The organism is Segatella hominis (assembly GCF_004535825.1).
GTDB classification, from domain to species: domain Bacteria; phylum Bacteroidota; class Bacteroidia; order Bacteroidales; family Bacteroidaceae; genus Prevotella; species Prevotella hominis.
On sequence record NZ_SGVY01000009.1, the window covers coordinates 57,672 to 109,108 of the forward strand.

Annotated in this window: 26 protein-coding genes (1 of these 26 only partly in view); 18 read left to right on the forward strand and 8 right to left on the reverse strand. The window is 45.8% G+C overall.

The window, feature by feature from the left end:
• The 7 genes in view from EXN75_RS05100 to EXN75_RS05130 are tightly spaced (at most 49 nt apart) and all read left to right on the forward strand, a layout consistent with a single transcriptional unit that may run on beyond the window.
• A protein-coding gene (locus EXN75_RS05100; protein WP_134842996.1) for a hypothetical protein crosses the window boundary here: on the forward strand, positions 1-1,812 show its 3' portion. Its footprint begins 1,065 nt before the window's first position; only the last 1,812 of its 2,877 coding nucleotides appear in the window; its start codon lies beyond the left edge, outside the window; it ends in the stop codon at positions 1,810-1,812.
• 24 nt (positions 1,813-1,836) lie between these two features.
• Positions 1,837-5,253 (forward strand): SusC/RagA family TonB-linked outer membrane protein, encoded by a 3,417-nt coding sequence (locus EXN75_RS05105; RefSeq protein ID WP_134842997.1) that lies wholly within the window; start codon positions 1,837-1,839, stop codon positions 5,251-5,253.
• A gap of 25 nt (positions 5,254-5,278) precedes the next feature.
• The gene (locus EXN75_RS05110; protein WP_134842998.1) at positions 5,279-7,105 is read left to right on the forward strand and encodes a RagB/SusD family nutrient uptake outer membrane protein; all 1,827 of its coding nucleotides are present in this window, start codon (positions 5,279-5,281) and stop codon (positions 7,103-7,105) included.
• Positions 7,106-7,137: 32 nt separating this feature from the next.
• Complete coding sequence (locus tag EXN75_RS05115; RefSeq protein WP_134842999.1) at positions 7,138-9,282, forward strand: fasciclin domain-containing protein; 2,145 nt, start codon at positions 7,138-7,140, stop codon at positions 9,280-9,282.
• A 49-nt stretch (positions 9,283-9,331) separates the two neighbouring features.
• Positions 9,332-11,179, forward strand: a complete 1,848-nt coding sequence (locus tag EXN75_RS05120) for a fasciclin domain-containing protein (protein ID WP_134843000.1) — start codon at positions 9,332-9,334, stop codon at positions 11,177-11,179.
• Positions 11,180-11,205: 26 nt separating this feature from the next.
• Complete coding sequence (locus EXN75_RS05125; RefSeq protein WP_134843001.1) at positions 11,206-14,496, forward strand: SusC/RagA family TonB-linked outer membrane protein; 3,291 nt, start codon at positions 11,206-11,208, stop codon at positions 14,494-14,496.
• A gap of 31 nt (positions 14,497-14,527) precedes the next feature.
• Positions 14,528-16,369 carry a RagB/SusD family nutrient uptake outer membrane protein gene (locus tag EXN75_RS05130; protein ID WP_134843002.1) on the forward strand — a complete coding sequence of 614 codons (1,842 nt, stop codon included), beginning with the start codon at positions 14,528-14,530 and terminating at the stop codon, positions 16,367-16,369.
• Between the two features lie 606 nt (positions 16,370-16,975).
• Here the strand turns inward: EXN75_RS05130 and EXN75_RS05135 are convergent.
• The 3 genes from EXN75_RS05135 to pnp form a co-directional block, all read right to left on the reverse strand.
• A complete protein-coding gene (locus tag EXN75_RS05135; protein ID WP_134843003.1) occupies positions 16,976-17,710 on the reverse strand; it encodes a hypothetical protein in 735 nt (244 codons plus the stop codon).
• Between the two features lie 5 nt (positions 17,711-17,715).
• On the reverse strand, positions 17,716-27,399 hold the full coding sequence (locus tag EXN75_RS05140) for a LamG domain-containing protein (RefSeq protein ID WP_167639453.1): 9,684 nt from the start codon (positions 27,397-27,399) through the stop codon (positions 17,716-17,718).
• Between the two features lie 500 nt (positions 27,400-27,899).
• Positions 27,900-30,212: a polyribonucleotide nucleotidyltransferase gene (gene pnp, locus EXN75_RS05145; RefSeq protein WP_134843005.1), complete on the reverse strand. Its 2,313-nt coding sequence runs from the start codon at positions 30,210-30,212 to the stop codon at positions 27,900-27,902.
• A gap of 195 nt (positions 30,213-30,407) precedes the next feature.
• Between pnp and EXN75_RS05150 the strand changes: the two genes are divergently transcribed.
• The 8 genes from EXN75_RS05150 (at position 30,408) to EXN75_RS05185 (ending at position 39,492) form a co-directional block, all read left to right on the forward strand.
• Positions 30,408-31,586, forward strand: a complete 1,179-nt coding sequence (locus EXN75_RS05150; RefSeq protein ID WP_134843006.1) for a TlpA disulfide reductase family protein — start codon at positions 30,408-30,410, stop codon at positions 31,584-31,586.
• Between the two features lie 165 nt (positions 31,587-31,751).
• On the forward strand, positions 31,752-32,273 hold the full coding sequence (locus EXN75_RS05155) for an NUDIX hydrolase (protein ID WP_167639454.1): 522 nt from the start codon (positions 31,752-31,754) through the stop codon (positions 32,271-32,273).
• 352 nt (positions 32,274-32,625) lie between these two features.
• The gene (gene topA, locus EXN75_RS05160; RefSeq protein WP_134843008.1) at positions 32,626-34,953 is read left to right on the forward strand and encodes a type I DNA topoisomerase; all 2,328 of its coding nucleotides are present in this window, start codon (positions 32,626-32,628) and stop codon (positions 34,951-34,953) included.
• A gap of 27 nt (positions 34,954-34,980) precedes the next feature.
• Positions 34,981-35,508 carry a shikimate kinase gene (locus tag EXN75_RS05165; protein ID WP_134843009.1) on the forward strand — a complete coding sequence of 176 codons (528 nt, stop codon included), beginning with the start codon at positions 34,981-34,983 and terminating at the stop codon, positions 35,506-35,508.
• Between the two features lie 113 nt (positions 35,509-35,621).
• Positions 35,622-37,514: a biosynthetic arginine decarboxylase gene (speA, locus tag EXN75_RS05170; RefSeq protein WP_118116498.1), complete on the forward strand. Its 1,893-nt coding sequence runs from the start codon at positions 35,622-35,624 to the stop codon at positions 37,512-37,514.
• Positions 37,515-37,595: 81 nt separating this feature from the next.
• Positions 37,596-38,366 carry an acetylglutamate kinase gene (gene argB / locus EXN75_RS05175; protein ID WP_022109805.1) on the forward strand — a complete coding sequence of 257 codons (771 nt, stop codon included), beginning with the start codon at positions 37,596-37,598 and terminating at the stop codon, positions 38,364-38,366.
• A gap of 123 nt (positions 38,367-38,489) precedes the next feature.
• On the forward strand, positions 38,490-39,002 hold the full coding sequence (locus tag EXN75_RS05180; protein WP_022109804.1) for an RNA polymerase sigma factor: 513 nt from the start codon (positions 38,490-38,492) through the stop codon (positions 39,000-39,002).
• Positions 38,992-39,492 (forward strand): pyruvate ferredoxin oxidoreductase, encoded by a 501-nt coding sequence (locus EXN75_RS05185; protein ID WP_134843010.1) that lies wholly within the window; start codon positions 38,992-38,994, stop codon positions 39,490-39,492. Before EXN75_RS05180 ends, EXN75_RS05185 begins: the two co-directional genes overlap by 11 nt.
• Positions 39,493-39,632: 140 nt before the next feature.
• Here the strand turns inward: EXN75_RS05185 and EXN75_RS05190 are convergent, their stop codons facing one another.
• Entirely contained in the window at positions 39,633-40,625 is a 993-nt protein-coding gene (locus EXN75_RS05190) for a TraB/GumN family protein (RefSeq protein ID WP_134843011.1), read from the reverse strand.
• A gap of 450 nt (positions 40,626-41,075) precedes the next feature.
• Between EXN75_RS05190 and EXN75_RS05195 the strand changes: the two genes are divergently transcribed.
• Entirely contained in the window at positions 41,076-42,752 is a 1,677-nt protein-coding gene (locus tag EXN75_RS05195; RefSeq protein WP_134843012.1) for a glycoside hydrolase family 43 protein, read from the forward strand.
• Positions 42,753-42,777: 25 nt separating this feature from the next.
• Positions 42,778-42,999 carry a hypothetical protein gene (locus EXN75_RS05200; protein ID WP_134843013.1) on the forward strand — a complete coding sequence of 74 codons (222 nt, stop codon included), beginning with the start codon at positions 42,778-42,780 and terminating at the stop codon, positions 42,997-42,999.
• Positions 43,000-43,025: 26 nt separating this feature from the next.
• Here EXN75_RS05200 and EXN75_RS05205 read toward each other — a convergent pair whose 3' ends face one another.
• Positions 43,026-44,231, reverse strand: a complete 1,206-nt coding sequence (locus EXN75_RS05205) for a glycoside hydrolase family 88 protein (protein WP_134843020.1) — start codon at positions 44,229-44,231, stop codon at positions 43,026-43,028.
• 169 nt (positions 44,232-44,400) lie between these two features.
• On the reverse strand, positions 44,401-45,132 hold the full coding sequence (locus EXN75_RS05210; RefSeq protein WP_134843014.1) for a porin family protein: 732 nt from the start codon (positions 45,130-45,132) through the stop codon (positions 44,401-44,403).
• 247 nt (positions 45,133-45,379) lie between these two features.
• On the opposite strand from EXN75_RS05210, the gene EXN75_RS05215 reads away from it, so the two are divergent.
• A complete protein-coding gene (locus tag EXN75_RS05215) occupies positions 45,380-46,774 on the forward strand; it encodes an ATP-binding protein (protein ID WP_134843015.1) in 1,395 nt (464 codons plus the stop codon).
• Between the two features lie 525 nt (positions 46,775-47,299).
• Here EXN75_RS05215 and EXN75_RS05220 read toward each other — a convergent pair.
• Together EXN75_RS05220 and EXN75_RS05225 are read right to left on the reverse strand one after the other, a co-directional pair.
• The gene (locus EXN75_RS05220; protein WP_134843016.1) at positions 47,300-48,415 is read right to left on the reverse strand and encodes a Fic family protein; all 1,116 of its coding nucleotides are present in this window, start codon (positions 48,413-48,415) and stop codon (positions 47,300-47,302) included.
• Positions 48,416-48,625: 210 nt separating this feature from the next.
• Positions 48,626-50,989: a heparinase II/III domain-containing protein gene (locus tag EXN75_RS05225; RefSeq protein ID WP_134843017.1), complete on the reverse strand. Its 2,364-nt coding sequence runs from the start codon at positions 50,987-50,989 to the stop codon at positions 48,626-48,628.
• Positions 50,990-51,437: the final 448 nt, after the last annotated feature.

Here is a 51,437-nt window from a genome sequence, read left to right on the forward strand (position 1 = left end):
ACGATGCTCGCCGATATGGGTGCGATGTTCGTTCCTGATGATGAAGCAGTAGAAGACTATTTCCTCAATCCATCCAATGGTGGTTACAACATTCTTGGACTTTATGCCAAGAAGCCTCTCACCAAGGAGAATTTCGGCGAGAACTTAGACAGTATTCCTGCTAACATCATCCGCTCATTCGTCAACAATATGATGAACGCATCCTTCGTACAGTCAGTACCAAGCAAGTTCGGTACCATCATGGACGAGGCGAGTGACCCAATCGGACTCACCTTGAAAGATGTCATCAAGAAAGAGAATGCCTACGATGTACGTATCGCCAACAATGGTGCCATCTACATGCTCAACCGAGTGATTCCACCTATTTCATATAATATCGTATCTACACCGGCATTGCTCCGCAAGGCAAGAGACTTAGGTGTGATCAACTGGGCTATCCAGGACAAGGATATGCTGAAGGTAAACTACTACGCCTACCTGCGTGCCAGCGCAGCCAACTATGCCATGTTCCTGCCAAGCAATAGAGCTTTCGACATGTATTATGTAGATCCAGTATCATTAGGTAAGAACTACAAGGATGGTCCTCGTGTACTCCACTTCTATTATAAAGATGTGCATAAGGACAAGAATATCTCTGTATCTGCATTCAAATACAATCCAGCTACAGGTTCTATCAGTTCAGACTCAACAATCGTTCAGTTGGGCGCAGTTACCGACCGCTTGATTGATATTCTGAACTATCATACCGTATCACTTTCTCAGTCCGTTTCCAAGGACAACATAGGCGTAACCAACAAATACTACAAGACCAAGCATGGCGGTGAGATTGCCATCCACGGAGGTCACGTCGGCGGAAACGTAGTAAGCGGTGGACAGATCAATGGTATTGCAGGCAGTACCTACAGCTATCCTGTTTCAGAAATCAAGGAAGCTACCAGCTACAGCAATGGTAAGGCATTTGTCATCGACCACCTCATCCAGGCACCTCAGACCAGTGTATATGGCTGTCTCAACGACAACAGCCAGTTCTCTAAATTCCTGGATTTGTGTACACCTGCCAATCTGAGCAATCTGCTGACCAGCATCGGTATGGATAAAGACGAGCAGAAGCAGTTTACCGTATTCAGCGATGTCTTTGCCAGCAATACAACAGAAAACAAGAAGTACGACTGTCTCGACCAGAACGTCAACTTCTACAACACATACAACTACACGCTGTATGCACCAGACAACAAAGCCATGGACTTGGCATTCCATAACGGTCTCCCAACCTGGGAGCAGGTAAAGGAAGTGATGGACAATGCTTCAGCAAATGACGAGAATGCCAAGGCTAAGGCACTGAAGATGGCTGAAGCTATCCGAAACTTCATCCGCTATCACTTCCAGGACTTCGCACTCTATGCCGACAACACCATCGACTACGGAGATGCACAGGAAGTAGGAAACGGCAACAGATCATACATGACCTCCTGCACCATCGGTTCTGCCTACAAACGACTCAAAGTCAAAGGTGGCAGCGGCAAGTTGTATGTAACTGACGAAGGCGGTGACGACGACGACCCAGTCATCATCAATGCAAATGGCGACAAGTTGGTCAACTTCATGGCTCGTGACTACATCTTCAAGAGTGGTGCTATAGAAACATCCTCATTCACAGCCATCCATGAGATTTCAAAGCCTCTCTACTTCAGCAGGAGCAAACGTTACGACGACGGTTTCGCCAGCAATACCCCTGAAGCCAACCAGGCACGTCTGAAGAATCTCAAGAACCTATACTATGCACAGAAGCATGGAATCAAGTTCTACAAATAATTTCACAACCAAGCTTATAACACAATGAACAATATAAGAACATACATAACCGTAGGTGCCTTATGCAGCGCTATGACAATCTCTGCTCAAGACCACCGTATTTCAGGTACCGTATCTGATGAGTTCGGTCCTGTCATCGGCTGTAATGTGATAGAGAAAGATGCCAACAACCGTAACGTGAACGCTACGATTACCGATGTGAATGGTAACTTCCAGTTAGCTATCAAGAACCCGAAGAACAAGTTAGTTGTCAGCTACGTAGGATACAAGACCTTTTCACAGGTCATCGGTTCGCAGACCAATTTCCAGGTACAGCTCAAGGACGCCAACGAGTTGGGAACAGTCACCGTAACTGCCAAGCAGCGTTTCCGCGGTGATGGTTTGAGCATCCCAAAGGACGAGGTATCTGTTGCTACCCAGACCATGAACATGGAAATCGTGGATGGTCTTGCCTTCACCAGTGCCGATGAGGCATTGCAGGGACAGATTGCCGGTCTTGACATCGTAGCCAACTCTGGTAACCTCGGTGCCGGTACTACCATGCGTATGCGTGGTGTAACCACCATCAACGGTTCCTCAGAACCTCTGATCGTTGTCAACGGCAACATCATGGACGTGCCTGATGCCAAGGATACAGACTGGTCAACCGCAACAGAGGAGACCTACAGCTCTTTGCTTTCCATCAACGTGAACGATATCGAGAGCATCGACATCATGAAGGATGCCGCTGCTACCGCTATCTGGGGTGCCCGTGGTGCCAATGGTGTCATCAGCATCAAGACCAAGCGCGGTAAGCGCGGTAAGATCCGCATCGACTACAACTTCTCACTCCAGGGCAACTGGCAGCCTAAGGGTTACAACCTCCTCTCGGGTGACGAATATACCATGTTGATGAAGGAGGAACTCTACAACCCTACACAGAATCCTTCTGCTACCACCAACATCAATGAGTTGAATTACAACAAGAGTTGGGCTGAGTACAACAACTGGAATGACAATACAGACTGGGTGAAAGCAGTAACCCAGACCGGCTGGAACCAGAGCCACGGTCTCACCATCTCGGGTGGTGGTGAAAAGGCTGTATTCCGTATCTCTGCCAACTATGACCATCAGACCGGTACCATCATCAAGCAGGTATTGAACCGTTTCTCTACCCGTTTGAACCTGGAATACTACGTGAGTGACAAACTGAAGTTCACCACCGAGTTCCCATTGACATATACCAAGAACCAGAAGAGCTATGCCAACATTTTGGGTAAGGCCCTCTCCATGGCTCCTAACATGAGTATCTACCGTGAGGATGGTAACGGCATCGACACCAACGAGTACTACATCATGCTGCCTTCAGCAGAAAAAGACGAATATGGTTCATCCGTCAGCGGAACCTCTTCTCTCCAGTTGAAGTCGGTACGCGATATCGGTAACCCTGTGGCTATCGCCAACTTGGCATGGAACAACGAGAGTACCTACCGTATCACTCCAGACTTCCGTATCAACTACTATTTCTTAGGCAATGACGACCATAAGACCCGTCTCGACTACGAGGGTCAGGTTTATCTGGATATCTTCTCCAAGAGCAACCCTACCTATTGCCCAGGTTCGTTGAGTACAAACGGTTGGAAAGACAATAGCTACAACCTCTATACAATGGATGACTACAACTCATTCCAGTTCCAGACCCGCCACCAGCTGATTTTCACTCCTAAGTTCAAGAATGAAGATATTGCCTGGATGATGTTGGGCCGTTGGGAGTTGACTTCCGGTACCAGCTATGGTCAGAACGTAAGTGAGCGCAAATTGCCATTGGGCGCACAGTCTCCTACCCTTCCTGCCGAAATCTCCAACATGTCAACCAGCAATGGTGAGTGGCGCAGCATGGCAGGCGTATTCTCTACACACTTGTCTTACAAGGGTCGTTACAATGCCGACTTTACAGTACGTGCCGACGGTACTACCCGTTTCGGCGACAATAACAAGTGGGGTTACTTCCCAGGTATGTCAGTCCGCTGGAACATCAGCGACGAGCCTTGGATGAAATGGTCTCGCAAGGTGCTCTCTATGTTGGCATTCCGCCCATCATGGGGTGTGAACGGTAGAACTCCAAGCAGCGAGTATCTGCAGTATGCGAAATATGCAGCCGGCAGCCAGTATGGTAACGGCAATACCCTGCTTCCTTCTACCCGTGTAGATGGTTTGCAGCTCAGTGACCTGAAATGGGAGAAGACCACCTCATGGAACTTAGGTGCCAATTTAGGACTCTTCGACGACATGATTGAGGCAGACTTCAACTACTATTACAAGAAGACCAAGGACTTGCTGAACCCAGGTGTTGCCATTTCTTCTCAGACCGGTTATACCACTTTGGCATGGAAGAACATCGGTTCTATGGAGAACAAGGGTTGGGAATTCAACATTACTGCCAAGAAGTTCATCAAGGCAGGTAAGTTCTCAATGGATGCCAGCTTCAACATAGCCCAGAACTTCAACAAGATCACAGAGATGGATCAGACCGTACTCGATGGTATCAACGAGGACTGGTCTGCAGATAGCCGCGGTAAATACTTCAAGCGTATCCAGGTGGGTAATGCCTTAGGTTCTATCTTCGGTTTGCGCCACAAGGGCGTATATCAGTACTCCTATGACTATCTGGAGAACTTACGTCGCCAGGGTTATGTCATGGATGGCAACGAGAAGATCATCATCAGAGACAACAACGACCTCGTGGATTACCTCAACAACCGCTTCCTGCCAGCCGGCAAGACAGCTCCTATCGCCCTGAACAGAGATGGCAAGGTGATTACAGGTGCTGACGGCAAGCCTTTGCGCATGACCTACAACTCCAAGGATGGCGGTGAGACCTACAAGTTTGACGGTGGTGATGTGATTTACGAAGATGTCAACCACGACGGTACCATCAATTCATTGGATATGGTTTATTTAGGCAACTCAAATCCTAAGTTCTCTGGAGGTTTCGGTTTCACCTTCCGTTATGGCAACTGGTCATTGCGTACCAACTTCGTTTACCGTACCGGTTTCAAGGTAGTAAACTTTGCACGAATGGGAGTAGAAAAGATGTATGACACCACCAACCAGAGTACAGCCGTAAACTGGCGCTGGCGCAAGAACGGTGACGTAACAGAAATTCCACGCGCACTCTACAACTATGGTTACAACTGGCTCGGTAGCGACCGCTACGTGGAGGATGCCTCATTCCTGCGTTTCAGCTACGTCAGTCTGAGCTATGATGTTCCAAAGAAGTTCCTCAAGAGCGTAGGTCTGAATACCTTGCGATTCGACCTGAGCGGTCAGAACATCTTCGTTTGGAGCAAATATAGCGGTACAGACCCAGAGCATGCAAACAACGGTTGGAACTTTGCTTCAGACAGTTCACAGACACCACGAAGCAAATCGTTCACCCTCCGCATGAGAATCGGAATTTAATCCAACACAAAAACAGAGACTAACAATGAAAAATAAAATAAACAATATCGTCAAGAGTTTAGCCGTAGCAACCTTAGGTATGCTGTCGCTTAGCTCATGCAATGACTTCCTGACCATCTATCCTACCGACAAGACCATCGGCGAGAACTTCTGGCAGACCAAAGATGATGTCACACAGGTGGTAACTGGTGCTTACACCGCCATGATTAATGGAGGAATCATAGAAAGAATGATTATGTGGGGTGACTACCGCTCAGACGAGTTGAAGAAACATCCTTCACTGAAAAACACTACATTGGATGATATTTCCAAAGGAGATTTATACCCAAGTAGCGGTTACAACTCATGGGCATGCTTCTATAATGTCATCAATACCTGTAACATCGTATTGGCTCATGCCCCAGAGGTGATGGAGAAAGACCCTGAGTTCACCGAGGGTGACTACCAGACAGCCCGTGCCCAGATGTTAGGTTTGCGTGCCCTCTGCCACTTCTATCTGGTTCGTGCTTTCCGTGATGTTCCTTACGTGACAAAGGCATACGAAAATACAGACGACATGAAGTTGGACGGCCAGCTGGCACCAGATTCTACCCTCCAGCTCTGTATCGAAGACCTGAAAGAAGCAGAGAAGGGCTGCTACAATTACGGTATCTTCGGAGAGGACGACTGGCGAACAACCGGTTTCCTCAGCAAGGATGCCATCAATGCCATTCTCGCTGACGTATATCTCTGGAGAGCTTCTCTCTGGAGCGGTACAGATGCTGCCAAAAGCAAGGAGTATTACCAGGCATGTATTGACCATGCTGACAAGGTAATCACCTCCCACTTAAACTATTTCGAGGCTAACATCAAGGGTACCAGCCAGGAGTCAGTTTACCGCAACAGCAGACAGCAGTACTACTTATATAAAGGTCTGTGGGCTGACTACTATAACTTCGTAAAAGGTAACTCCTCTGAAAGCGTCCTCGAACTTCAGTTTGACGGAGAGAAGAACTCAAACACCATGCTGTGCAAGAGTTACTTCAAGTGGGAGAAGCAGGAGTCTGGCTACGGTATGATGGTAGGTACATCTACAGTAGGTGGTGCCATCGGCGACAATCCATCTCCAGCAACCAAGAGTGCTTCTACCGCAAATTACTTCCAGTCTGAAAACGACTACCGCTTCTACAACAGCAGCTATGGTGTGAATGATGACAACTACTCTTCTTATGAGGTGAAGAAGATGGTGAACAAAGAAAATGCCATTTACGACATTCCTACCCGAAAGAAAGGTAGTATCTATATCCAACCACTCCGTGACTTCGACAGGTTCGACCAGAACTGGATCATCTACCGCATCACAGACGTCATGCTGATGAAGGCAGAGGCTCAGATTCAATTAGCAGGTACAGAAACCAACAAACTGAAGAATCCATTTGCCCTGATCCAGGCTGTGAACCAGCGTTCTATCAGTACGACGGCACTCAAGGACACCTTGGTTTATCAAGACAACTACAACAAGGCAGACAAGATGGAAATGCTCTGCCTCCAGGAAAGAGGACGCGAGCTCTGCTATGAAGGTAAGCGCTGGTTTGACCTGGTGCGCTACTGTTACCGCCACATGACAGGTGTAGATCCTACCAAGACACTCTACGAGATAGACCCTAACGGCAGTAATCTGCCAAGTATTGCCAACAAGAGCAACACATTCAAGGACATCCTCGCTACCAAGTATAGCACAAACCTATACAAGTTTAAAAACGAGGGACATCTCTACTGGCCAATCCTGAACAACGAGACCAAGACCAACAAGCTGATTCACCAGAATCCTGTTTGGGTAGAGACACAAAGTTCTGAGAGAACAGAAGAATAACATTCAAGAAATTCATAATTAAGTATAGCTTTATGACAAAGTTCATTCATAAGATAGGTGGCATGGTAGCAGGTGTAGCATTCGGTGCACTCGCCTTCACTTCATGCTCCGAGCAAATAGATGAAAGCAACCTCTATACTTTCACCGGTGAAACCATCACCGACTACTTGCGAAGCGATTCCACTCTGTCGGATTTCGCAAAGATAACAGAGTATGCAGGTTTGGCAGACCGCCTGTCAGCATACGGAACCTATACCTGCTTCGCTCCAACCAACGAGGCGGTAAAAGAATATATCCAAGAATTGTGGGAAGATAAAAAGTCTGCAAATCACAATGGACTCTATACAGGTGATGTAAGTAATGAAAACACGTTGGATCGCCTTTGGAAGTCCGAGAAACGTGACTCACTCTGCAAAGATATCGTAGAGGCACACCTTACGGGTCTGAAGAAGACAAGCAATGATCTGCTGGCAGGTTCAGACATCACCATGATGGGCGGTAACACTCACTCACCAAAGCGTGTAGGCGACGACATCACCATCGATGGAACCACCAAGATCATCAACAAAGACCACGAGGTGGAAAACGGTGTGGTTCATACCATCGACAAACTGTTCTACCGCTCTACCAATTATATTATAGACGAAATGGAGAACATGGGAATCTATAGTATCTGGTGCGATGCCTTGAAGCAGACAGGTCTGGATGAGGTGATGAAGGAGCATATCCGTACCAATGGTATCAACTGGTTTACCATCGATCCGGAAACCAAATATCCATTTGCTGAGTATCCTACAAGCTGCAAGGTGGGATTCACCGTCTTTGCAGAGACCGACAAGGTACTCCAGAATAAAGGTATTACCAACTGGAAAGAGCTGGCAGCCAAAGCTAACGAGTGGTACAAGGATTGCGCTTCCTGGTACAGCTACTTGGAAGATCATCCGGAAATCAAGATCAGCACAGGTACCGACTATACCAATCAGTGGAATACATTGAACATGTTCCTCCGCTATCATATCCTGAAATATTCACTTTCTATGGACAAGTTGGTTTACTCTTACAACGAGTTGGAATATGCAGATGTATATGAATATGTACGTACCTTATTGCCATACACCATGTTCAAACTGACAGGTGTAAAGGAAAACGGTGCCGTCAGTTCAATCTGGATCAACCGCGTATTGAACAATCCTACATTGACCAGCACACCGGGTGCCAACTCCAAGGATGCATATCGAGCAGCAAATACGGTTAAAGACGGTGATTATGGTATTCAAGTAGCTGGCGGTTCAGCACTCTCCCGCCAGGCTTCCAATGGCTGGATTCACCCTATCAATGACATTCTCTGCTACGAGAAAAAAGTACCAAACGAAGTACTCAACGAGCGTATGCGTTTCGAGTTCATGTCATTGTTTGATGAAAGTATGACCAATCAGATCAGAGGTTATTCATATCAGGAGCTTTCTTCAAGATACGGTCGCAACGACCGCAAGATTGGTGCCATCCGCATCCCTGAGGGATTCTTTGAGAACATGGTCATCTACAACGGTGAGTCATCCCGTGTATATTATCTGACCAAGGACGAAGCAAAGACCGGTAACAACAATTATATCAAAGACTGGGATTGCTGGTTGGACTATCAGGGCGACGAGTTGTTCGTAAGAGGAGCCTACGACTTTGCCATCAAGTTACCACCAGTTCCAAAAGACGGTACCTACGAATTGCGCTTCGGCTATGTAATCACCGGACACCGTACGATGGTACAGTTCTCTTTGGGCCATTCTTCAGACCGTTCCAAGATGACGACCTGCGATATTCCACTCGACCAGCGAGAGGGCATCACGTCAACCACCATCGGCTGGACAGACCCAGACAAGGATGGCGACTTAGGTGCAGCGACCGACAAGTCAATGCATAACCGTGGATGGATGAGAGGCCCTAACTACTTCAGTAATTACAAGAAGGGAGCTGAGGGTACTGCCCGTACGAACATCAGCCGTCAGCCACATATTCGCCGTGTCGTAACCAAGCAGTTCTTCAAACAAGGTGAGGACAACTGGTTCCGCTGCAAGACAGCCATGCCAGAGAATACAGAAGCTGAGTTTGAGCTTGACTACATCGAGATTGTTCCTGCAAGCGTGTATAACCACCCTACTCTGACAGAGGATGTATTCTAATCAGGTGAATGTATTCTAACAAGAAAACAAACATAGAAATACAAAAGATATGAAAGTAAAATATATAATAATGACAGCAGTAGCAGCTTTGGGTTTCCAAAGCTGCACCGACTGGGATGACCATTATGACGTAACTACTGATGGCTCCGGCGTATCAGACCAGACACTGTGGGAGCAGATCAGCAACAATCCGAAGCTCAGCAATTTTGCTGCACTGATGGAAAAGGTAGGTTACGACAAGGCTTTGTCCAATAACCAGAGCTACACCGTATGGGCACCAGCCAACGACGCTTTCGACTTCGAAAAATACAATGCCATGAGCGACAGCTTGCTGAAGGCAGAATTCCTCAACAACCATATCGCCCGCGGTTATCACAGAGCTACCGGTGAGATCAGTGAGCGTGTCCACCTGCTCAACAAGAAGGTGATGTCATTCCAAGGCAATGGAAGCTATACATTGGGCAATATCGCCATCGACAGTACCAACATGTTGGCCAAGAACGGTATCATGCATCTGATGAGCAAATACATGGACTTCCGTCCTAACTTCTATGAAGAGTTCCTGCGCAATGAGAACACGACCAGTCTTGCCCAGCTCTACAAGAGTGCCATGAAGCGTGAAATCGACAAGGAGAACAGTATCGAGGGCCCTATCAAGGATGGAGCAATGACCTATCTTGATACCGTATATGTAGAGAGCAACAAGATGTTCAACTACCTGAACTCCAAACTGACCACAGAGGACAGTACCTATACCATGATTGTTCCTACAGACAAGGCATGGAAAGCGGCTTATGATAAAGTAAAGTCTTATTATAAGTATCCGAAATCCATCAAGCCTTTCACCGTGAAGAACAACGATAAAACAGGCGAATTGGAATACACTCAGGCTGGTGCCATAACCTTAGATGCAGATAGTTTGACAGAATTATATACCACAACATCTATCCTGAGACCACTGATTTACAGTCATACCATCAATCCTGCTTTCCAGAAGGGTGATATTCCTACAGGAGCAACAGACTCTATCAAGAGCACAACAGGCGACGTAATCTGCAACACCCTGAACTACCGTAGCGAAAACAGCCGTTTGGTTTACGATGCCAAGGACATGTTTGTGAATGCAGAGAAGAAAGTGATGAGCAACGGTAACGCATGGCTCACAGACTCGCTCCGCGTAAAACCTTGGGACAGCTGGTGCCCTATCATTCACCTGAGAGCACAGAACGGTAATTTCCAGGCAGCAGTGGATAAAGTATCCATCAACCAGAACGTAGCAGTAAGCAGCGACAACAGAAACAAGAATGTAGAAGGCTCCATGCACGCCAACCAATATTATGAGGTAACATCCAACCTGGGTGCAGTGCCAGAGGTTTACTTCTATATGCCAGAAATGTGGTACACTCCATACGCTGTATATCTGACAATGGTTCCTGCCAACATCACCAATGAAGAAGCAGAGGTAACCTCACAGAAGCTCCAGGTACGTTCATTCCAGAACGATGCTGCAGGTGGAACACTCACCAGATTTGCCCCTGTACCTCTGAAGAAGGACTTCAACGTTTCTTCCAACTTCGCATCAGTTGTATTCGACTATGGTACGAACGAGAAATCCAAGATTGTGAGCAAATTCATGGGTGTATTCAATCCATCATTCTGCTACCGCAACCTGAGCAACTTCACAGACCCTGTGGCATATCCGGTATTCAACATACGTAGTGGAGACCGTGCGGTCAAGAACCAGAGTGCAGTACTGCGCATCGCAGGCATCACATTAGTTCCTATGGAAGCCGTGAAGTACTATCAGGCTCAGAAAGCATTGAACGGAGAAAGTGGTGAAGAATATAAAGATGAAATGCCGGAAATCTTCTGGGATCTCAATTCATACACCTATTAATAACACGAACTCAACAATTGAAGACAATGATAAATTTCAGAATATTGGCTATAATGGGCTTGATGGCAGTAGCTGCTGAAATCAATGCCCAAGAGACAACCGACAACGCCGAAAAGAGAGCGAAGGAAACGGTAAACAAAAAGCAGCCAAACTATCCGATGAAAGAGGTATCCGGTACCATCTACGATGCTGCCACAGGCAAGCCTCTTAGCGGTGTGCAGATCCAGGCACTTGGAAATGCTCGCTATGCTGCCATGACCAACGAGGACGGTACCTTCACGATCAAGGTGCCTACCTTCACTACCTCGCTCTATCTGTTTACCTCACAATATGCAAGCCAGCAGGTATCTATCGCAGGTGTCAACAACATCCAGGCGAAGATGCTCAGCGACAAGTTCAACGAGATGTACACCAATGGTACGAAGTTGGGCAACGAGGCAAGCCTGAAAGCACAGGTAAGTACACAGACTTCCATAGAAGACCTCATCGGCGAGAAATTGGGTGCTGATGTACGCACCGTGAAGCGCTCAGGTGCTCCAGGCATCGGTTCTGCCATGTTTATCCGTGGTCTGAACTCCCTGAATGCCAACGCCCAGCCTCTCATTGTAGTGGATGGTGTTCCTATGGACATGCAATACGACGGCACTTCACTTCAGACAGGTATGTTCAACAACCAGTTGCTGAACATCAATCCTGCCGACATCGAGAAGGTTACTGTACTGAAGAATGGTACTGCCATCTATGGTGCCAAGGGTGCCAATGGTGTCATCGTACTGGAGACCCGCCGCGGCAGAACCATCGCTACACGTATCGATGCCAACATCGGTATGGGTGTCAACCTGGTGCCACGCCTGCCAAAGGTGATGGATGCAGATCAGTATATGAGCTACGCTACCGAAATGCTCAGTACCTATCCTAAGATTGACAAGTTCTTGGAAAAGGGTTCTCTCAACTTCCTGACCACAGATCCAAACAACTATTATTATAAGACATACCATAATAATACTGACTGGAGCAAAGAAGTATATGAGACTGCATTGAGCCAGAACTACAGCATCAATGTGATGGGTGGTGATGAGGTAGGTATGTACAACCTCTCACTCGGTTATACAGACGGACAGAGCACCGTGAAGAAGAATGGTTTCAACCGTGTGAACATCCGCTTCAACAGTGACCTGAGCATCATCAAGAATTTCTTCTCAACCCAGTTTGACATCGACTATGTCAAGTTGAGCCGTGATGTATTCGACGATGGAGCACCAAGCGATTTCAGCAAGGGTACCGTAACATCTCCTACCCTCCTCGCGCTGATCAAGGCTCCTATCCTGAATCCATACCTCTACAACAATACAACCCGTGAGTTGACCTCTACATTGGCAGATGCAGATGACTTCCTGACTCCATTGAATCAGAACCTCTCATTGGCTAACCCAACAGCCTTGTTAGTAAATGGTAGCGGCAACAACAAGAACCGTATGGAGAACTCTATGTTCCATATCCGTCTGGCTCCTAAGTTTGAATTCAAGGGTGGATGGACATTGAGAGAGAACATCAACTATACGCTGAACCGTAACTCCCAGCGTTACTATCGTCCAAAGGGCGGTGTTCCTACCTACTATGTAGAAGGTTTGGGTAGAGTTCAGACGCAGTCAGCTTCTATCTTCGCCAAGGAAGAAACCCTGATGAGCGACACCCGTCTGGACTTCACACGCCTCTTCGGTGCTCACTCGCTCAAGGCGATGGGTGGTTTCAGATACCTCAGCTACAACTATGAGATGAACAACCCGACAGGTCAGTATAGTACAGCCGGTAATGACAAGTTGCCTAACGTATCCAACAGCATGGACTTCAAGGATGCCACAGGTAACGACTACAAGAACACCTCACTCACCTGGTATGCTCAGGCAGATTACAACTACCGCAACCGCTACTTCCTGCAGGTAGCTGCCTCTATGGAGAGCAGCAGTACCTTCGGCAAGAAGGCTACAAGTCTGCGAATCGGTGATGTGGCATGGGGCTTCTTCCCAAGCGTACAGGCTGGTTGGGTAGTAACCAATGAGAACTGGGCTCCAAAGGGAAAGAACTTCAACTACTTGCGCCTCAACGCAGGTTATGAAGTGACAGGAAATGACAACATCAACAACAAGGCTGCCCGCACATCCTTCGAAGTGTTGAAATTCCTGCACAACAACATTCCAGCCGTACAGCTCAACAATATCGGTAACGAGAACATCACTTACGAGAAGACTCGCCGCTTCTATACAGGTTTCGAGAGCCAGTGGTTAGAGAACCGTTTAGGTTTGGACTTCACCTTCTTCTTCAACCACACCACCAACCTTCTTACATTGAAGGATTTCACCACTCCTGTGGCAGGTGTAAAGAGCTATTGGAGCAACGAGGGCAGTCTGGACAACAAGGGTGTAGAGGTACACATCAACGGCAAGCCTATCGTCAGCCGCAAGTTCACTCTGGAATTAGGAGCAAGCATCGGTCATTATCTGAACGTGATCAAGTCGCTTCCTAACAACACAACCCTTGCCCTGAATGGTCAGGAAAATGCAGCAGTAGGCTACACATCCAGCATCTACGGCAACCAGAACATCGCAACACTCGTCAATCACAGTGCAGGCGTATTCTATGGTTACAAGACAGCCGGTGTATTCTCTACCGATGCAGAAGCAAAGGCAGCAGGCAAGGACGGCTATCTCTACCAGGTAGATGAAACCGGAGCCAAGAGCTATTTCAAGGCAGGTGACATGCACTTCGTGGATCTCAATGGCGACGGCATCATCAATGAGAGCGACAAGACCATCATTGGTGATCCAAACCCTAAGTTGTATGGTAACTTCTTTGCTCACGCTACATGGGGCAACCTGACATTATCAGCCATATTCGGTTACTCGATCGGCAATGATATCTACAACTATCAGCGCAGCATCCTCGAGGGTGGCAATAACTTCTACAACCAGACCAGCGCCATGACAGACCGCTGGAGAGCAGAAGGCCAGGTAACCAATATGCCTCGCATCTCTTATGGAGACAAGATGGGTAACTCACGCTTCAGCGACCGATGGATAGAGGATGGCAGCTACCTGAAGCTCCGCTCCCTCAATATCAACTACAAGATACCTGTCAACTCTTCATGGCTCCAGGGACTTCAGGTATGGGCAGAGGCGAACAACCTCTTCACCATCAGCAAGTATCTTGGCGGAGATCCAGAGATGTCTGTATCCAATGCAGTGCTTTACCAGGGCATTGACACAGATTGCGTATCACAAGGTCGCACCTTCACGCTCGGTGTGAAGATCAACCTCTAATAATAGTACAACAATCACAAAGCATACAAAAATGATAAAAATTAAATATTTTATTGCAGCACTCATGGCTGCTATCACACTCAACTCATGCAGTGATATGTTCGATGATGGATCCAACCGCTACATCACCAATCCATCGCTTGATGATAAAGTGGACTCCATGTTCTACATCAATGGTATATTGAAGGGTGTACAGCAGGCCATCGACCAGAATGTGCTTATCAACGAACTTCGTGGTGACCTATTGACCATCACGAAGGACGCTTCAACCGATTTGCAGAAACTGGCTTCTTTCGATTACTCCGGCACCAACAAGTACGATTCTGCATACGTTTACTACCGTATCATCAACAACTGCAACTACTACATTGCTCACCGTGACACCACGCTGATTACCGGTTCCAGTGAAGTGGCGATGAAGGAGTATGCAGAGGCCAAGGCTATCCGTGCATGGGCTTATCTCCAGTTGACCCACAACTACGGCAAGGTACCTTTCTATACCAAGCCGTTGACGGATATCGCCGGCATCGAGAATGCTGCAAGTTCCGAGAAGAAAGATATCAATGGTATTACTGCTGAGTTGGCTCCAGACCTGGAGCAGTATGTAGATCTGCCAGTACCTAACTGGGGTAACTTTGATGCAGGTACCAACGATGCAGGAAACAACAAGACTGTCAATACAGCGAAGATGATGATTCCTGTAAGATTGATCTTGGCAGACCTGTATCTGGAATCCGGCAACTATGCAAAGGCTGTAGAGCACTACTTCAACTACCTGAAGAAGAACAAAGAGACGGTTAAGAACTATTTAGCAAGACCTACCTACAGTCCTGATTACAATAGCTACCCTACTTCGTTAAAGAATGGATACTACTGTATGGTTTCCAATACATCAGACTGGAAAAGCCGCTATATCAACGACTTGGAAACTGATACTTACGTAGCAATGGCTACCAATAAGTTGCGTGGTGAGATTACAGCTTTGCCAGGTCTCTTCGGTTACAATTACTATACTTCATCAGATGGTACGGAAGTAAACGAGAAGATTTCTCTTGAACCTACCAATGCCTATATGAATTTGAGCAACAGTCAGGACTTCTACTATGCAAATGGAAATGGTAACGGCAGTTCTGAATTCAACATCAAGAACCTGATTTTCGCTAAAGCCTCTATCGGTGATATGCGCTACCACAGTTCATACGAAAGAGTGAAGTTTAGCACACAGGTGGAATTGACTAAGGTCATCCTGAAGTATTATAATGCCAATATCACATTGTACCGAACTGCGGGTATCTATCTGAAGTTAGCTGAGGCTGTAAACCGTATGGGACATCCTGATGTAGCATTCGCCGTATTGAAGGATGGCTGGAATCATACCTTGGAAGAGGACACCACCTATATGACCCAGGAAGGCATCAAGTTCCTCAAGACCACCTTGCCATTCCTGACACCAGAAAACCGTGTCGTTTTCAATGATGAAAGTGAGACCAACGGTATGTCTTTGGGTAATCAGGGTATTCACGCTCGCGGTGCTGGCTTCACCATGGGCAATGGTTCCGGTTATCAGTTCCAGAATGAGATTGACAAGAAGTTGGCTCAGTTGGGCCATGCTTATCCTGCCAATGCAACTGCAGAAGACAGTTTGAGAATCAATCAGGACTGTGTAGAAGACCTGCTCTGCGATGAAATGGCATTGGAGCTTGCCTGGGAGGGTTCCCGCTATGGCGACCTCTGCCGCATTGCACGCCACAAGAACACAGACAGCTATTGGGGCACCAACTACGGTTCACTCTGGCTTCGTGACAAGCTTGCGTTCAAGAATCTCAGCATTGATCTCAGCAATCCAGAAAACTGGTTTATGCCATTCAAATAAAAGGCTCGGACATGAGTTATAAAACATCAAGTGGCCACACTTGATATAACAAGTTAGAAACGCTTTCTCGCCTGCGAGAAAGCGTTTCGTTTGTATAAATACCCTTCACCCTTCACCTATGCCACATAAACAACTGACACTCAGACGGTTACTCAAACAATTACTCATTTCCACCCTTCACCACCTTTCACCACCTTTCGTCTTGTAAAAATTTTCGTCATTCTTCACCACCCGTTATTTATTTTAGCATCTTCCGGCTTTCCATGAAAAGTGAAGCAGACTTCTATGAAGAGTGAAGTAGGCTTCTATTAAGAGTGAAGCAGGCTTCTATTAAGAGTGAAGCAGGCTTCTATTAAGGCTAAAATAACATTCAGATGACAGACGGTGAAGGGTGAAGATGGGTGGTGAAGGGTGAATTTTTACCCTTCACCTCCAGAACCCCAGTGTTTATGGGGGTTTCAGGAAAAAAGATGAAGGGTGAAGGGTAAATGCCTATACGAGTTGAAGAAAAAGGACTAAGATAGAAAAAAAACTTGCCTATGGCGCAAAAGTGCCCTCAGTAAGGGCACATTATTGCCATAGGCAAGCACATGGTCGGAACACAACTTATTTAACTAAATATCTCTTTCCATTGACCAATATGATTGTACCAGGAGAGACAGCATCCTTGTGGATGCGCTGGCCAGATAAAGTATAGACTATCTTGTCGTTTATACCTTTCACAGAGTCTGCTGAAACCTCCCTGATAGCAGTAGGCGTTTCTTTGACATGGAGCACAACAGGCTTCCAGGTATCCAGACGACCATCCCCATCAGCATCCACAAGTCCCGTCGTTCCATTAGGAACAAACAGATGAACCTCCTCAGCCTGTTTTTCCGTGACAGGATCCGCAACCGTACCGGCACCCTTGATTACCTTAAAGGTAATTTTCTCCTGAGGCGTATCCCCGAAGATAGCCATGATGGCCACGTGATGCAGGTTGCCTGCTTTCTGCGGAAAAGGTTCAGGACACTGATTGCCCACAACATTGCCCTTCGAATCAAAAGCCACAATCTCACAATCATCCAGGAGAACACCATTCCACATCACCTGACAGTACAAGAAAGAATTGGTATTGTATATGCGATGTTCCCGCTCATAACGGTCAAGATATTGGATTTGGCGCCAGCCGCTCTCCTTCTCCCAACCAATCTGACCAAATTTCTTATATCCGTCAGACTTTCGATAAGTACCATCCTCACAAGCCTCAGACTTGGAAGAATACTTGTCGTGAATGTCGGTCTGTGCGGACATTCCCTGTGCCGCACAAACCAGACATAATAATAAAAAGAATTTTCTCATAAATCTTACTTGTTAAGATGAACGAATTTCTTGTTACCACGAATGACAACAGACTCGATAGCATGCTTAGCCACACGCCTACCGTTCAAGTCATACGTTGCTTCTGAACTATCCTCATCCGTCTTGACAGAGCCAATACCCGTGGTAGAAGCCAAGTCGATGACGAGAGGTTGGTCAAGACTACCCACGATAGCGTCGTCACGATAGAACATGGTTCCAGGAATCACCTGTTCCATTCCATCCACGCTGACGATGAAACGCAAGTTAGCACCACTGTTCTCACCAGCAATCGTGATGAAATAAAGATCAGCATGAGCCTCATCAGTCAAGGCACGAAGTTCACCATCACCATCAATCACTCTGACTACGGCATCCGAACGGACAGCACCATGCTTATCTACCACACGGGCAATGACGTTCATATTGCCTTGATGCATCTGGGCAATCTCAGTTTTCTCATTCACTGCATCATCTCCACCCAGTCTCATGCTCTTAGCCATAGAGGTTTCCCTGGCAGCAGAAGAAGTTGCAGATGGATAATGGAAAGTCTGCTGCTGATTACGAGTAGAATAATACAAGTAACCCTCGCCCGACTTCAAAGCCTCCAAAGAGCCTACCCATTCACTACTGTTCCAAGAAGCAAAAGCAGTCTGACTCTTGACGACATCACCTTCCTGAGGTTCGAGATCAGCAAACGCATTGCCGAGAGAAACGTATCCAGGAGCCTTATAGCCAATCCAGTTCCAATTAGGTTTGATGACAACAGGATCATTGGCGACATCAATAGCATCACCGACAACAGACAGAGATACAGGCGCATTGCCCTGGATTTTGTACATCTCGCCAGCTACCATCTCATTGATGGAATTGCTGGTAGGAGTCCACTGTCCATTTTCACTGATCATATAGTTCACCTGATTCTTGATGCCAGCGAGAAGTTCATCAGCACTTCCATTATCAGGATTCACATAGAAGCTGCTCCATTGCCATCCTTTCTTGAGATTCAGGATTTGCTCTACCTTTTCCTGGGCATTCCAAACGTTAGGTGAAGAGATGGTACCAACGATATTGTCGGTCACAAACATGTTCGCCTTGTCCATGCTCACCTCTACCATCGGAAGAACTCTACCTGTCTTAGCCTCAAACACCTTATAGGTCAAGTCCTTGCCGTTGTCCTCAGCATTACCATATACATTCATGAGCACATAGTAAGCATCATAGCGAGAGAAGTAAGTAGGCTTAGCCACACCCACACATCTGTCACCTCGGAAGGCAGCCACGATGTCATTCACGTCTTGCGACATCTCACCATTGATTTCAAGCTGACCATTGACATTCATCGTAAATTCGTAATCTGCAGAATTTACGCTCCAGTCTGGAGCCACACTCGTACTGTTCACCTTGATGACCATAGGTTCTGGTACGCCCAAGTTACCAGTCAGGTAAATCGTAGCCTCCTGACTGCCGATGGCAAGAGCAGGATCAACCGCAAAGGTCAACTTCTTGCTGGAGAGCGCAGGCAGATAGCCCGTTTCATTCTCCAGAGTGAGCCAAGATGGCAAACCGCTTACAGTCCATGACTCTGTAGTACCACTATTATTATTGATTTCAGCCTCGATGCTCACCTTTTCTGTACCATGCTTCACGGTTTCCACTTCATCCTGCTTCCATACGAGTTGGTTTTGGCGAACATAGACATCCCATGTCACATTCTCAGAATAGTTGTTGTGACTGTCACGTACATTCTTGACCGTTACAGTCAGCGTGCATCCCTCGATACGTTGTGGTTGCTCTGTGAGATTTACCAGAATCTTACGTTCGCTTGCCACATATTCGAAGCTTACATTCTGCTTATCAGGTACAGACTTCAATGCCGGTACATTATCAGAAGTAGGCGCAAGAGTTACAGGCACATTGACAGGCTTAACTTCCCCAGAGCGTGTAGCACTCTGGTCGGAGAGCGTTGCTAAGATGGTAGGCGCATTACCTTCATCAAGCCCACCTTCCTCGAAAGGATAGTAAGCTATCAAGCCATCACTTGCCTTATTGACACGGGCATACATATTGTTCTTTATGACATCACCCATACGGCGACCCTTCCAGATACGGATTTCATCTATCGCACCCTTCAGCATATCCGTAGCCTGAGCACCATCATACTTACCACCCAAGAACAACTTACTTGTCTGGATGGCAGGAAGAACAGAAGCCATCATCTGCTTCTTAGCCACACCATCGAGATAAACCGTAGCAGAACCTGATGTACTCTTCAGCACATTGATAGCTACATGGTGCCACTGGTTGTCAGTCACCTTGTCAGAACCGATTGCATAATCAGCGCCATTCACATTCATCTTGAGCAAACCAGCCTCATCCACAAAGATGTCGAGCTGATCCTTGCTATTGAATCCGAAGACATTCGCCTTACCATTCTGTTTTTCCTCTGCACGGAACCAGAATTCAGCCAAATAGCTTTCCTCATGGGTTGTGGCGATCTTGGAAGCATCCACAGCAACGACGGTCTTTCCGTCCAAGGCAAGTGCATAATTCTTGCTTGCCAAATACCAGGCTGTAGCAGAAGGCAAAACGAGATCACGACTGCGAGCATAGTCGGTAGCCAAACCACCATGACCTTCATCCAGTCGCCAATAGCCCATCAAGCCATCGCTATAACGGGTCTTCCGCTCGTACATTTCATTCTGAGCCTCACTCCAAGGACGAGCCTGATTCCAAAGACTGACATCATGTATCTGACCTTGCATCTTCTCACCCAATGTGATAGGACCATTGCCTTTGTACTCACCAACCTTTAAATTGTTGAACAAGACAACATCAAAGGCATCATAAGCATAATTGGCATTGAGGGTCTGCTTCTCTGCATCATAACTGAAGCTGACAAACTGCCAGGTATTCTTCTTGAAAGCATTGTCGCTGGTAAATTTCTGTCCATTGACATCAACTACCATCTTGTCATCATCAGCCACGCTCACGGTCATTCTGCCAGCCTTCGTGCCATGTGAGAACACTTCACCCTTGGCAGAGTAACGCATCCACATATTGACGGCAAACGACTTATTGCTTAAATTGAAGCTGGCATTGGTCTTGGCACCTTCGCCACCTGTCAGATTCAGGGCCACATCATGAGCTACCTGTGCATCATTCAATTCTCCCTGGATAGAGAAGTTGTCAGCCTTGCTCATCGCACCAGAACGAATATCCTCGTTGAAAGTCAAGGAGATTTCGCTGTCTGCGGTAAGTACGCCATTAGATGGATTAGGATTGCTAATCACCTGTGGGCGAGCCATATCCTTATAGAAGGAAATGACCTCAGAAGACTTCGTCACCTCTTCACCACCAAAGTTGCTCACCGTAATGGTACGGATATTCCATTGACCATCAGGATAAGTATCATTGTTTGCCATACTGAAGACATAATTGAATGTACCTTCATCAGGCAACAAGCCCTTGTTCTTATCAGCAGCCGCTTCCTTCTCGCTGACTACCCACTCTTTCACGGTAAGCCACTGCGGATTGCCCTGCTGCTGTACCTGCAGGCGAACACTCTTCATACCACGAGCATTCTTATCATAATTGCTGATGGTAAGATGCATCGAAGTACCCGTCTCCATATTGATGGCACTCTCAGCTGCCTTCAGAGAGACATCACTACTCGTCTGCTGGAAGTAGGCACTGAGTTTCAGGATTTCCTCGATATTGCTATCACAGGTGCTTGACATACGAAGCTGCAAATCCTTATAATCATAAATGTCAGGATTGGTCTGTGAAATCTGCAAAGTCTTGGTTACAGTCTCACCTGCTGGTACGAGAATGGTACGACCAGCGGTCACATCCTTACCGTCCATCTTGACAGCAGCACCATTTGGATTGGAAGAATCGACCACATTCAAGTTGAAGTAACTGTCGATATCAGCCTCACTGGTATTCTGCAAGTAGATGGTAAATGTAGCAGGTTTGCCACTTGGTACACCTGTCACAGAAGTTTCCTTGGCACTGAGATGAGGCTGCTCCACCTGAGCAGTCTTTGTCTGGATGGTAGTACCCGGTCTGTAATACTTGGTCTTCACCTCATCCTCGTATGGGCAACTGGTTTGTCCGGCACGAGTATAGAAGATAGGTCCAAATCCATCAGGAGCATCGATGACATCAATAGAAAGTGCATCGGCATCACCTATCTCTACAAGCGAGAAGCCCACTTCACGAGAAGACTCCTCGGTGCTGCCATCACTGGTAGTCGCGCCACCTCCCTTTTCTTCTTTTGTCAAAACCTCAACACCATTTCCATCAAATGCAAATCCAAGTTTTCCACTACCTACAATCAGCAGCGAAGTCTCGCTTTCCACGGTGAAATCCTTACTGTTCACCGATTGGGTAGAACTGGACACACTTGAACCGGCATCAAAAGAATAGTTCGTACGCTTGTACTCAGCATTCTCGATGGCAGTCACCTTTGCCTTCTCATTGTTGGCCAAAACCTGTGTCCATGCAGAAATCTGCGCATTATACCAGGCGATGGTATCGCTTGCCACATAGTCGTCCTTCAATTGAGAACCATTGTATGCACTCTTTGGCAAGACCATCTTATAAGACTCACCGCTAAGTTCACCAGACTTGGAAGCCTTGGCTCCCCAAACTTTCTTATCACTATTGTTGGAGCCTAATCTGGAATCAGTATTAGACAACTTGGTGATATAAACAGGCTTGTCTGTGTTATTGACATAGCCATCATAGCTGTTCACATGTACCAAGCAAGAGTTACGCAACTTCTTGAAGTTTGGCAGCAGTACGTTCTCCACATAGTTCTGAGTATAGGAGAACTCAGTACCATAACGAGTACCCACGCTCATCACATCGCGTTTCTCCAGCGCTGGCACACTATTAGCATCAGCCGCATAGATACCTACCTGTCGGGCATTGCCGAAATTGTAGTTCACAGAAGAACCGATGAAGACGTCACCCTGATCGCCTACATACTCCGGCTGATCGCTGGTAGAGATACGCTTGGTAGTGGTAATGGTCTGTACAGTAGTATTTCCCATTCTCACCTCTTCGTCAATCTTGACTCCCACTTCCAACTCGTTCTTCACTTCTATTTTGGTATCTTTAGTTACCAGAGCACCCATACCTGCCGTACCGGTTGTAATGGTAGTTTCGCAACCCATGCTTGCCTTGACGCTCGTCTCATTGGCATATTTTATAGTTCCGCCACGCATCTTGGTGGTAGAGAAGGACTGTCCTTCCTCGATATAAGCATTTGATCCGGAGCCTGCTGGGTCACGAAGAATCATAATCACCTCGTCAGGACCAGAGGTCACGAAGTTGCTGCCCGAAGTCAACTGTCCCAAGACAATGCCCTGGAATCCGTTGCCACTCCAGTTCTTCTCCACACCATCTATAGGATAGCTCATCGTGAGCGTACGGGTGTAAGGAGTCAGGATATTTGGAGAACCAGCTTGCCAAGAGTAGGTTCCATGACCTAAAGAGTCGAGCTCGATTTCAGTCTGAGAAGACTCATATACCTCACCGTCCTTGTCACCGGTGACATAGACAGAAGTACCAAATCCCATCTGGTTGGTGATGTTCACCGTATTGTTTGCCAATGGCACCTTTGACTCCTTGACAGGAGCATCTGCGTCATGGTTGAAATACTTTTCATACAAACTCAGGTCGAACTCGTAGTTGCCTCCCTGAACGAAAATCGGATAACCGAAGGTATAGGCATCCGCATTTGCAGTCTTTGGCAGAGTAAACGTTTTCTCCTTATTATATAGTTCTATCGATTTCTTGGTGCCATCTTCAGCAACCAGCTCATAGGTTGGTTCACCAAAGGCACCTTCAGCCTCTACATTCTTCTGAACCACATCCAGGATAGCCGAACTGCGGTAACTCTTCTTCAGCGATGCTACATATTCAAACTTCTTATAGCCATCCTCTACTTTGATAGAATCGGCAGATGTAGCCTGTGGATCAGTAGCATTGATGATTTCAGCCGTATTCCAACTGATATCGCTGTTGCTGTCAATATTAATTCCAGTCACAGTATATTGAAGCGGTGGAACCATAGCAGCAAACTCACCGGTCTTAGGGTCGGTCTTGATGGTAATGATACGTGCCTTATCGGCAGAACCGGAACCCACAGTAGTAGTAGAGTTACAAACAGCATCAGCAGGAACAGCAAATACTCTATCGGTCTTTGCCGTCACATATTCATAAGCCTGTCCATTCTTTTCCAGACTTACATTCATACTATAAGTATCAGAAGCCTTCAGGGTCAATGTAGCCTGACCAATGTTGTTGACTGACTGTCCCAAACCAAGCGGTTTTTCATTCTCTACCGCACCACCCGTCACACGACCTACGATAGGTACAAGCGTGGTATCGTAGAACGTAATGGATGGAATATCTCGGGTAAACTCGAATGTCTCCATCTTATTAGCATCCTCATTCTGGGTAGGATAATACCCCATACCCTTATACGACTTGCCATCTGCATTGCAGAATTTATGACCGAGCTTGCTGGCACTGATATAGTGATAGCCGATAGGCACGCTGATGGTATATTCACCCTTTTCGTTGGTTTGGATAAACTCACCATCCTTGGTGCAAGACACACCATCCACGGCAAACTGCACACCCTCTACAGGGATTGTAGTACCTTGATAATATACGACACCGCTGACAGAGAATGAACTGACATCCTGGAAGTCCACACCATTGTGAACGAGCGACTGTGCACTAACAAAGCGGTTTGCCTTGGCAGCAGAGAACTCATGTGTGCCCTTGGAAGGACGGATAGTATAGCTGGTACCATCGCCAGAGAAAGGCACGCCACTGATGGTATAGTTACCATTCACGTCGGTATATGCCGACAAGGAGAGCTGATCCTCCGAAGGCACGTCATCGGTAACAGCCATATTACTGATAGTACCATGGTTTCCATTAGAGACACCACCCGTCTTCGAGTAGTCATAAGCTATGGTTTGATTAGTAATACCCTCATCAAACTTATAATACAAGTAGAGACCATCCTCACTGCCCGACAGCGTGTGATTATAGTTCTTCTTGATTTGGTCGTCTGTCAATTCCTTTGTCCAGAAGCGACATTCGTCGATGACACCAGAATAAGTTTGGTTATCACCTCTGCTATCTCCATACCAAAGTCCAGATTCAGGCAAGTAATCCCTATTTGCAGACAAAATGGCATCAACCATCTTATATGCACTTGGATCTGAAATCTGCACCTTGGCACTTTGGATTTTTCCGTTTTCCCCTATAACACGCACTGTATATGTCGCATTTCCATCGAAAGAAACAGATGCATTATAGAACTTGCCCGTCGCTATTGTAATTTTCTTGTCCAAATAACGGCGGTCAATCTCTATATTGTTATTTTTAAGATAAGATAGTCCTATACTGAGATCACCTGTAGATCCAACTGCAAAATAGAAAAAATTGGTAGCGAAGACGTGCATACCATTTTCCGGGAATTGGTCTATCTTGATATACGTCTGTGCAGTCCATGGATTACCGAACAAAGATGCCATCGTCTCTTTAGGCTTGGCAATACCCACCTGACAGGTCACATTTTTGGTAGTGCTGAGCGCATGGAATGCCTTCAGTTTTTCTCCATCAGCATTATTTGCTTCCGCTATCACTTTCACACCTTCCACTGCCGTGCCTGTATCATAAGATATACGACCGCTGACAACTCCCGTAGCAAGAGCAAAACCATCCGTTTCTTGTGATGCACCAGGACTAATAGTTCCTGTTTCCTTACACTTGCGATAACATTCCACCTCATACTGGTAGTAAGAGCCTGGTTGAGCAGAATTATCCTCGTATGTATAAGTCTCAGCCACACCAGAAGTAGTATATATATTTTGATATTCTGCATCGCTTCCTAAGAGGCGACGGCGCACATTGAAATAGGTCAAGTCTGTACCTACTTGCTTGACATCCCAGTTGACACGCACTGTACCGCTGTAAGCTCCACGGCTTGCATTGACACTAGTCACCTCAGAGTTTCCATCAATACCACCATCACATATGTTACTTGTGAAAGTTGTTTCTTGTGCTGCAACTTTCATCATATATTGGTATTTCACGCAAGCATTGGCAATTTTGGTATCATCAAAGGAATGACTTGTGACGTTCTTGTCACTAATAGTTGTCTCATGGAAGACTTCTCCCCAATCCGTAGTACCTTTTGCACGGCGATAAACCAGAAGTTTATAAGGGTTAGAAGACGTAGCATTTTCGAAAGAATAGAAACTACAAGTCACTGTAATTTTATTATCCAAATTATTCGATGCCAATATAGACTTCAGAGGGTTGCTCGTTGATATAGACGTATAAGTACTCTTATACAAATTGGTAGCATCCTCTGGCTTCATTATGGAAGTATTCCATTCATTCGGTTGGAATGCCACATAATAATAATAAGTAGTATTGTAGTCCTTAGTATCCTCATCTGTATATGATACCTGCTTGTCACTATATGCCAATTCCTTCAATTTTTCATAAGTGCTCGAACCACTCTTCCTGCGGAAAACCACCCATTTACCCTGTGTGGTCACATGTCTAGGATCAGCAATTTCCGGTGTCCAAGAGAGGATCACATTCTTTGTCCAGGAATTGGTAGAAGTAGAAATCGACTTTGGACGTGGATATCCATTGACCCAATGGTCCCTCTCATAACTTCTATTAAAATAGACATTGTTCTCTATACATTGGCTTCCGTTAAGAGGATATGACCTATAATTGGGCGCAAAACGAGTGATAAAAGGATGCAGGCAATGAGCCTTAAAATTGTCAAGTTTCATTGTCACATAAGCCGAAGTTGCAGATTCTGTACAATCCACAAAATCCGTTTTCACCTTCTTGGGAGTAGAATTGAGATTATCCCAATAAGTTTCAATCTGGATCGGTTCGCTTGGCCAATTTACGTTTCCCTCATATTTCTTCGAGAAACGATAAGCATACCTTAAAGTACCCGATTTATCTTTACCTCCACAGTTATTATATTTTTCTTCTAGCAAATTCGTGGAATAAGCCTGAACTACCCCATCGGCAGTACGCTTAAAATAAATGTCAGGCCAAGACATCGAAGGGAAGTTGAATGTTCCGACTTTGACTTTTAGGTCATTACTGGTAGAGTTGTCCTTATATCTCCACTTTCCTCGAATCGTAATCTCATTTGAATTATTGTAAATCCAACGTTCCAGAATAAGATCAACTGTAGTACCCATCCATTTGCCTTCTGTATTTTGAATGTTACTGAGAGCGACCGTGCCTCTATAGCCATTTTTGGAAAAAGATTTTGGTTTTCCAACTACCCAGTTATAATTTTTCTTCTTCAGGTTATCTTCGTTGTTACGACTACCCGAAATAAGACTCCATACTGTTTTAAGATTGATAACATCTTTACCGTTCACCTGGAGCCACACCTCATCATCGTATGCACCATTATCTCCATCCCAACAGAAAAAGTTGAAATTGAAATAAACGTGCAACGTTCCTGGAAAATTTTGTCCATGCACATCATTCACCCAAGGCGTTTGCGCCTTGACAGGTGTACCCACAAACTGTAACATTACCAATAGCAGCAGGCTCAATGCCCAATGCCGCATAGCCCAAGCTCTTCTTGGAGGAGCCAGGGCATCTCTTTTCATTTGTTGTAGAAAATGCTTCATAAAAATTATTATTAGAATTAATATATATCGAAAAACTTTATCATTCACTCTTACCTATATCAAAGAACATGACCATTCACTCTTACTGGAATTCAAATTCAGACTGGAATCAAACACTCTTTTACTGTAATTAAAAAACGCTGTCTGGAATCATTAACAAATTCAATCAATAGGTTTGGTTGACAAATTTAGAGAAAAAAAGCGAAAAAGGGTGTTGCATTCCTCAACAAAATAGTTGCATTCCTATAATTTAGGTGTTGCATTCCTATGAATGCAACTATATTTTAGACAAAAAGAGGACATATTCCTGACCATCTGCCCAATACGCCCCGATAACTTTCACTAAAACTTTTAAGGATTTTCCTTGTAGTAAAAAAAATAAAAGGTGTATCCCATTTGCTGAGATACACCTTATTATATATATTCGAAATGATATATTCGAATCGGATGATGATTAATCCATCATTTTCTGAAGATGATTAATCATTGTTGTGGTCCAAAGAATCGTTGAAATCCTTAGGAGCCTGCTCGTCGTTACGATGCTCGTAACGGCGTGGCTGACGAGCTGGACGCTCACCACGACCCTCATGACGATCATCACGGCGAGGACGACGCTCACCACGCTCAGGACGTGGACGACGCTCACGCTCAACATAACCCTCTGGCTTCTCCATCAACACACGGTGAGAGAGCTTGTACTTGCCAGTCTTAGGATCAATCTCCATCAACTTCACCTTGATCTTGTCGCCTTCCTTGATACCAGCCTCTTCAACTGTCTCAAGACGTTTCCAGTCAATCTCAGAGATGTGGAGCAAACCATCCTTACCAGGGAGAATCTCTACGAAGCAACCGTAAGGCATGATAGAACGAACTGTACCCTCGTAAACCTCACCAACCTCAGGAACAGCTACGATAGCCTTGATCTTACCCAAAGCTGCATCGATAGAATCCTTGTTAGGAGCAGATACCTGTACGTGACCCTTACCATCAGTCTCCTCGATAGTGATAGTAGCACCCGTATCCTCCTGCATCTGCTGGATAATCTTACCACCAGGACCGATGACAGCACCGATGAACTCCTTAGGAATATCGAATGCTACGATACGTGGAACCTGTGGCTTCATCTCAGCACGTGGCTCAGAGATAGTCTCCATCATGCAGTTGAGGATGTGCTCACGACCAGCCTTAGCCTGCATCAAAGCCTCCTCAAGAATCTCGAAGCTCAAACCGTCACACTTGATATCCATCTGTGTAGCGGTCAAACCATCACGGGTACCAGTGGTCTTGAAGTCCATGTCACCCAAGTGGTCCTCATCACCGAGGATATCACTGAGGATAGCGTACTTGTCCTCACCTGGATTCTTGATAAGACCCATAGCAATACCTGAAACTGGCTTCTTCATTGGAACACCTGCATCCATCAGGGCGAGAGTACCGGCACAAACAGTAGCCATAGAAGAAGAACCGTTAGACTCGAGAATCTGGCTTACCAAACGTACTGTGTAAGGGAAGTCAGCAGGAATCTGACCCTTCAAACCACGCCATGCCAAGTGACCGTGACCAATCTCACGACGGCCTACGCCGCGCTGAGCCTTAGCCTCACCTGTAGAGAATGGAGGGAAGTTATAGTGAAGGAGGAAGCGCTGGTAGCTCTTCTCGAGCACACCGTCGATAAGCTTCTCATCCATCTTTGTACCAAGAGTACATGTAGAGAGAGACATCGTCTCACCACGCTGGAAGATAGCACTTCCGTGAGGCATTGGGAGTGGAGACACCTCGCACCAGATAGGGCGGATATCTGTAGTAGCACGACCATCAAGACGCAAGCCCTCATCGAGGATGCAACGACGCATAGCATCGCGCATTACGTCATCATAGTAGCGGGTAGCCTCAGCGTGTTTCTCCTCCAAGTCTTCCTCAGAGAGATCGGTATGAGCAGCGTCATACTTCTCAAGGAAGTCAGCCAAAACCTTGTCGAAAGCATCCTGACGAGCATGTTTCTCCAAAGCCTGGTGGTTGATATCGTAAGCTGGCTTGTAAAGCTCAGACTTGATCTGCTCACGGAGTTCCTCGTCGTTGATCTCGTGGTCGTACTCACGCTTCACGTCAGTACCCTTCTCCTTAGCCAACTCATACTGGAGCTCGCACATAGGCTTGATAGCCTCGGCAGCAGCCTTGAGGGCACCGATCAGATCCTGCTCAGAAACTTCCTTCATCTCACCTTCCACCATCATGATGTTCTCCTTGGTAGCACCAACCATGATATCCATGTCAGCCTCTTCCATCTGCTGGAATGTAGGGTTAACAACATACTCACCATTGATACGAGCTACACGAACCTCAGAGATGTAGTGCTCGAAAGGAATATCTGAACAAGCCATGGCAGCTGAAGCAGCGAAACCTGCAAGGGCATCTGGCTGGTCAACACCATCGGCTGAGAGCAACATTACCTGTACATAAACTTCTGCATGGTAGTTAGAAGGGAAAAGTGGACGCAAAGCACGGTCCACAAGGCGAGAGGTAAGGATCTCCTCGTCGCTGGCTTTGCCTTCGCGCTTGGTGAAACCACCAGGGAAACGACCAGCAGCACTGTACTGCTCACGGTAATCTACTTGCAAAGGCATGAAATCTGTACCCGGAACTGCATCCTTTGCTGCACAAACAGTTGCGAGGAGCACTGTGTTACCCATGCGGAGAACCGCAGCACCATCAGCCTGTTTTGCAACTTTTCCGGTCTCAATTGTGATGGTTCTTCCATCAGGCAACTGAACACTTTTTGTAATTACGTTCATCTAAAATTTAAAAACTTATTGTTTTGTCTAACATCTAATATCTAAAACGCTGCAAAGATACCTTTTTAATTATTAATAAACGAATAAAAGCACAATTATTTTCTGCATTTTTAAATATTTTATCTATCTAAGAGAGCTTATTCACAATTTTATTGCTACCTTTGCAGTCGATAATTTTGCAAAATACAGAAATTCATGAAAATAACCAGAATCTTTTCAGTGGCAGTGATCATGGTTGCTGCGCTGGCTTTCACTTCTTGTAATAACAAGAAATTTCATATCAACGGCAACATTACTGAAGCCAAGGACTCCATGCTCTACCTGGAGAATATCAGCCTGAACGGTCCTGAGAAAATAGACTCAGTAAAGTTGGGCGAAGACGGTTCCTTCGCTTTCGAAGAAAATGCCATGGACTCTGTTTCTCCTGAGTTCTATCGCTTGCGTATTGCCAACCAGACCATCAATCTCTCTATCGACTCTACGGAAACCATCCTCGTAAAGGCTGCATACCCTACGATGGCTTACAAATACGAGGTGGAAGGTTCGGAGAACTGTTCTACCATCAAGGAACTGTCGCTCAAGCAGATGAACCTGCAGGCTACCATCAACAGTATCACCAAAAATCCAAACATGGGAGTTGACTCCATGAACGTGGCAATAGCTCAGGCGATCAACAGCTACAAGCAGGACATCAAGACCCAGTATATCTTCAAGGCTCCAATGAAGGCTTCTTCCTACTATGCTCTTTTCCAGACCATTCAGATAGGTGGCACCAACTCCCTGCTGTTCAATCCACGCAACAACAAGGATGACATCAAGGTGTTTGCTGCCGTGGCTACCAGTTGGGATACTTACTATCCTAACGCTGAGCGTGGCAAGAACCTTCACAACATCGCCATCCAGGGCATGAAGGACGTTCGCATCATGGAAAACCAGATGGCAGAGCGCCAGATTGATGCCAGCAAGGTGAGCGTAAATGGATGCATCAACCTCTCGCTGACAGACAACAAGGGTGTGGTACGCAATCTTACCGACCTCAAGGGCAAGGTAGTGCTGCTCGACTTCCATCTCTTTGCCAACAGAGAGAGTACCAAACGTATCATGATGCTGCGCGACCTTTACAACAAGTATCATGCTGCAGGTCTGGAGATTTATCAGGTATCCGTAGATCCAGACGAGCATTTCTGGAAGACTTCTACTGCCGGAATCCCTTGGATTTGCGTGCGCGACGAAGATGGCGTTCAGGGACAAAGCCTGGCAAGCTATAATGTGCAGAGCATCCCTACCTTCTTCCTGATAGACCGCAACAATACCTTGCAGGCTCGCGATGCACAGATCAAGGACATCGATGCAGCTATCAAGAGTCTTCTGTAAGACCTTCAAGGGTCTTCTATAAGAAAAGGTTTCTAACGAACTTACTCTATCAACATTCATCAACATGGACAGATAAAGCCATTAAAAATCATCAACTTAATACACTAAAAAATGAACAAGAAATTCTTTTCTTTAAATGAGAAATGACAAATTTCTAATTAAATTATGCACGTTTTAGACAAATTTCAGTATTGTCCGATATGCGGTTCGCCGCATTTCGAGATCAACAACATCAAAAGCAAGAAATGCAAAGATTGCGGTTTCAGTTATTACCTCAATGCCAGCAGCGCCACAGTTGCCCTCATCGTCAATGAGAAGGATGAACTCTTAGTGGTCCGCCGCAAGAATGACCCGGGCAAAGACATGCTCGACATGCCAGGCGGTTTTGTCGATATGGACGAGACGGGCGAGGAGGCCATGGCACGCGAGGTAAAAGAAGAGACGGGTCTGGAAGCTACGGAAGTCAGCTATCAGTTCAGCTATCCCAACACCTATCTTTATTCCGGCTTCTTAGTTCATACGCTCGATATGTTTTTCAAGGTGAAGGTCAAGGACTTATCTCATGTAGAAGCCATGGATGATGCAGCCGCCTACTACTGGATTCCATTCTCCGAAATAGATATAGACAAGTTTGCTTTTGATTCCATCAAAAAAGGACTTACCAGATTCCTAAAGGATTTTCGTTAAGCCACAGATAAATCTTCGTTCCACGAGGGTGTGTCATAAGCCAAATCCCTATACGCATAAAAAGTCCCACAGATTTCACAGATTACACAGATTTTTTTTGCTTCAAAAAGATTTGTATAATCTGTGAATCTGCTCCTTTCATCTGCTTTTTGCAGCAACGCATGGTGAGCCTCATCAGTCCTCCCCGTTTTACATCACTCCATCTGTATTTTGCAAATGTAGTGAATTTCGCTCTGTCAAACCATCTTTTTTCTCGCAAAACATTTAAAAAACTAAAAAAAAACACTATATAATAAGGTATAAGCAAAAAGTTTATTTACTTTTGCAGCCAAAAGTAATTGTGTAGAAGCTTATGCAAGAAAATTTAGTAATCGTCGAGAGCCCTGCAAAGGCAAAGAAAATCGAAGAGTTTTTAGGTAAAGACTATAAGGTGATGTCTTCTTACGGCCACATTCGTGACCTGAAAAAGAAGGAACTTAGTATAAACGAGCAAACCATGGAACCAGACTACGAGATTCCTGATGAAAAGAAAAAGCTCGTTACAGAATTGAAAGCAACTGCGAAGAAAGCCAAGAAGATCTGGTTGGCTTCCGATGAGGACCGCGAGGGAGAAGCCATCAGCTGGCACCTTTGCGAAGTTCTCGGATTGGATGAAGAGAAGACAAGCCGTATCGTCTTCCACGAAATTACAAAACCGGCTATCTTGGATGCTATTCAGCACCCACGCCACTTGGACATGAACTTAGTGAATGCCCAACAGGCTCGCCGTGTCCTCGACCGACTGGTGGGTTTCAAGCTTTCTCCAGTACTTTGGCGCAAGGTGAAACCTGCTCTCTCTGCTGGTCGCGTACAGAGCGTAGCCGTCAGACTCATCGTAGAACGTGAGCGCGAAATCCAGAAGTTCAAGAGCGAATCTTACTACCGTGTTTCTGCCATCTTCGCATTGATCAACGAAAACGGAAATGCTACGGAAGTGAAGGCAGAACTGGACAAGCGTTTCAAAACACATGAGGAAGTAGAGGCTTTTCTGGAAAAATGCAAGGATGCCAAGTTTACGGTAGAAGCTGTCAACAAGAAACCTCTGAAGCGCACACCAGCCCCTCCTTTCACAACCTCTACCCTACAGCAGGAGGCTGCCAGAAAGTTGGGATTCACCGTGAGCCAGACCATGATGATTGCCCAGAAGTTGTACGAAAGCGGACGCATCACCTACATGCGTACCGATAGCGTCAACCTCTCCACCCTCTGCACCAATGCCAGCAAGGATGAAATCATCAAGGTATATGGAAGCGAATACAGCCAGCCACGCGCCTACCACACCCATTCCAAGGGAGCACAGGAAGCGCACGAGGCTATCCGCCCTACCTATATGAATGAGACTTCTATCGACGGAACCAGTCAGGAGAAACGACTCTATGAACTGATTTGGAAACGCACCATCGCCTCTCAGATGGCTGATGCGCAGATAGAGAAAACAACGATCAACATTCATATCGACAATGCTGAGGAGAAATTCGTTGCCAATGGTGAAGTCATCACCTTCGACGGATTCATCAAGGTTTACCGCGAGTCAACTGATGATGAAGATGGCACAGAAGATGCAACACACATTCTCCCTGCCATGAAGGAAGGAGACGAACTGCAGCGCCGCGAAATCACCGCTACAGAGAAATTCTCGGCAGCACCTCTGAGATATACCGAGGCCAGTCTGGTAAAGAAACTCGAAGACTTAGGAATCGGCCGTCCTTCTACCTATGCGCCAACCATCAGCACCATCCAACAACGTGAATACGTGCAGAAAGGCGACAAGAAGGGCGTTGAGCGTTCCTACACCATCGATTCGCTGAAGGGAATCAAGGTGACACAGAAAGTGAAGAAGGAAATAGCAGGCAACGAAAAGGGAAAACTGCTGCCTACAGATATCGGAATCGTTGTCAACGACTTCCTGATGGAAAACTTCCCTGGCATCATGGACTACAACTTCACAGCCAATGTGGAACAGAAGTTTGATGACATTGCCGAAGGAAAGACCGAATGGAACAAGTGGATGAAGACATTCGACAAGGATTTCGAGCCGGAAGTTAGCAAGGTGATGAATGCCCGCAGCGAGCACAAGGCTGGCGAAAGAGAATTGGGAACAGATCCTAAGACAGGCAAACCGGTATTCGTCAAGATAGGCCGATTTGGTCCTGTGGCACAGATCGGTTCTGCCGAAGACAAGGATAAGCCACTCTTTGCCCAGCTCCCTTCCAACCTGAGTATCGAAACCATTACGCTGGAAGAGGCACTGGAACTTTTCAAGCTTCCTCGCGAACTCGGAGAGTTTGAGGGCACCAAGGTGAGCGTAGGTACAGGTCGCTTCGGTCCATACGTGCAGCACAATCGCAAGTATGTTTCCATTCCTAAGGGAGAAGATCCGATGACCATCACTCTCGACAGAGCCATCGAACTCATTCAGGAGAAGAGAGAGACTGAGCAGAAACGTCACCTCAAGAGCTTCGCCGAAGATGAGAAGCTGGAACTTCTGAACGGAAAATACGGTCCTTACATCGCCTACGATGGTAAGAACTACCGACTCCCCAAAAACAAGATGGAGAATGTAGAAGCACTTACCTATGAAGAGTGCATGACCATCATCAAGGAAGCACCGGAGCCAAAAACGGCACGTCGCAGGAAATAAAAACGCAGATAGAACAACAAGAGAGAAATGAAATCAATCATCATCATAGGATATATGGGTGCCGGCAAGACAACTGTCGGCAAAGCCCTTGCCAAGGAACTCGGCGTCATGTTTTATGACCTGGATTGGTATATAGAAAGCAGGATGCGCAAGACCGTGAAGCAAATCTTCGACGAAATGGGAGAAAAGGGGTTCCGACAGATAGAGCACAACATGCTGCACGAAGTAGCTGAGTTTGAGAATGTGATTGTCAGTTGCGGAGGAGGCACACCTTGCTTCTTCGACAACATAGACTATATGAACCAATGCGGAGAAACAGTCTATCTGAAAGCATCCGCAGAAACACTTTACGAACATCTGAAGATGGGCAAGGGAGTACGCCCTCTGCTGCTCAACAAGACACCAGAGGAGGTTCAGGTATTCATCAGAGAACAGCTCAAGCAGCGCGAGCCTTTCTACAGCAAGGCAAAGCATATATTCGACATCAGCGTGATGGATGATTTCGATAAAATCAATGATACCGTCCAGCAGCTACGCAAGCAGTTGGGCATTTAAAAAAGAATGAGCAGTAAAGGTAAGCACCCGCAGAAAAAGGTAGCTTACCTTTATCACGTCAATATCAAAACAACATTTATAATACAGACTAATAGCAAGAACAAGAACAGAAAATGAAGAAATGGACTATTGAAGACTCGAAGGAGCTCTACAACATCAGCGGTTGGGGCACTTCTTACTTTGGCATCAACGAAAAGGGTGATGTCTATGTAACTCCATGCAAGGACAATACGCAGATAGACCTGCGCGACATCATGGACGAGTTGGCTTTACGGGACATCAACGCTCCTGTATTGCTCCGTTTCCCAGACATCCTCGACAACCGCATTGAGAAGACAGCCAGCTGTTTTCAGAAAGCCAAGGAAGAGTATGGATACAAGGGAGAAAACTTTGTCATCTATCCTATCAAAGTAAACCAGATGCAGCCTGTCGTGGAGGAAATCATCTCTCACGGTAAGAAGTTCAACCTCGGACTGGAGGCGGGTTCCAAACCAGAACTTCATGCCGTCATCGCCGTGCAGGCTCAGAGCGACTCACTCATCATCTGCAACGGTTACAAGGATGAGAGCTACATCGAACTTGCCTTGCTCGCCCAGAAGATGGGTAAGCGCATCTTCATCGTGGTAGAAAAGCTCAATGAGCTGGATATCATCGCCAAGGTGGCTAACAAGCTCAATGTGAAACCCAACATCGGCATCCGCATCAAGCTTGCTTCTTCAGGCTCTGGCAAATGGGCAGAGAGTGGTGGCGATGCATCGAAGTTCGGTTTGACAAGTGCCGAGCTCCTTACCGCCCTCAACAAGATAGAGGAGATGGGCTTCCACGACTGCCTGCGCCTCATCCACTTCCACATCGGAAGCCAGATTACCAAGATCCGCCGCATCCAGACTGCCCTCCGCGAAGCAGCACAGTTCTATATCAACCTCCACAAGATGGGCTACAATGTAGATTTCGTAGATTGTGGTGGTGGTCTTGGCGTGGATTACGACGGCACCCGCTCTTCCAGCAGCGAAAGTTCCGTGAACTACTCCATCCAGGAATATGTGAACGACTGCGTCTATACCTTCGTGGATGCAGCCAACAAGAATAATATCGAACATCCTAACCTCATCACCGAGAGTGGCCGTTCGCTTTCAGCCCACCACTCCGTATTGGTCATCGACGTATTGGAGACCGCTTCCCTGCCGGAAATGCCAGAGGAGTTTGAGGCAAAGGAAACCGACCACCAGTTGGTCAAGGACCTGTATGAGATATGGGACAATCTGAATCCACGCAACATGCTGGAAGACTGGCATGATGCAGAGCAGATACGTGAAGAGGCATTGCAGCTCTTCTCTCACGGCATCGTAGATCTGAAGACCCGTGCAGAGATTGAGGCGATGTACTGGAGCGTGTGCCACGAGATCAACAACCTTGCCAAGCACATGAAGCATGTGCCTGAGGAGCTCAGAGGATTGGACAAGATTCTTGCAGACAAGTATTTCTGCAACTTCTCCCTGTTCCAGAGCCTGCCAGACAGTTGGGCCATCGACCAGCTCTTCCCTATCATGCCTATCCAGCGCCTGGACGAGCGTCCAACCCGTAATGCCACCTTGCAGGACATCACCTGCGACAGCGACGGAAAGATAGCGAATTTCGTGACCGACGGACATATCGGCAATGTTCTCCCTCTCCATCCATTGAAGAAGAATGAGCCATACTATCTCGGTGTGTTCCTCGTAGGAGCTTATCAGGAAATCTTGGGTGACATGCACAATCTCTTCGGCGACACCAATGCAGCCCACATCTCTGTAAAGGACGGCAAGTACTGCATCGACCAGATATTCGACGGAGAGACCGTGGAAGAGGTTTTGGACTACGTACAGTACAATCCTAAGAAACTCGTCCGCCAGTTGGAGCAGTGGGTGACCAAGAGTGTGAAGGAAGGCAAGATTTCGCTCGATGAGGGCAAGGAATTCTTGGGCACCTATCGCAATGGTCTCTTCGGATACACTTATCTTCAGTAAGTGAAGAACGAAAAGTGAAGAGTGAAGAATTCAATTGCTTTTCTATTAAACATTAAACACTACACATTAAACATTATAACAATGGAAAAAGTAACAGTAGTAAAGGTAGGCGGTGCCATTGTAGAAGACAGCGAGCAGTTGGCACAGCTCCTGAAGGATTTCGCAGCCATTCCTGGCAAGAAGGTATTGGTGCATGGCGGTGGTCGCCGTGCCACCAAGGTAGCTGCAGCCCTTGGCATCGAGAGCAAGATGGTGAACGGTCGCCGTATCACCGATGCAGACATGCTGGAAGTGGTGACCATGGTTTATGGTGGACTGGTCAACAAGAACCTGGTGGCAAAGCTCCAGGCAAACGGTGTGAATGCATTAGGTCTGACAGGAGCCGATATGGATGTCATCCACAGTCATAAGCGCCCATTGAAGGACGGTATCGACTTCGGCTTTGTTGGCGACGTAGAACGTGCCAACGGCAAGATGCTCCAGACATTGCTGGAAGAAGACATCACCCCAGTAATGGCTCCGCTGACCCATGACGGCAAGGGCAATATCCTCAATACCAATGCCGACACCATCGCCAGCGAGACCGCCAAGGCACTGGCCCCTTACTACGATGTGACATTGATATACAGTTTTGAAAAGAAAGGCGTGCTCAGCAATCCAGACGATGACGATAGCGTGATCCCTGTGATTACCCATGCCGATTTTGAGAGATACAAAGCTGACGGAACCGTAGCAGGTGGCATGATTCCAAAATTGGAGAATGCACTTGCAGCCATTGATGCAGGAGTAAAGGAAGTGATTATCACGCTCGCAACTGCCATTGACGGAAAGCACGGAACGGTGATTAAGTAAAGAGTGAAGAACGAAGAGTGAAGGATTCATTAGCCCTTCATTTCTTAATAAGAGTTAAAAACAGAAATAATTTAAGATTGGTTGTAACTTTCTTATAACATAGTCGTCATTGATAATAGAGGGATGAAAGAAATCAGTTTCCGAAACGATGTTTTGCCACTGAAGAATAAACTCTTCAGGTTGGCTCTGCGCATTACTCTCAACAGAGAGGAAGCAGAAGATGTCGTGCAGGATACAATGATTAAAGTCTGGAACGCCCGCGAAAGATGGCAGGATTTGGAATCCATCGAGGCATTCAGCCTCACTATCGCCCGCAATCTCTCGCTCGATCGCATCAAGAAGAAAGAAAATCAGAATGATTCGATAGAAAACGAGAAGATAGAGCAGCCAGACACCGCTTCTACCCCATCCGAGCGAATGATTCAGAAAGACAAGCTGGACATCGTGAGGAAAATGATAGACGAGCTGCCAGAGAAACAGCGCTCCTGCCTGCAACTGAGAGATATCGAAGGAAAAGCATACAGGGAAATAGCTGAAATCCTGGAAATAACCGAGGAACAAGTAAAAGTAAATATCTTCAGAGCTCGTCAGACAGTAAAACAAAGATTTCAACAATTCGACAGATATGGATTATAAGTACATCAACCAACTTTTGGAACGCTACTGGAAGTGCGAGACCTCTTTGGAAGAAGAGAACATTCTCCGCACATTCTTCAGCCAGGATGAACTTCCTGCCGAGCTGAAGCCGTATAAGTCTCTCTTTGCCTATGAGTTGAGCGAGACCAAGAACGAGGCTTTGGGTGAGGAGTTCGACCAGAAGATGATGGCTATGATCGAAGATGAATACACCAAGGAGCCTAACAAGGCAAAGGTTGTATCGCTGACTGAGCGCCTGAAGCCATTATTCAAGGCTGCCGCTGTCGTAGCCATCTTCCTCACTTTGGGCAATGCCGCCCAAGTTCCATTCCAGGAAGATTCTCAGAATGTTGAAAACGTGGGAGTTATCAAGGCGACAAGAGGCGCTTCTGTTGCATTGAGTGGAGATTCTGCAAAAGTAGATTCCATGCAGCACACCAGCATCGACAAAATGACTGTTGATCAAGCCTCTCCCACCATATTAAAGTAGTAATTTCTATGCTTTCTCTATATAAAAAGAATCATGTTTAGTAAAACAATTCGAAACTGTGAAGTTTCATTTCTCTCAAATTTTTCATAACATACTAACGTAATAGGGCTGCCAGAATATTCTGGCAGCCCAACTTATTTTTATTCGTTTCTCACAGGTTGCACAACATATCCTTTATCTCGCAACAAGGATATCAAGCCTTTATCTCCTGGGAGATGCATCACTCCAACGGCTATCAAACAAGCCCTATCCTTTAAATGACCTTCTATCTTTTTCAACCATTTGATATTTCTTTCGGCTACCATTTTCGAGTCATCCACTCCTTTGGGAATTAAAGACTGACTATGGGTATATAGCTTCTCTAATTCACCAGACAAATACATTTCATGGCAAGGTACTGAAGCCGACACCTTTTCAATTTGAGAAATCACATTATATAAATCCACAGCTTGCTCTTTCAAACTCTTATGGTATTCGGCAGTATCCCTTATTGTTTCTACCAATGTTCTTGCCAATTCCTCATAAGTTTCCAATCCAAAAACTTTGATATTCTTCTGCAATGCATCACGATATAGACAATCATCAACACTTACAGCCTTAACATTCCCCTTTATCTTCATCAATCGAAGGCGCTCCACCCAGTATGCAGGTTTAAATTGCACATAAGAAGATCGGTGCAACTTTTCGCAGAAAAAGTTATCTACAAGCCGAAACTGCTCTTCATTATCATATAAACCATGATAGCTTTCACCTTGAGGCAACGTATTATAATCGCTTGCTTCATCTGCTTTCATAAAGACAGAAGCAGATGCCATACAATCAGCAACAACAGCAGAATCATTAAAATTTTTACTCTGCTCAAGATACATACAAGACACATTCTCTAAGACCTCACACAACTGAGGAAATGCCGTGAAGATTTCTTTCTGTGTAAAGTTATGCCCGCCACCATGCATCGTACCAAACAAGTATGATTTGTGCGACAATCCGTTACCAGATATTTCCCACAGCATACCATCCTTCTGGCTGTTCAATTTCATATTCGAGCAACCTCGACAACCACTACAGAAACATACCGCAAAGAATAAAACCAGCAAGCCAAGAAGGCTTCCTCCTTTTCTATTTTTCTTCATTTTCTTAAAATTTAAACCATACTAAATAACGTAAGGAATACGTTATTTAGTATATATACATGAAACTAATGTCCTTTCATACTTTCGCAATATTTCTGCATACCCAATTCAAACCCTGTGCAGGTAAAATTCGGAAGGAAATAATTACAAAAAAGGTTATATCATATCGTTTATATATCTATCATACGGAATCTATTAGGAGAATAGGCTTAGATTGAATAACATATACATAATTCTGCCACAGACCTCTTATCCGAAGACTGATTATTTGTCATTCCCACTTGTGAGAAAGCAAGAGCAGGCATCAAAAGAAGCAAAATTGCACTGAGTTCAGTGCAATTCTTTATAAAAAGTGCACTAAAACCAGTGCATTTTCATAAAATAAATCACGTTTCTTCCATAAGTAAGAGCCCGCCATTATCCGTACTATTATTAATAGGAGAAAAGGATATGAATAAGAAACTGACATCATGGCTCTTTTCGAGCTTCTTACTTGCTGTACCCTTGTCACTCCAAGCCCAGTATCATTCACAGGTTTGGAATCCCGACAATGGCAACGGCACTTATACTAATCCCGTGATTTATGCCGACTATAGCGACCCGGATGTGGTGGCTGTAGGCGATGATTATTATCTCACGGCAAGTTCGTTCAACTGCATCCCCGGTCTGCCTATCCTTCATAGCAAGGATCTGGTAAACTGGGAAATCATCGGCTATGCCCTGCAGGAACAGGAACCCAAGGAACTCTTCGACAAGCCTCAGCATGGCAAGGGTGTTTGGGCTCCAGCTATCCGCTACCACAATGGAGAGTTCTATATCTATTGGGGTGACCCCGATCATGGCATCTTCATGGTAAAGACCAAGGACCCACGAGGCACTTGGGAGAAACCTGTCTGCGTCATAGCAGGAAAAGGCATGATTGACCCTTGTCCGCTCTGGGATGAAGACGGAAAATGCTATCTCGTAAACGGATGGGCAGGAAGCCGTTCTGGATTCAACTCTGTACTCACCATTAGAGAACTTTCAGCAGATGGCACGAAAGTGATAGGAAAACCACGCATCGTATTTGATGGAGGACAGAAAAACCATACTACTGAAGGTCCGAAATTCTATAAGCGTGACGGCTACTACTGGATTATGTGCCCTGCAGGAGGCGTACAAATGGGCTGGCAACTCGCCATGAGAAGCAAGAACGTATATGGTCCATACGAGGCGAAGATGGTGATGGCGCAAGGCAAGACGAAGATTAACGGTCCGCACCAAGGCGCATGGGTTCATACATCGCAGGGAGAAGACTGGTTCTTGCATTTCAATGACAAGTATGCCTACGGTCGTGTCATCTTCCTGCAACCCGTGAATTGGAAGACAGGATGGCCTGTCATGGGACAAGACAAGGACGGCGATGGATGCGGCGAACCTTATCTTACTTATCGCATACCAAAGTCAACCTCTCATACGAAAGTGAATCCACAGGAATCAGACGAATTCAACAGTACAGAATTAGGATTGCAGTGGCAATGGCACGCCAACTACAACCAACTTTGGGGAATGCCAACCAACAATGGTTGCATGCGCCTCTATACGGCTGATCTTACGGCTACTGACAAAGCGGGCAATCCACAGCCATTCAAGAGCCTTTGGGAAGCAGGCAATCTCCTGTTGCAGAAGACCCCAGCCGAGAACTTTACAGCCACAGCAAAAATCCGTTTTGCATCAAAAGAAGATGATCAGTATGGCGGCATTATCATGATGGGCATGAACTATCAGGCATTGGTGGTACGAAGAATGGGTGATAAGTTCCTATTGCAACAGCTCTACTGCAAGGGCGCAGATACAGGTGGTATAGAGACAGAGAAGACCCTCGCCACCTTGAAGCCAACAGAGATGGACACCATTCCATACTCCCCAGCCATCTATCTCGACATCTATCTCCAGATGAAAGTCAAGGCTGGGAAATGCCAGTTTGCCTACAGTTTAGACGGCAAGCGCTACAAGGATGCAGGCGATCTCTTTACTCTGCGCCAGGGCAAATGGATAGGAGCCAAGATGGGATTTGTGAGTGAGCGCAAGAACACCCTGGGTAATCGAGGCTGGATAGATGCAGACTGGTTTAGAGTTACAAAATAAATTTATATTTACCGCACAAATGGGCATGGGAAAGAAAGTCTTGCAGAAAGCCTCCCATACCCCACTTTCATTTTTCCCTGGGCAAGAAAAAATTTTTCTCTGCCCAGGGGAAAATTTTTCTCTCGGGATTTATCAATGCTTTAGCAACAAGAAAAAACAGTCAACAGATTTGACAAAACCTATTGACTGTTCTGTTTGTCATCCTTTGACAATCTACAAAACCAAACTAAATAATTTTAATATATAAACCTAAACCTTAGCTACAAGTCTCAATCATTTCAACGCCTTTGCTCTCATCAATGCCTCCAGATAATAGTAGTCGGCATAGATGATACTGGCATCAATCTCACTTCCTGCAGGATGATGACCTGTACTGTGCATGAGGAAAGCTACATTTTTCTTGCCGCTCTGGTATCGGTCTGTACTCAACTGAGCCAAAGACTGCAAGGCAAACAGCTTATATTCCTCACCTTTCTCACCTCCCACATACTGCTGGAGTTCCAACAAGGCATCTGCCACAACACAAGCAGCACTGGCGTCCTTAGGAGCGCCACCTTTCACCCCACGTGGATCATCCATATCCCAGAGAGGAACGAGATCGTCGCTCGTTTCCTTCAATCGCTTGATATAGATATCGGTCACTTTCTGAGCGAAGTCCAGGAATACCCTGTTGTGCGTATAGCGATAAACCATCGTATAGCCGTAGATGGCCCAGCTCTGTCCTCTTGCCCACATCGAATGGTCAGCATAGCCCTGATGGGTCACACCTTTGATGAGATCGCCATTGATGGTATCATATACTGCCACATGATAGCAGCTGCCATCCGGGCGGAAGTGATTCTTCATCGTGGTCTTGGCATGAGTCACCGCCAAATCGTAGAGCAGTTTGTTGCCTCCGTTCTTGGCAGCCCAGAACATCATGTCGAGATTCATCATATTGTCCATGATGGTATTGTGAGACCAGTTGCGGGTTTTCACCTCTCTCGGCCAACTCAATATCGTACCCACGATAGGATTGAAAAGCGTAGCGAGGGAATCAGCAGAAGCGAGAATCACATCTTTATATTCCTGAGAATGATTTACCTCATATCCCTTGCCGTAGGAGCAGAACATCAGAAAGCCGATGTCATGGTCGTAGCAGGGACGGTAGGCAATACCCTTCAAAGATTCCGTATAGCCCTCAGCAGCCTTGCGTACAGCCTCATCCTTGGTGTTCTGATAATCCATCCAGAGAATGCCCGGCCAGAATCCGTCGCACCACTCCTCAGGAGTTGCCTTGCGGCAGTTCCATCCCTTCTGTCTGTCGCCCTTCAGGATATTGCGCGGTTCCATCGAGAAGTCATAACTGCCATCCTTCTGGCGCAATTCATCCAGGGCTCTACCCACTTGCTTGTGGCAATATTCTAATTGCTTATCCACATCAAGCACCCACATCTTGTCTGCCGCAGAGTTCTTATCCGAAGCCTGATGATTTGCCATTCCCGCTTGCGAGAAGGCAAGAGCAGACATCAAAAAAAGTATTCTTCCTATTTTCATCGTTATTGTTTATTATTAATACGAATCAAATAAGAAGAATACTTATTAACAAATTCTTTTGGATGCAATAAATGATTGATTTTCCCTGCATCAGGGGATTAAGAGAGAAGAATTACAGCGTAAAACGATAGCCCACAGAAACCGTAAAGGCATTCGTCTTAGACTGGCTTGGCATATTGGCGACCTTATCCACCTTGCTCAATCCTAACTGATATCTCGCATCCAATATCACATTCTGATACTCGTAAGCCACGCCAATCGGAATAGCAACATCACATTTCTTAGCTGGCCATTTCTCATTAAAGGATTCCTTCTCCTCATAAGACGAATTTCCTGTCTTATCAATAGTCACTTCCGAAGAATCACCCTTATACTTACCATCACCCAAGAGGAAGCCAGCCTGTACGCCCAGCAGCAAAGCCAACTGGCGTGTGACGTAGGCCTTCACCATCAGAGGCACTTGAATATAGTTCAGATCCACGTGCTGGTTGTTATACCCCGTCAGCACCGTCTTGCCATTATCCTTACTTTCCGTCTGATAACTTGGCCATCGGAAGCCCTGTTTGGCATAATAAGCTCCCAAGCTGATGCCCACCTGTTCAGTAGCCCGATATTCGAAATCAACACCGCCCATAAATCCAGCTTGATATTTGGATTTCATATAGTCAGCATTTTCTTCAGTCGTGAAATAGATTTTATTATTACTCCAATTAGAGAGCACCACACCAATGCGAGGGATAACAGATATTTTCCCCACAGGATTTTCTACATCTTGCGCCACGGCTGTCATTACAGAAAGCACCATCAAGGCGACTGCCATCATATACTTTTTCATACTATTCATATTTTGAGAATGATTATATAAGAAAAACGGCACAATTCCATAAATATTGCATCAAGAATCTGCAATTTTTCTTATGACGCATTCCCCATATTTCTTAAGTTTCTTATTCGTTATGCAAACGAAGCTGATTATCCAAGCAAGTAACTTTAGTTAAAGTTCAATAATAAATATCACTTTAATTATCAGACATTTGGAAATATCTTTGAAAAAGATTATCTTTGTGCAAGATATTTCTAACGCAAAGCTTATGGAATTTAAGGAACTCATAGATAGAGGGGCAGAATTAGAGCGAATGAATGAAGCCCTTCATAGAGAAGATACTCAGTTTATCGTCATTTATGGTAGGCGTAGAATCGGTAAGTCAGAGCTTATCAAACGCATCGTCAAAGCACGGCATAAGGCGATTTACTTTTTGAGCGACACTTCGTCAGAGACTGTTCAACGTGTAGCTTTTTCCAAAGTTGCAGCTTCTGTAATAGATGGTTTTGACAAAGTGATTTACCCAGATTGGGAAACTTTGTTTAGAAGTTTCAACAATCAGCTCTCTGAGCGTATGTTGGTCTGCTTGGATGAGTTCCCTTATTTGGTGAAAAGTTGTGATGTACTTCCCTCCATCATTCAGAAACTCCTGAATGAGAAAATATTGAAGTTTGATTTGGTATTGTGTGGCTCTTCTCAGCAGTTGATGCATGGGTATGTACTCAACCGACAGTCGCCCCTCTATGGCCTTGCCAATGAAATTATGAAGATGCAGCCTATTCCTGCCCAATATATGAGTATGGCTATGGAATGTGATGCTGTGCAAGCCGTGGAGGAATATGCTATTTGGGGAGGAGTGCCTCGTTATTGGGAATTGCGTAGGGATTATCCTGATAAGGAAACGGCCATTCGTAAGGTATTGCTTGATCCGCAGGGACCTTTGATAGAAGAACCTCAACGCCTACTTCGTGATGATATGAGAGATACAGTGCAGGCATCTACTTTGTTGACTATTATAGGCAATGGTGCCAACAAATTGTCTGAAATTGCAAATAGGGCAGGTAAAGATAGCAGCACGATTTCTGAACCTTTAAGCAAGTTGCGAGAACTTGGCTATGTTAGTCGAGAGGTTCCTTTTGGTGAGAGTCCTAAGAAAAGTAAGAAGGGAATTTATCATATCAATGATTCTCTTTTACGTTTTCACTATCAGTTTATTGTACCTTATCGTTCTATTTTGGAATTAGGAAGAATGGATATAGTGATGCAAGTGGTTCTATCTCAACTTCCACAATTTATAGGTCAATGCTGGGAATTACTTTGTCGTGAATATGTTAGTGGAAATATTATAGATGGCATAGCCTACAATGTCGCATCTGGTTGGTGGGGTAAGATATTTCCGCCAGAAAATAAGGATGGAAAGATGGTTGAGTTGGATGTTGTGGCAGAGTCTATTGATAAGAAGCATATCTTGGTAGGAGAATGTAAATGGACGCACGATGAAGATGCCGACAGGCTCATGAATGTTTTGGAGCAGAAAGCTAAGTACTTGCCTTTTATTAAGAAAGGGCAGGAAATTCATCTTGTGCTATTCTTAAAGGAGTCGCCAACTCATTGTGCTAAGGATATGCGAGTATTCCTGCCAAGTGATGTAATGAAGAATTAGTTGGTGTAGGAAATAGCCGATAGCGTGCGAAAACATACTTAAAAAATGTCGTTATTCTGCGCCAAATACCTTTTTTAACCCATTTGGCGCAAAATAACGACTAAGCGTATGGCACAATAGGACTTTGATTTGTTTGGCAATCTAACCCATTATCAAATACCTTGTATGAAGTTTTTGTTCATCAGATCAGATGTTTGTCCGTCTTCTCTGCCTGGGTATTTTTTTCTTCCTGCCCACGCAAGAATTTTTCCGTGGGCAGAGAAAAATAAAAGTGGGTACAGTGACGGGAAAAATGAAACCTAATTCCTCGAAAATTACAGACGGATGAAGAAGCGCTTTTTGGCAACTTAACGATGCGCATCATTAGACCTCAATAAAGCGCATCATTAGACCTTAATAAAGCGCATCGTTAGACCTCAATAAAACTTAAACCTCAATAAAGCGCATCGTTAGAGCTTATAAATGTGCTTCCTTTGAGGAAATGCTGGCGCCTACGATAATGTGATACAACATTGACATGGGATTTTAGAAAGTACTACACAATTCATAGTTAGTACTACGTCCTCCTTCATCCGTCTGTCTCAATACTCCCTTAACCATTAAGTCCTTGATGTCTCGGTTGGCTGTATCTTGCGAACAATGGTTGATTTTGTACCATTTCGAAGAATTGAGTTTTCCCTTGAAGCCATCCAAGAGCATGTTGAGCACCTTGCGCTGACGGGTATTAAAAGCTATCGTGCGATGCTTATCCCAAAACTGAGTCTTACGAACTACATTCTCCGTCTTTTGCAAGGCATTTGCCAAAGCCGCCTTCAAAGTCTGCAAAAACCATTGTATCCATGGAGTAATGTCCAAGTCGCCTTTCTGCACTTGCTCCAAGTGGTCGTAATATTCCTTGCGATGATTTAGTATCTCTGAAGAAAGACTATAATAACGTTGGGAAGTTTGGTCGGCACGGGAAAGCAACAGTTCGGTCAAGGTTCTACAAAGCCGTCCATTGCCATCGTCGAATGGATGAACCGTCACAAACCAAAGATGTACCACAGCTACCTTGACCAATGGGTCTATACTTTCCTCTTTATTTATCCAATCCATCAATTCCGCCATCATCATAGGAACATCCTTGCTCGCAGGTGCCTCATAATGTACTTTCTCATGACCCAATGCACCCGAAACCACTTGCATTGGTTCATCGCCCACTCGCCACTGAGCTACAGCTATCTTATGGATACCACTTCTCCCTGTAGGAAATAAAGCCGCATGCCAAGAAAATAAACGTTCAGCATCCAAAGATATAGCATAATGCTGCACGGCATCCAGCATCACTTGCACCACTCCCTCTGTATAATGGTCGGTCACAGGCAAGCCTTCATACTCCAATCCTAACTGTCGAGCCACAGAAGAGCGCACACTATCCCTATTCAAGTTCTCACCCTCTATCCTTGCCGAATGCACGATTTCTTGTGTTAAGGAGTCGAGCATGGATTGGTTTCGCTCCTCGAAACCAAACATGGAAAGCCGGCCCAGCAACTTTCCCCTCAGCATATTCACTTCTGCCAAGCTATTGCTAAAACAGGCATTGTCCCAAGTCATGTGAGGCCAATCCTCTTGCTGCCAAATATACATTGTTGCTTCCCTCATAATTGATTCTTTTGGCGCAAATATAAAGCATTTTATCGGATTATGCAAGTTTTGCGGAGATTATTCGCATTATTCTCCGCATTTTTGCGGAGAATAGGAGAAAATAGCATCGCTATAGCGACTAAATCGAGTAGAAAAAAGCCCGTGGCTATACAACAAGAACAATCCCTATAACGATGATAAACCATTGCTATAGGGATTGCTTAAAAATTAATTAGAAAGGCTAACTTTTCCATTCTCTGAACAGACGATGCGCTGCTCAGTTCCATTCTTCAGTTTCACGATGATGCCCACGGCACCCTGCTCGCTTGGCGTAAAGTAATCTACCGATGCGATATCGCCCGGTTCTGTTTCAGAACTTGGTTCATATACGCAGACGAAAGGATGATTCCACGCCTCACCTTTCTGGCGAGCCACGAAGGTCAATACCGGCTGGTCGATTACCTTATAAGGCTGGTTAGGCATACGTTCGTATTCTCTGTTTTCAGGAGAAAGCGCCTGAAAGATGGTGCGGTTTTCATCCGCCTTCATCCACATCGTCATCGTAATCTCCTTCTGGTTGTCCATCGCTGCCACCACCTTTTCATCTTCTATCCTGGTTACAAACTGGGTCTTTACAGAAGAGGTCATTTCGGCACTCACCTTATTATATATATAGGAATAAGCATAGAGATGACCACCGGCAAAGGCGAGTTCCTCGGTTGGCTTCATATCGAGCACCTTACCGCTTGCCGCATCCATCACCTTCATCTCCTGTCCCAAGTTGTGATAGAAGTAATCGTGGGTCTTGTCGCCCCCTTCCTTCTTTCGGCTGCGGAATACATCGATGTAATAACCGCCCTTATCGCTGGTCTTCACAATGGCGGTAGTACGCTGCTGTTCTGCCTGAGTTTCTGGTTCAAGGAAGCTTACAGTAGCATAGGTCATCTTTTCCTTTTGTTCAGAGAGCTTCTTGCTGGCAGGCTTCTCTGCACTTACTTCAGGATAGACTGAAATAACCTTGAAGGCATGCTGCGACATCATCACAGGATAGCTCGATACACCATCCACTACCACTGTATTATGGGCTGGCATCTGGGAATAATACTCTGAATAATCCAATCCGCTATAGAGATGCTTTCCGATTCCTGCATCAGGACCGAGCACATAGCCCTTACCATAAAGTTCCAAGGAGATGCCATTGGCATGGGCATGATTACCTAAGCTGGCATTGATGGAAGCCATCAAGTCGTGCTGCTTGTCCATACCCGTACGCATCGCAATCCATGATACATTAGAAGCATAGAACATCGTGCTGGTATATTTCTCGATTTCTGATATTGGAGCATCGCTTGAAACGGCACTCTTGAAGAGATTCATCTCTGCGATAAGACGCTTGTTCTTATGACGGGTAGCATATTTCAGGATATTATTGATGCCACCCTGGTTCAGATAGCCCGGATGGGTATCGCCGAAACCTGCTATCATACGGTTTGGGAAGAGATATTCGGCAGAGGCCTTCACACCGTCTATCAGGATAGGACGCTGCTTGAACATATCAATTCCCGCCTTTTCATCGAGCATATTGGTAAAATCGCAGAGGGTGCTAAGCACCGTGGTGCTATAACCAGGAGATTCGTACCAGGTTTTTGCCTTCTGATCGAAACCAAAGTCGATGAGCTTGTTCAGACTCCACTGGCGGATACTGTTCTGATTCACCACATAATCCAGATAATACTGCTTGCCCTTGCCGTCGGCATAAGCCTGGTTATCTTGCAAGATGAGAGCTATTTTCACGATGAAATCGGCCTGAAACAAGTCCCAGTTGTTATGAGGCACACCATTGGCGATGATATTCTCCGCCCACTTCTTGAAACCCATTTCGATGATAGACTGGTCTTCCTTGACGAGATTTCGGATAAGTGGATACATCTGGGTGAGTTCGTTGATGATGTCTTCGTGGATAACCTCGAAGGTAGTCATTCCCACCAGTGTTTGCTGATGACCGTGGTTCAGGTCGATAGGCACATTGCGATAGGCGATGCCTTTCATATAGACATCAAACACCTTAGCCGCCATCTTGCCGTATCGCATATCGCCAGTTGCGGCATAGATGCAGGCTGCATCTCGGGCAATGCCCATAATCTGTCGGTTCACGCTGGCGATATTACAACCCGTCTTGGCTGGCGAAGTCTTCTCCATCTTGCCTGAAGCCTTGCTTACATAGGTTACATTGCCCAGTTCATCGTCATCGAATGGAATCATATCTTCCAGGCTGGGACGATTGTATTGCGAAGCCGTTCCACGGGTGCCATTATATTTCACGGTGGGTTCCGGGGCACGTTCTCCCCCCACCTTCGCAAAGGTTTCACCATTTATGAAGACATCAGAAGCGTGGGTGTTCCAGAACATCTGCAGTCGGGAGTAGAGCCAGTCGGGCTGTGCATCTACCTTCTGCATCACGTTTTCTATCCTCCCCTTGAGCTTGCTTATCTCTGGGTCTTCCACTTTCTTTTTCCCCTTGGCAAAAATATCAGAAGCATTTACTAAGAGTAAGCAAGCCGCTAAAATCATGTATAAAACTTTCTGTTTCATGCGTTTTTTTCTTTTGTTTTACTAATAATACGATTGGGAAGGAGGAAATACGTAGCCTTTTATAGTTCTTAATGGCTACACAGTTCCTACCATGCTCTCCAAGCGGTCCCTCGGGGACCACGTGATGGGGAACTGGTGAACATGAGACGAGCAACCGTTGCTCATGAAGCGGGCAACAAGTGCCCAAACTAATATCCACAATTTGGGCAATACATTGTCTGACTTTTCCTGATTTCTGTAGACACTTTTTTACTTTATAAACTAAAAAGGTAGACACTATCAATTTCATAAAACTGAAATAGTAGACACTCCTTATTTTTCGTTCCTAATTTTATAGACACAATAAAAAAAATCGTACTATATTTGTAGTCACTACCCTTCCACTGGACTTACCGAACCCGGACTTGCTCTTTTGGTAAAGTAGGGAGCCCCTCGATGGGGCTTCCTA

Bases quoted from the DNA above. Each gene is read 5' to 3' on its own strand.
- EXN75_RS05105 (WP_134842997.1), top strand. From the start codon at position 1,837: ATGAACAATATAAGAACATACATAACCGTAGGTGCCTTATGCAGCGCT.
- EXN75_RS05110 (WP_134842998.1), top strand. From the start codon at position 5,279: ATGAAAAATAAAATAAACAATATCGTCAAGAGTTTAGCCGTAGCAACC.
- EXN75_RS05115 (WP_134842999.1), top strand. From the start codon at position 7,138: ATGACAAAGTTCATTCATAAGATAGGTGGCATGGTAGCAGGTGTAGCA.
- EXN75_RS05120 (WP_134843000.1), top strand. From the start codon at position 9,332: ATGAAAGTAAAATATATAATAATGACAGCAGTAGCAGCTTTGGGTTTC.
- EXN75_RS05125 (WP_134843001.1), top strand. From the start codon at position 11,206: ATGATAAATTTCAGAATATTGGCTATAATGGGCTTGATGGCAGTAGCT.
- EXN75_RS05130 (WP_134843002.1), top strand. From the start codon at position 14,528: ATGATAAAAATTAAATATTTTATTGCAGCACTCATGGCTGCTATCACA.
- EXN75_RS05135 (WP_134843003.1), bottom strand. From the start codon at position 17,710: ATGAGAAAATTCTTTTTATTATTATGTCTGGTTTGTGCGGCACAGGGA.
- EXN75_RS05140 (WP_167639453.1), bottom strand. From the start codon at position 27,399: ATGAAAAGAGATGCCCTGGCTCCTCCAAGAAGAGCTTGGGCTATGCGG.
- pnp (WP_134843005.1), bottom strand. From the start codon at position 30,212: ATGAACGTAATTACAAAAAGTGTTCAGTTGCCTGATGGAAGAACCATC.
- EXN75_RS05150 (WP_134843006.1), top strand. From the start codon at position 30,408: ATGAAAATAACCAGAATCTTTTCAGTGGCAGTGATCATGGTTGCTGCG.
- EXN75_RS05155 (WP_167639454.1), top strand. From the start codon at position 31,752: ATGCACGTTTTAGACAAATTTCAGTATTGTCCGATATGCGGTTCGCCG.
- topA (WP_134843008.1), top strand. From the start codon at position 32,626: ATGCAAGAAAATTTAGTAATCGTCGAGAGCCCTGCAAAGGCAAAGAAA.
- EXN75_RS05165 (WP_134843009.1), top strand. From the start codon at position 34,981: ATGAAATCAATCATCATCATAGGATATATGGGTGCCGGCAAGACAACT.
- speA (WP_118116498.1), top strand. From the start codon at position 35,622: ATGAAGAAATGGACTATTGAAGACTCGAAGGAGCTCTACAACATCAGC.
- argB (WP_022109805.1), top strand. From the start codon at position 37,596: ATGGAAAAAGTAACAGTAGTAAAGGTAGGCGGTGCCATTGTAGAAGAC.
- EXN75_RS05180 (WP_022109804.1), top strand. From the start codon at position 38,490: ATGAAAGAAATCAGTTTCCGAAACGATGTTTTGCCACTGAAGAATAAA.
- EXN75_RS05185 (WP_134843010.1), top strand. From the start codon at position 38,992: ATGGATTATAAGTACATCAACCAACTTTTGGAACGCTACTGGAAGTGC.
- EXN75_RS05190 (WP_134843011.1), bottom strand. From the start codon at position 40,625: ATGAAGAAAAATAGAAAAGGAGGAAGCCTTCTTGGCTTGCTGGTTTTA.
- EXN75_RS05195 (WP_134843012.1), top strand. From the start codon at position 41,076: ATGAATAAGAAACTGACATCATGGCTCTTTTCGAGCTTCTTACTTGCT.
- EXN75_RS05200 (WP_134843013.1), top strand. From the start codon at position 42,778: ATGGGAAAGAAAGTCTTGCAGAAAGCCTCCCATACCCCACTTTCATTT.
- EXN75_RS05205 (WP_134843020.1), bottom strand. From the start codon at position 44,231: ATGGCAAATCATCAGGCTTCGGATAAGAACTCTGCGGCAGACAAGATG.
- EXN75_RS05210 (WP_134843014.1), bottom strand. From the start codon at position 45,132: ATGAATAGTATGAAAAAGTATATGATGGCAGTCGCCTTGATGGTGCTT.
- EXN75_RS05215 (WP_134843015.1), top strand. From the start codon at position 45,380: ATGGAATTTAAGGAACTCATAGATAGAGGGGCAGAATTAGAGCGAATG.
- EXN75_RS05220 (WP_134843016.1), bottom strand. From the start codon at position 48,415: ATGAGGGAAGCAACAATGTATATTTGGCAGCAAGAGGATTGGCCTCAC.
- EXN75_RS05225 (WP_134843017.1), bottom strand. From the start codon at position 50,989: ATGAAACAGAAAGTTTTATACATGATTTTAGCGGCTTGCTTACTCTTA.